Origin of the sequence: Amorphoplanes friuliensis DSM 7358 (assembly GCF_000494755.1) — a bacterium.
Lineage (GTDB): Bacteria > Actinomycetota > Actinomycetes > Mycobacteriales > Micromonosporaceae > Actinoplanes > Actinoplanes friuliensis.
Genome location: NC_022657.1, coordinates 8981774 through 9038420, shown reverse-complemented (window position 1 = coordinate 9038420; position 56647 = coordinate 8981774). Strand labels below are relative to the sequence as shown.

Below are 56647 nucleotides of genomic sequence, written 5' to 3'. Positions count from 1 at the left end.
ACGAGCGTCGGGCGATCCACGACCCGATCGGCGGGCACGTCGGCCGGGTCGACGCCGTCCAGTTCATCCGCGAGATCCTTGGTCGCGTTCGGCAGCAGAGCGTTGTGCCATGTTTTTGCGGAGACGTTTTTGTGGTCGACCCACGCCGAGGCAAAGGCGTAGGCAACGGCTTCTGGCTTCGCCGTTCCTGGCCGGGTGCTGGGCTCAGGCGGGGGTTCGTCGTCGACGATGACACCGTCGTCGTCGTGGCTCGGGTCGACGCTGACCGTGGGTGCGGTGGGAACAGCATCAGTCAGAGGCGGTTGAGGATTGGTGCCCGAGAAGAGCCGGCCGATACCGACCACGGCCAGAACCAGCACGGCGATCACCACGGCGACACCCCAGCGGGACCGGAAGAGACCGGTGAGGCTGCGCTCGAGAATCCTGGGCATCCCGGATCACTTCGCCTCGGTGCGCACTCGGGGCGAGGCTGGTTCGCGGGTTGTACTCCCGGTCTCCGGCCGATAGATCGCGTAGGAGGCAGGTCGTTCGGTCACATCCGGCTCGGTCCAGGTGGAGCTGCGCCGCTGTTTGGCGGCCGAGGCCGTCACCGGGACCGGCCGGTGATCCGGGTTGGGAGCGCTGTCGCGTGTCGACTCGTTCCCGTCCGGGCGGCCACCGGGTGCGGTGACCTCGCGGCTGGGCGCCGCCGGATTGTTCCGGCTGAGGGCGGCATGGGCCGGATCCTCGAGTCGCGCCTCGGGCCGAAGGTTGGTCTGCTCCACGTAGACACCACGGCTCTTGCCGATCCGCGGTTCATTGGTGCCACCGGCATCGGCCACATCCAGCTTGGCGGCCTCGCGCATGTCGCGGAAGAACCTGCGGTGCCAGGACCCGGCCGAGGTGATCGCCGAGGTGCTGTCCTTGCCGCCGAGCTGGGTGATCCGGCGGTACGGGCGCAGCAGCAGCCAGCCCACCACGCCACAAAGCCACACGAGCACCACTTGCAGCCAGCCGGCCAGGCTGGCCGTATTCATGATCAGGTCTACGGCGAAGAGATAGATGGCCGCGCCGGTGCCGAAGAGCGCGATGTTGAAGATCGCAGCCACGACGGCGTTGGCAAGGCGGCGGATACCGGAACTCGCCGGTCGCAGGAGCCCGACGGTGCCGAGAATCGGCGCCGCGATGACTGCCCACCGGAAGATCAGGAATCCGAGCAGCACCAGGAGCGAGGCGGTGAGGTCGAACATGGCGAACATGATCGACGCAAGAACCGCGATGAAGCCCGCGCCGACCCGATCCATCCCGTTGACACCTCGGAGGTACTCGTAGGCCTCTGGGTCTTCGTTCTGGATCTGCTGGGCGACTTTTTCCCACTGCTCGTTCTTGGCAGTGATGGTCGGCTTCCGGGTGTCCGAGTTGTCGCGCATCTTTTGCGCTTCATCCCAGGTGAACGACCGCGCGTCGTAGAGCGCCCGGCCGTACTTCTGAGCTGTGACGCTGTCAGCTGACCCGAGGAGCCCTCGCAGCCAGTTGCGATAGAGCATCGTGTCGGTCGCCGTGTCACTGGCACGCACCGCCGGCGGCCGGTTGTCCTGGCATGCGTCTGCTTTTCCGAGCTTGCATCCGGCGGTGGCATCACCGTCTTGTGGCCGTGGTCCGACGGCATCATGGACCACGCCCAGAGTGGTGATCAAACTCTGGTCGGCGATGTTGGCCGACTTGACCGGCCAGGCCGCGATCGCTGTCACCGCGACCATGACCAAGATGGCCCAGCCCGCGGTTGTTGTCGCCGCTCCCATGTCGGCCTGCTGCGACCGCCAGATCAGATACAACCCCACCACGGCCAGAGTGATGACTCCGAAGACGCTGAAGACCTTCTCGTAGACGGCCTTCGTGGCCTGCTCGACCAGCGGGTCGGCCCATCCCCACAACGCCTGCGGATCCCAGGCCCGCTCGCGCAGGGCGTTCGAGGCACCGATGACCGCGGTGGCGATCATGAACTCGCCGTTGGCGACAGTGGTCTCGAACTTGTACTCCGGGTCGATCAGCGTCGAGGCGCAGCCGCCCTCGAGGTCATAGGTGGTGTAGCTGTAACCCGCATAGCCGTACTGGCTGTAGATGCCCTGCGGACCGTTCTTGGTGGACGACTCCGGACGCTCCGCGAACCAGCCGGCCAGACCCGAGTCGGGTGCACTCGGTGTCGGGGGCTTCAGGCACTCCGCCCGGTCGCCGGCGACGTCGGTGAGGCGGTCCACACAGCCTCGGAGATCGTTTTTCCATTCCTCGGTGCTGCAGGCGCCGCCGGGGGCCTGGAGGGGGCCGGCGGTTGCGGCGGACGGGGCGGCCACTGCCCAGGCGATGCTCGCCACCAGTGCCACCATGATGGTCAAAACCATTGCGCACGTCCGCCGTACCATCTCAGACCTCCAGGTCGGACAGAGACGGGAGTGCCGTCGGCGTTGCTTTGGCCGCCGCAGGCGTGGTGTCGAGGTAGTCGAGCAGCCCGTCTACGTATGACACGTCTACGCGGACTTTTTGGACTCGTCCATCGACATCTCGCATGACAAATTCTCGGAAGCCGAGGCGGTTGGAGGTTGAGGTGTCGGCCTGGGACAGCGACGCCAGGGTGGCTTCGTAGCCGTCGTGGACCGGCACGCGGAGGAGGCGGAGGGCTTCGGAGGCGATTTCCTGGTCTTCGGCGATGCGGCCGACGAAGACGGTCGACACGAGGTTTTGCACGTCGAGGCCCAGGATGTCGCGGGGGTTCTGGGAGGCGACGAACGCGGCGAGGTTCCACTTGCGGGAGTCGCGGGCGAGGCGGACCAGGAACGAGCGGCCGGAGCGCCAGCCTTCCATGAAGTGGGCCTCGTCGAGGCCGACCATCTTGCGGGAGGCCATCGAGCCGCCGTAGCAGCGGCGGACCGCCAGACGGTGGGCCGTGTGGAGCATCGGGAGGGCGAGGGATTCCTCGGCCGACCAGTACTCGCGTTCGATCTTCAGGTCGGGCAGGCGCAGGCCGGCCATGGTGATGACCGTGAGGGCCGAGTCAGCGCCGAGAAGATGTGCTGGTGGGCGGCCGAAGAACAGGAGCGCCAGGGGCATCTCGGCCGTGTCCAGCAGGAGGTTGGCCAGCTCTTTGCCGTTGTCGTCGAGGGACTGCAGGGTGGCGACGACGTCATCGAGGGTCGACGTCTCCTCGGCCGGGACCTGCCGGACCGCGTGGCGCAGCAGCGTTGCCGTCGAGGCTTCCTTGGCGACCTGGGGCGGGACCAGCATCGAGCAGATGTCCTGGACCAGCATGCGGCGTTCGGCGCGGGCGTTCGAGACGGCGATCTCGTACTCGCGGTCGCCGCCGGTGCCGGTCGGGAACTCGGTGCGGACCGGGGTGGGGATCAGCGCATAGGGCGCCAGCGTTCCCTGCTCCGAGCCGGTCAGGTTCAGGACCCTCGAGTACGGCTTCAGTTCCGGCATCGCGCACAGCCGGGCCAGCGGGCCGGACGGGTCGAGCAGGGTGACCTGGACGCCGCGGCGGGCGTTCAGGTAGCCGAGGGCGCCCATCAGGGTCGACTTGCCACCACCGGGCTCGGCCACGAGGACGCCGAGGCCGGACCGTTCGCGGACCTCCATGGGGAAGTGAAGGTCGAGGAAGACGGGCCGCCGGCAGGTGCCCGCCGTACGCCCGATCAGGTCGCCCCGGCGGTCGCCGACGGTCGACGCGGCCTGGGGCAGCGCCGCGGCGAGCAGCTTGACCGGCATGCGGCGCACGTAGCCGGTGTTGGCGATCGGCTCGCCCGGGATGAACTCGCGGGCCAGCTGGTCCTGGTTCTTCGGGTGCTGCAGGGAGATGCGCAGCTCGCGGGAGTAGAGCTGGATCAGGCGGCGGGCGCGTTCGAGGCATTCCTCGCGGGTGCGGCCGCCGACGGCGATGCGGTGCCAGCCGTGGGCGCGGGCCGACTCGACCGGGAGGCCGGTGGTCATCTCGTCGCCGATGACCAGCGCGCGCTTGGCCAGACGTTCCAGCTCGGGCGGGGCGTCGATGCCGTGCTCGGCGTAATCGAGCTGCTGCGAGCGGATCATCCGCAGGCGGTGCTCGAGGTTCTTGAAGGAGCTGTTGGAGCCGAGGATGTCGATGCGCGACGACAGCTCCATCGGCCACGGCAGGCGCTCGTGGAAGTGCATCCACGGCTCGTGCTTCTCGGGGATCTCCAGCGGCTCCATGCGGCCCACCGAGAGGACGGCGACGTGCCGCTCCTCGCCGGTCATGCGGTTGACCAGCTTGACCGTCGATCCATACGGGGTGCGGTAGCGCTCGACCTGTTCGGTCAGCGCCAGCAGGTCACCGCGTTCCCAATGTCCGTTGGAGATCGGGGAGAGCGGGCCGGGAGGGGCCATGCAGAGGGCGACCGACCGGAACAGCAGCCATTCCAGCTCCTGCGGGGTGACCCGGCGGCCACGCATGCCGAACGCGTTCAGCACCTCGTCGAACTGCTCGACCGTCCGGCCGAGCTTGCGGCGCTCCCCGTCGGAGGTGCCCTTGCCGAACATCCGCAGGATGCGTTCGGAGAAGGTGTCGCCGAGCGAGCGGCGGGCGAAGGTCACGCCGAGGTAGGTCTGGCCCTCGGCGTGGTTGACCGACAGCAGGTGCCGCTGGGCCGCGACCAGGTGGTCGGACCAGGACGTCGCACCGCTGACGTCGGGCAGGGGCTTCGCCGTGAACGAGTCGACCGTGCGGGCCCACTCGTCGGCCGGGAACGGGCGGTTGGTGCGGCGCAGGTGCAGCCGGAAACCGGCCAGGCCGGCGTACTGCTCGGAGATCGCGGAGAGCAGCGCCTCGCGCTCGGCGTCGGGCCGGAACGCCCAGCGCACCTCGGGCAGGGAATACCAGGCCGTGACGGTGCTCTGGGTGAAGGTCAGGTGCCCGGCGATCTCGCTGATCTCCAGCTCGATGGACGGGTCGCGGTCGCTGAACTTGAGCTTGTGCGGCCGCAGCGGTGACGCCTTTTCGCGCACCGCCGGGAGGTTGGCGGGCTCCTTGCGGCTCTTGCGCTTGGCGGGCGCCTTCTCGCGACGCTTTGCCGGTGCCTTTTCCGGCATGGTCGCCGGGAGCTCGGCGTGCGTCTCGGGCACCGGAGGCAGAGCCGGGGCGTACGGCTCGACCGCGCCGACCGGCGTCACACCGGGAGCAGCCGTCTGCCAGAGCGGCGGCGACTGCACGGGCGGGGCCGAGACCGGTCGCGGCTGAGACGCGACGGGTGGGGAGGCGACGGCCGGCAGCGCGCCGGGGCGGGCCTCCTCGGGCCAGTCCTCGAAGTCGGACTCCGGCGCCTCGTGCTCGTCGAAGAAGTCGGCCTGGGGTCCGACGGGCGCCCGCATGAACGGCGAGACGGGCGCGTCGGCCGGCCGCGTGCCGGCGGGAAAGACGCCCGGGGCCGGGGCAACCAACGGCTCCGGAGCCGACGGCCCCGCAACGAACGGCGACGGCACGGACGAATCGGTCTCGGCCGGCGGGGACGCATGAATCTCGGGTGCCGGGGAAGACGCAGGCGGGGCGGTCGGGGGTGAGGTGGCCGGAGGCGCGGACGTCTGACGGCGCTCGTCGGCACCGTCGAAGTCGAACCCGAAGTCGAAGTCGACGTCCGGGTCGTCGGCTGGTGGCTCCACCTGGGCCGGCGGACCCGAGGCAGGCGCGGGACCCCCCGGGAACAGGTCGAGGAACGGGGAATCGATGTCCATCGGGTCGACCGGCGGCGTGCCGTTGACACGCGGCCGCACCGGCTGCGGGGCCTGGAAGACCGCCACAGCACCGTGTCCCGGACCGGGCACCTGCTCCTGATTCTCGTCAGCAGAGTAGTTGTCCGGTCGCACACCGTTACTTTGCCTGCCCGTAGAGGAGGCGTCCGCGCGGGAATGCCCGGGCGGTGGGGTAGCGGTCATGAACGGGCCCCGTTCGGGCATGCAGCATGAGAGGCGAAACTGGTCATACCAACTCCTCCCGAACCCTGATGCGCGTAGCGACAAGTCTCGGGTCGCGCTGCTCGACGGCGGGCTCGCGGGTGCGGCGCCAGTCGGTGAGCGCAGTACGGATGACCATCCGGGCGGGGCGGTCCGGATCGACGTGCCGGAACACGTACGACGTCGTGACCATGGCCAGGGCGATCTCCCAGGCGGGGAAGGCGTCGAACTCCCACGTCAGCAGATAGTGCAGAAACACGAACAATGGCACTAGGAGGACGAACATCCCGTACTGCGCATATGGCAGGTGCATGGGCAGGGTGTATCCGGGCGGGCCCAGGTAGACCAGGCGTGCCCGGTAGATGTCGTCATCGGTGCGCAGCCGCATATGTCCGCCTGCTGCCTCAGGTGAAGATGAGGCTGATGAGGTAGTCGCCGACGAAGAACAGCGTCGCGGCGCCGGCGATGAACGCGAGGCCGACGATGGCGATCGCGGAGCTGGTCAGGACCTTGGAAATTTCACCGCGGCTGGCCCGGCCGATGAAGATGATGCCCAGGATGGCCAGCAGGATCGGTGCGATGTTGCTGGCGAAGAAGGTGACGACACCTTCGGTGTTGATGCCCTTGGGTTCGGGGGCGGCCAGGGTGCCTTGCTGGAGGGCTGCCGCGACCTGCGCGACGAGCTCTGTGGCGATCATCGGTAAACCTCCCGGGTGACCGGCGTGAGGGCGCCGAACACACTGCAGTTGTTAAGCCTCGCTGACAGCAACGCCCATATGGTGCTACTTCCAGCTCACCGCGTCGAGTGAGCTGGTCAGGGCGCTCCTGTCCTACCCAAAGCCCGTCTGCTCTCTTCGGTCCTTCAATGATGCCCAGGTCTGAAGAGTACGGCCCGTACTTCTTACCTACAAGCTGCCCGATTCGTTACCGAAGGTAAAGACATGACTGAAGATGAGTCACGTGATGTCGAACATATGTTCTAAGAGTGCCTGCCCGGTACCGTCTTCCCGTGAGCGATCCGATCGGTAGCGCAACGACCGCGCAGGTCAGTGGCGACCTGCTGCTTCAGCAAGATCACCCGGTCGTGATGGGCGTCCTCAACGTCACCCCCGACTCCTTCTCCGACGGTGGCCGTTTTGCCGGCGTCGAGGCGGCGGTCGCTCACGGCCTCGCGCTGCGCCGGGCGGGTGCCGACATCATCGACATCGGTGGTGAGTCCACGCGCCCCGGCGCCGACCGGGTCGACGGCCCGACCGAGATCGCACGGGTCCTGCCGGTGGTCACCGAGCTGGCCCGCGCCGGGGTGCCGCTCAGCATCGACACCACGCGGGCCGAGGTGGCCGCGGCCGCGCTCGCGGCGGGCGCGGTGGTGGTCAACGACGTCTCCGGCGGTCTGGCCGATCCGGGCATGGCCACCGTCGTCGCCGACGCGGGCTGCCCCTGGATCCTCATGCACTGGCGTGGTCATTCGCGCCGGATGCTCGACCTGGCCACCTACACCGACGTTGTCGCGGAGGTTCGCGCCGAGCTGCTTCAGCGGGTGGAGGACGCGGTCTCCGCCGGCGTCGATCCCGGCCGGCTCATCCTCGATCCGGGCATCGGTTTTGCCAAGCGCGCCGAGCACAACTGGGCGCTCAGCGCGCATCTCGATCAGCTTGTCGCCCTGGGCCACCCGGTGCTCTTCGCGGCGAGCCGCAAGACCTATCTCGGCCGGCTCCTGGCTTCCCCCGACGGCGAGCCGCGGCCCGTCGACGGCCGCGAAGCAGCGACGATAGCGACGTCCGTGCTGGCCGTGGCCGCGGGCGCGTGGGGCGTCAGGGTGCACGACGTGCGCGCGACCGCGGACGCCCTGGCCGTGTGGCGCGCCACCGGCCGTCCGCGTTTCCAAAGATCAAGTTCCGGGGGTACGCCGTGAGTGACCGCATAACGCTGAGCGGCCTGAAGGTCCGGGGTCACCACGGTGTCTTCGACTTCGAGCGGCGGGACGGGCAGGACTTCGTGGTCGACGTCGTCCTCGAGCTGGACCTGGCCCCGGCGGCCGCCACCGACGACGTCACGGACACCGTCCACTACGGCGAGCTGGCGGGGCGTCTCGCCGAGGTGATCGCGGGGGAGCCGGTCAACCTGATCGAGACGCTGGCCGACCGGCTCGTCACCGTCTGCCTCGCCGACGGCCGGGTTGCCGCCGCGACGGTCACGGTGCACAAGCCGCAGGCGCCGATCCCGCACGAGTTCGCCGACGTGGCGGTCACCGTCCGGCGCACCCGATGACCCGGGCGATCCTGTCGCTGGGCAGCAACCTCGGCGACCGCTACGCGTATTTGAAAGAGGCCGTGACGCAGCTCGGCGACAGCGCGGTGCTGATGTCCGGGGTCTACGAGACGCCGCCGTGGGGTGATGCCGACCAACCGGCGTACCTGAATGCGGTCGTGCTGGCCGTGGACCCGGCGGCGGATCCGAGGAGCTGGCTGGACCGCGTGCGGGAGCTGGAGAAGGCCGCAGGCCGGGCCCGTGATCCGGAGCGGCGTTTCGGGCCGCGCACCCTCGACGTGGACGTCATCGCGGTCTGGCGCGACGACGACACCCCCGTGCTCAGCGACGACGAGGAGCTGACGCTGCCGCATCCGCGAGCCCATCTGCGGGCCTTTGTCCTGAAGCCCTGGCTGGACCTGCAGCCCTACGCCCAGCTGCCCGGACACGGCTGGGTGACCGATCTGCTGAACGCCCCGGAGCTGACCGCCGACGCGAACGCTCTGACCCCGCGGCCCGATCTGCCGTTAGAGTCACTGGCGTGAGCAGCAACCCCGGCGGTGGAGCACCCGACCCGTCGATGCGGCCGACCAGTCTCTCGATGCTGGTGGTCGCCGGGCTGGCCGCCGCCGCGGTGGGCTGGCTGCTGCTGAGCGCCTTCTACACGCAGATGCCGCGGTTGCCGTGGCTGCCGATCATCGTGCTGGCCACGCTGGCGATCGCCGAGGCGGTCCTCGCGCAGAACACCAGCGCCCGGATCCAGCGCAAGCCCGGTGCACCCCGAGTCGACCCGCTCGCGGTGGCTCGTTTTGTGGTGCTCGCCAAGGCGTCGTCGCTGGCCGGCGCGCTGTTCGGCGGCTTCTCCGCCGGTCTGCTGGCGTGGCTGGCGCTGGAGCCCACCCGGGCCGCCCGCGACGACGTCCCGGCAGCCGTCGGTGGTGTGGCCGCGGCGCTGGCGCTCGTCGGTGCTGCGCTGTGGCTCGAGCGGTCGTGCCGGGTCCCGGAGCAACCCGATCAGAAGGGCGGGGGCGAGTCGGGCAGACAGGCCGGACGGTCCTGACCTTCCGCCCTTTCAGGACTTGAACCGAGGCCCCCTCGTTTCCGTATGCTGTGCCGCGGCGAGGAGGTGCGCGAGATGGCCTACGACGAGACCACATATCGTCGTAATACCGACGACCAGGGCGACAACGACCCGGCCGCGTACCGGACGGGCTTCGGTGCGGCCGATTTTCGCGCCCGCCGCCGCGACCTCGACCCCGACGACACCGGCACCCGTCTCACCGAGCCGGTCGCCGAGCCGGTCCGCCAGGACGAGGTGGACGACGCGGGTCGCGACCGGCTCGGCATCCACATCGGCTGGGAGATCGTCCTGCTGCTGGCGGTCGCCGCGATCGCCTACCTGCTCTACCGGCTCGACCCGGCCAGCCTGAGGCGGCCCGCCCTCGACAGCCTGCTGATCTCGGGTGCCTCGATCGGGCTGCTCGCCCTCGGGGCCGGGCTGACGCTGCGTGCGGGCGTACCCAATCTTGCGGTCGGTCCGATCGCGCTCGCCGCGGCGTTGCACTTCGCCGAGAACGGCGACGACGGCCTGGTCAAGGCGGCTGTGCCGGCGCTGATCGTGGCCGCGGTGGGCGGTCTGGTGATCGGCCTGTTCGTGATCGTGCTGCACGTTCCGGGCTGGGCCGCGACCCTGGGCGCGGCGATGGGTGTCATCGTCTACAACCAGCTGCGGACCGTGCCGGTCACCGTGCAGGGCGACTACGACCCGTCCAACCAGGCGTTCTACCTCTTCGGCGGCTTTGCACTGCTGGCTGTCATCGGTGGTGCGCTCGGCACGGTCGGGCCGATCCGGCGGATGGTCGGCGGCCTGCGCCAGGCCGGGGACCCGGCTCGCCGCCGCGGTGCCGGCTCGGCGTTCCCGGTGCTCGTCTCGCTGATCCTCTCGTCGGTGTTCGCGGTCGGTGCGGGCATCCTGATCGCGGCGGGGTCGACCGCTCCGATCACACCGGGCACCGGGCTCGAGTGGACGGGCATCGCCTTCGGTGCCGCTCTGCTCGCCGGGACCAGCGCCTACGGCCGGCGTGGTGGCATCTTCGGCACTCTCCTCGCGGTGGCCGGGATCGCGCTGTTCCTCGACTACGCGGACAGGCGCAACTTCGACATCGCGTTGTTCGCCATCGCGGCCTGTGCGATCGGCGGCGGCCTGATCGTCACCCGGCTCGTCGAGACGTACGGGCGGCCGTTGCCCGTACCGATGGTCGGTGAGGACTGGAACGCGGCGGCCTCGTCCGGGACCACGTGGACGCCGGACCTGCCGACGGCCGCAGCACCGCCACAGCAGCAGGGCGCACCTCTGCGCTGGGACGAAGGGCCTTGGGGCAGTGGCCGCTGAACGCCGGGCCGTTCGCCCTATGCTGGCGGCATGACCGATTCGACCTTCGCCGAGCTGGACGCCCTGCCGACCGAGGAGCTGCGTGAGCGCGCCTTCGCGAAGGCCCGGGAGCGGCGTGACCTGAGCTTCTTCTGGTCGGTGTTCAAGCACCTGCCCGACGCCGACGAAGCGTCCTCGCTGGACGGCGCCCCGAACACGGTCGGGCCGACGATCGAGGAAGCGGTCGCATTGTGGCGTGAACTGACCGGACACGGGTACGGGGAGCAGGAGCCGCTATTGCGGGCGGCGTTCATCGATTACCTGCAAAAGCACTGATTTTTCACAAGGCACACATTCACGGATATCAGTTCCGCCGCGTTTGGTGACCGGAATCCGCTGGGAAATAGCGGGTTCATGGCTCTCACCAACCGCTACAAAACCGCGCCCGGGGCGGGCACGGTCGCCGCACTGATACTCGTGCTGGTCTTCGGCAGCCCCTGGTATTCCGACTGGGTCACCGACAACACCAACCCCGAAACCGCAGGGGGCTGGTGGCTGCGCCTGCTCGCCTGGCCGCACTGGCGCTTCGACTCCGACGACTCCCTGCGTTCGATCATCATCGGCGACCTCAAGGCGATCCTCGTCGTCGTGCTGACGCTGCTCTTCCTCTACCTGCTGCCCGGCTCCCAGCTGGCCCGGGCCCGCGGCACGATCAGCCAGTTCTTCGCGGGCTGGGCGGCGTACATCTTCGCCGGTGGTTTTGCGGCCCTGCTGACCACGCTGTTCCTGGCCAACCCGTCGCTGCTCGGCGCGTTCCGGACCGCCGGGGAGGGCGCCACCTACGGCCTCTTCGTCGGCTGGATCATCGGACTCGCGACCCTCGGCGGACGCCGCGGCACTCACTGACCCTCACCCCAGGTCCGGCCCGTGCTGGCCGGACCGCCCCGGGGCGCGACCTGTGGACCGGAACCCCCAACCTGGCCCCCACAACGCCGCGCCACACCCGCAGCGCGATCGGAAGCCCCCCTCCGGTCGCGCTGCGGTCTGTCAGGCGGAGGTAGCGGCGGCTTCCTCGTTGGGCACGTCGAAGAGAGCCGACCGGGAGACCGCGCCGACCGGCTTGCCGTCCTCGACCACGACGACGTTGAGCGAGTCGCTGGTCAGCATCGCCGCCAGCGCGTCGTAGAGCGTGCCGCCGGCCTCCACCGTGGGCAGCCGGTCGATCTCCTCGATCTGACCGACCGGGCGCATCGCGCCACGGACCGGCGTGACCGCCAGCCGCCGGATGCCGCGGTCGGTGCCGACGAACTCGCTCACCGCCTGCGAGGCGGGGTGGCTCAGCAGCTCGGCCGGGCTCGCGTACTGCATGAGCCGGCCGCCCTCGGCCAGCACTGCGATCCGGTCGCCGAGGCGTACGGCTTCGTCGATGTCGTGGGTGACCAGCACGATCGTCTTGCGGACCGCGGCCTGGAGACGCAGGAACTCCTCCTGCAGCCGGCCGCGGACGATCGGGTCCACCGCGGAGAACGGCTCGTCCATCAGCAGCACGAGCGGATCTGCGGCGAGGGCGCGCGCCACACCGACCCGCTGACGCTGACCACCGGAGAGCTCGTGCGGGTAACGACCGGCGTAGCGCCCCGGGTCCAGACCGACCAGCTCGAGCAGCTCGTCGGCGCGTGACTTGATCTTTTTCCGGTCCCAGCCCAGGAGCTTCGGAACGGTTCCGACATTGGTACGGATCGTCTGGTGCGGGAAGAGTCCCACATTCTGGATCACGTAGCCGATCTTGCGGCGGAGCTCGACCGGATCCTGCGTCGAGACGTCTTCACCGTCGATCAGGATGCGGCCCTTCGACGGCTCGATCAGCCTGTTGATCATCCGGAGGACGGTCGACTTGCCGCAGCCGGAGGGGCCGATGAGCACGGCCAGCTCACCCGCACCGACGTCCAGGCTGATGTCGCCGACCGCCACCGTGCCGTCCGGATAGACCTTGCCGAGGTTCTCGAGCGTGATAGACGCCGCGGTCCGGCCAGCGCCGGAGTCGTTGATCGCGGTAGCGTCCACGTATGTCCTTCCTGTCGAGGGCCCCGGCGCCTGCGTGGCCCCTGGCCGCCCCCGCTGATGACGGGCCGGGAAATCCGTGGTTCTCCTGGCGCTATGTCCACGACAACGCGAGCGAGATCCTCACCGCGCTGCAGTTCCACGCGGGTCTGACCGCCCGTGCAGTGATCATCGCGCTGATCGTCGCGTTGCCGCTGGCGGTCGTCTCCTATTGGTGGCGACCGCTGACCGGCCCGATTCTTGCACTCTCCGGCGTCCTCTACACGATCCCTTCCCTGGCGCTTCTTGCTCTTCTCGCCCCGGCCGTCGGTACGACGAGCGACACCTCGGTGTTGATCGCCCTGGTCCTGTACGCCCTGCTGGTGCTCGTCCGCAACTCCCTCGCCGGCCTGACGCAGGTCCCGGGGGAGGTCCGTGACGCCGCCGCCGGGATGGGCTACGGCCGGTTCGGCCGCCTGTGGCGCATCGAGCTGCCGCTGGCGCTGCCGGGCATCCTCACCGGTCTGCGCCTCGCCACCGTCTCGACCGTCGCGCTCGTCACGGTCGGCTCGCTGATCGGCAAGGGCGGTCTCGGCGAGATGATCCTCGGCGGCTTCCGGAACAACTTCTACAAGGCCGAGATCATGACCGGCACGCTGCTCTGCGTCGCCCTGGCCCTGGTCCTCGACCTGCTCCTGGCCGGTGTGGGCCGCCTGCTCACCCCGTGGACGAGGGAGCGGAAGTCGTGAACTACTTCCACGAGGGCTACATCTGGCTCAACGACCCGCTGAACTGGACCAACCCCGGCGGACTGCTGGACCGGCTCCAGGAGCACCTGCTCATCAGCCTCTGGGCGGTGCTGCTCGGGTGTGTCATCGGCTGGCCGCTCGGCATCTGGCTCGGCCACCGGGGACGGGGCGGCGGCGGGGTCATCACCTTCGCCAACCTGACCCTGGCCATCCCCACACTCGCCCTGCTCACGATCCTGCCGCTGACGCCGCTCGGCTTCGGTCAACCCCCCGTCGTGGTCGCCCTGGCGGTCTTCGCGGTCCCACCCCTCCTGGCGAACGCGTACACGGGACTGCGGCAGATCGATCCCGAAACGCGGGACGCCGCTCGCGGCATGGGGCTGTCCGGCGGTCAGGTGCTGCGCCAGGTCGAGCTGCCGCTGTCGGTGCCCTATCTCGCGGCGGGACTGCGGACGGCGGCCGTCCAGGTGGTCGCGACTGCGGCGCTGGCCGCGTTCGTGAACGGTGGCGGGCTCGGCGAGATCATCTCCGCGGGCTTCGGCATCGGCATGAGCAACGGCGGCGGCGGGCAGATCGTGGCCGGCGGAATCGTTGTGGCGCTCCTCGCATTGCTGGTGGAAGCGGTCCTCGCAGGCGTACAACGACTGGTGACACCGCCGGGACTGCGGACGGAACGCCGTCGCCGGCCGACCGCTGCGGCACCGGCTGGGTAACGGTCCCGCATCGTTACAGAAGTTGTCAGACCCAGCGGGTAGGAATGAATCGAGGCCGCCTCCGGGCGGCCGACAACTGACATCACACGGGCATCGAAACCGACTGCCCGTCGGACACGCGGCGCGGCCGATCAGGCCGTGCCGGGACACAGAAGGCGGCAGTATGCGTCGACACCTGCTCCTGACGGCCGGCACCCTCATGACCGCCGCCGTCATCCTCGCCGGCTGTGGTGACTCCGGTTCCTCGGGCACCGAAGCCCCGGCCAGCAACGCGGCGGGCTCCGCCGGTTGTGCGCCGGTCGCCGGTGACAAGCTCGTCGTCCTCACCGACGACAAGAACCTCCAGAACACCGACAACATCGTCCCGGCGATCAACAAGAAGGCCTCGTCGCCCGAGCTCATCGCGGCGCTCGACAAGGTTTCCGCGGCGCTGGACACGACGAAGCTGATCGAGCTCAACAAGGCCGTCGACATCGACCGCAAGTCGTCCAAGGCCGCGGCCGAGGAGTTCGCGACGGCCAACAGCATCACCAGCGGCATCACGAAGGGCCCCGGCGGCGACATCACAGTCGGCGCGGCCAACTTCAGCGAGAACGCGACCCTCGGCGAGCTCTACAACATCGCCCTGACGGCCGCCGGCTACAAGGTCAAGGTCCAGCAGATCGGCAACCGCGAGCTGTACGAGCCCGCGCTCGAGAAGGGCGACATCGACGTCGTCCCCGAGTACGCCGCCACGCTGGCGACGTTCCTCTCCGGCAAGATCGACGGCAAGGACGCCAAGGACCCGTCGTCGCCGCAGATCGACACCACGATGACCAACCTGACCGCCCTCGGTGAGAAGGCCGGCCTGGTCTTCGGCAAGCCGTCCGCGGCGCAGGACCAGAACGCGTTCGCCACCACGGAGGCGTTCACCACCAAGTACGGCGTGAAGACACTGTCGGACCTTGCGGCCAAGTGCTCGGGTGCCGCCACCGTCCTCGGCGGCCCGCCGGAGTGCCCGCAGCGGCCGAAGTGCCAGCAGGGCCTGGTCGAGACCTACAGCTTCCAGGCGGGCAAGTTCAGCTCGCTGGACGCCGGTGGTCCGCTGACCAAGACCGGTCTGAAGCAGGGCACGATCAGCGTCGGCCTCGTTTTCAGCTCGGACGGCGCCCTCGCCGCCGGCTGATGACCTGCTGATACATCCCGGACGCCGGGCACCGTGACACGGTGCCCGGCGTTTGCCCGTTTCGTGACGGGCGCCACTCTCGGTAGCATCTGCCACCATGCCTGACCGGGACCCCGAGGCGCCGCACTCCGCCCGCCTCCTCACGGCCCTGATCTGGGCCGGCGTCGGCCTGGCCCCGGTCGCCGCCATCGTCGTGCTGATCGGCGGCAGCAACAACTCCATCCGCTTCGCGGTCCTGCTCATCGCCGTCTGCGTCGTCCTGATCGGCGCCGCCATGCTGATCCGTAACGACCCCGTCCTGCACCGCATGGACGTCGAGGACCGGGTCGCGGCCGAGGTCGGTGACCTGCGCGAGGAAATCCGCGAAGAGGTCGCTGCGGCAGCCCGGGCCACAGGCCACCGGGTCCAGGTCCTCCAGGACGAGATGGGCCGCATGCGGCCTGGCGGGTCCCCGGCGGCGGCTTTTGCGCAAGGCCAACCCGAGCCGGGCCAGACCACGGGTGGCCGCGCGGCCGGGATGGCGCCCGGTCAGATTTCGGGTGGCCGCGTGGGCGGGGAGGCCTCGGGCCAGACCGCGGGTGGCCGCGGTGGTGCGATGGCGCCGGGCCAGACTTCGGGTGGCCGCGCTGGTGCGATGGCGCCGGGCCAGATTTCGGGTGGTCGTGTGGGCGGGACGGCCCCGGGCCAGACAACAGGTGGTCGTGCGAGCGGGGCGGTGCCGGGACAGACCACGGGTGGCCGCGCGGGTGCGATGGCGCCGGGTCAGACTTCGGGTGGTCGTGGGGGTGGGGTAGCGCCTGGCCATACGATTGGTGGGCGTGCGGCGGGGACTGTTACTCCGCAGCCGGCGCCTGGGCAGACTTCGGTGGCGAGGATTCCGGCTGTTGCCTCGGCGTCGGTGTCCGGGGGTGTTGCTCCGATGGGGGCGGCACAGGTGCGCGGCGGCTCTTCGGGTTCGGTCTTGGGTGGTTCGGCCTCCGGTGCCGCATCCGCGGGTTACGCGCCGGTCGGCTCCGCGTCAGTAGGTTCCGTGTCGGTCGGCTCGGCGTCGGTTGGTTCGGCGTCAGTGGGCTCGGCTTCCATGGGCTCGGCTTCCGTGGGTTCGGCCTCTGTGGGTTCGGCCTCTGTGGGTTCGGCTCCGGTTGGTTCTGCATCGGCCGGGCCTGCGACGGGGGGTTTTGTCTCGACGGGCTCGGCGTCAGTGGGTGCCGGGCCGGTGGGAGCGGGCTCGATTCCGCGTCAGCGGGGCGCCGCCGTTGTTCCGCAGCCGGTGTCGTCGTATCCCCCGCCGGCTTACGGGGATCCCTCTTTTTCGGACCTGGCCTACGTGGATGCTGACTACCAGGATTCTGCCTTCGCAGACCTGCGCTACCCCGACGTGGCCTTGCCGGACCCCGCATCTGCGAGCTCCGCCCACCGCATGCCTGATCATCCGCGTGCCGACTTCCCGGACCCCGCGTATGTAAACCTCGACCATCAGGAAGGTGCCTACGCGGATCCTGCCTTTGCGGACCCGGGCTATCCGGAAGCTTCCTTCCCGGATCCGGCCTATGTCGATCCGAGCCACCAGGGGCCTGCCTTTCCGCTTCCGGCCTTGCCGGACTCCGCATATGGGAGCCCTGGCCGGCAGGAAGCCACCTACCCGGACTCCGCGTATGCAGACCGCGTGCATCCTGACGCCGCTTACCAGTCCCGCGGCGGCGGGATCCACGGCGGTGGCCGGGCGCTTGGCGGCGCGACGTATGGCGGCGGCGAGGGATACGGCGGCGCATATGACGGCGGTGGAGGCGATAGCGGCGGCGAGCAGGACAGCGTGGGCCGCGGCGGCAGCACCGAATACGGCGGTGGCACTTACGGCGGCGCCGAATATGGCGGCGGTTACGATCCCGGCTCGGCGTGGGCGGACCAGAGCGGAGCGGCCCCGCAATACGCCGCCGCCCAACCCGCCGACTACACCCGCGGCGAGGACTATCTCAGCGACGAGCACACGGGCGGCGACAACTACGCGCTCAGCGGCCAGCACACCGGTAGCGGCAACTATGGGGCGACCGGCCGCGACAACTATGCGGCCGGCGGCGAGCACACCGGCGGCGACAACTTTGCGGCCGGCGGCGAGCGCACCGGCGGCGACAACTTTGCGGCCGGCGGCGAGCGCACCGGCAGCAGCGACTACGCCACCAGCGGTAGCTACTCGACTGGCGGCAATTACGGGACTGGCGGCAGCTATGCGACTGACGGCAACTACGCCGCCGGCAGCAGCTACGCGGGCGGCGCCGACTATGCCACGAGCAGCGACTACGCCATCAGCCAGGACTACACCGGCGCCGGCAATGCGAACGGTGCAGGTGTAGGCACCAGCTACGGGAGCGGCACCGGCTACGACAGCGCTCCGGTTGTCGAATATCAGGCCGGAAGCAACGACGCCGCCCCGCAGCGGGCGTCACGGCGGCACGCGGCCCCCGACACCGGCACGGACATCGGTCGTTACGGTCTGGCGGATCAGGCTCAAGACGGCGGCTACGAGGCGACAGGCTACGGCTATGGCGTCCCGCTGACCGAGGACCGCACCGGCGCCTATCACAGCGGCGGAACGTCCGGTTACATCGACAACGGCAGCTACGTCACCTTCGGGCCCCAGTCGGAGCAGGGCCGGCCCGAGACCGGCGGCTACTACGGCACGGATCAAAGGGACGAACACGGCCGCTGGTAGCCTGGCCCTTACTTGTCGATGTCCCCGACGACGAAGAACATCGACCCGAGGATCGCGATCAGGTCCGGCACGAGACACCCGGGGATCAGCGTCGCCAGCGCCTGGACGTTGGCATACGACGCGGTGCGCAGCTTGAGGCGCCACGGGGTCTTCTCGCCGCGGGACACCAGGTAGTAGCCGTTGATGCCGAGCGGGTTCTCCGTCCACGCGTACGTGTGGCCCTCGGGTGCCTTGACGACCTTGGGGAGGCGGACGTTGACCGGTCCGCTGATCCGGTCGACGCGGTCGAGGCAGGCCTGGGCGAGGTCGAGTGACGCGTACACCTGGTCGAGCAGCACTTCGAAGCGCGCGTGGCAGTCGCCGGCGGTACGGGTCACGACCGGGACGTCGAGCTGGTCGTACGCGAGGTAGGGCTCGTCGCGCCGCAGGTCGATGTCGAGGCCACTGGCTCGTGCCACGGGTCCAGAGGCGCCGTACGCCGCTGCCTGTTCCGCGGTGAGGACGCCGACTCCGACCGTACGGGCTCGGAAGATGTCGTTGTTGCGGACCAGGTTGTCGATGTCGGGCATGCGGCTGCGGACTTTGTCGATGGCGGTCCGGGCCCGGCTGGTCCAGCCCGCGGGCACTTCTTCCTTGAGGCCGCCGACGCGGTTGAACATGTAGTGGATGCGGCCGCCGGAGACTTCCTCCATGACGGCCTGGAGGGTTTCGCGCTCGCGGAACGCGTAGAACATCGGTGTGATCGCACCGATCTCCAGCGGGTACGAGCCGAGGAACATCAGGTGGTTGAGCACCCGGTTGAGCTCGGCCAGCGCCATCCGCAGCCAGGTTGCGCGTTCAGGGACCTCGATGCCCATGAGCCGTTCGACGGCGAGGGCGACGCCGAGCTCGTTGGAGAAGGCCGACAGCCAGTCGTGGCGGTTGGCGAGCACGATGATCTGCCGGTAGTCGCGCACCTCGAAGAGTTTCTCGGCGCCGCGGTGCATGTATCCGACGATGGGCTCGCAGGTGACGACACGTTCGCCGTCGAGGGTCAGCTTGAGCCGCAGCACGCCGTGCGTCGACGGGTGCTGCGGGCCGATGTTGAGCACCATGTCGGCCGTGTCGAGCCCGGACCCGGTCCCGACGGTCATCTCCCGCAAGTCACTCACGGCTAGATGTTCCCACGAAGCTCGATGCCCACCTCGTGCAGCAGCCACCAGTGCCCGCCCAGCCCGGCCGGGTCGGTGAGCTCGGCGGCCGCGCCGGCGGCGCTCAGCGCGCGCAGATATCCGGCCGGGTCCGTGCTCGCCAGGGCCAGCGGTGGTCGCCCGCCGTCGACCCCCAGACCGCGCAGGGCCTCCCGCTGCCCGATGATCCGGTACGCCGTCCCGGCCGCAACCGCCGCGGAATCGATCGCCACATGAGCCGTGACATCGCAGCTCCCGTCGGGTACCGGCTCGATCTGCCGCCCGTCCCGGAACCCGGTTAGCGTTCCGAGCGGAGGCCGTGAGCTGCGCAGATGCCCGTAGTCGATCGCCAGCGCGCAGCCGCGCCGCACCGAGCTGACGGCCTCGGCCCAGGCGGCGTCCCGGGGCCAGCCGATCTCGATGCGGTCCCCGAGTCCGGCGTCCGGCCACCAGCGCGCCGCCCAGAACCGGTCGGCGGCGTCGAGATCACGCCCGAGTGTCTCCAGACCGGTGTCAGGGTCGACGAGCACCTGGCGCAGCCGGCCGTCCGCGTCGACCTCGGCCAGGTCGAGCGGGACGTTGTCCAGCCACTCGGTGGCCAGCAGCACGCCGGTCACGCTGTCCGGGATGTCCGCGCGCCAGCCGATCTCCTTCGGCAGCCCGTCCGGTCGTCCGGCGAGCTCGACGCCCACCAACCGGACCCGTTCCCGGAGGTCGCTGCCGTTCACCAGGGCATCGAGAGCGGTCAGGAGTTCGCCGCGACCAGCACCCACGTCGACGACGTCGAGGTGGTCCGGGTGGCCGAGCGCGTCGTCGACCTCCTGGATCAGCCTCAGCAGCGCGCCGGCAAAGAGCGGCGATGCGTGGACGCTCGTCCGGAAATGGTCAGCCGGGCCCGTGGCCGCCCGGGTGAAGAAGCCGCCGGGACCGTAGAGCGCCCGGGTCATCGCGGACCGCCAGCCAACCGTTGTCACGCTGTCAATGTAGGCCGTGCAGTTGTTCACACGCTCTTGTCACGAGCGTGTTACGTCGGCGCATACTTGCGATCGACCGGTACCCCCTTTCGCGAGGACTGGATCTTTCTATGAGCGCTGTGCAGCGCGCCGGAAAGCGTGCTTCTTCCCTGGTCGTCGGTGTGGTCGGCGCGGGACGGGTGGGTGCCGTGCTCGGCGCCGCCCTCGAGGCCGCCGGACATCACGTGGTCGCCGCCGCAGCCGTCTCCGCCGCCTCCCGCGAACGCGCCCGGCGCCTTCTCCCGCACGCCGAGATCCGTCCCGCCGACGAGGTCGCCCGCGCCGCCACCGATCTGCTGCTGCTCGCCGTTCCCGACGATCATCTGGCCGGTGTCGTGTCCGGTCTGGCAGCCACCGGCTCGTTGCGTGACGGCACGGTCGTCGCGCACACCTCGGGCGCGCACGGTCTGGCCGTTCTGGGTGACCGGGACGGCATCGCCCTGCACCCGGCCATGACGTTCACCGGCGCGGACGCCGACCTCGAGCGGCTGCCGGGCATCGCCTGGGGCATCACCGCGCGGGACAGGGCCTTCGCCTCGCGCCTGGTCACGGATCTCGGTGGCATCCCCGAGTGGATCGCCGAGGACGCTCGCCCGCTCTATCACGCGGCCCTCGCGCACGGCGCAAACCACCTGGTCACGCTGGTCAACGAGGCTGCCGACCTGCTGCGGACGGCCGGTGTCGAGGACCCCGCGACCGTGCTCTCGCCGCTGCTGCACGCGGCGCTGGACAACGCGCTGCTCCTCGGGGACGCCGCCCTGACCGGGCCGGTCTCGCGCGGTGACGCCGGAACGGTACGCAAACATCTGGACCACCTCGCGCCGGAGTCCGTACCGGCTTATCTCGCTCTGGCCCGGCGCACCGCCGACCGTGCCATCGCGGCAGGAAGGCTGCGGCCGCAGGATGCGGCGCTGCTGCTCGACGTTCTCGCCCACGCGACCGTAGGGAGCCCCTCATGACCGCGCTCGTCCACACCCGCGCCGAGCTGGCTGCCGCCCGGTCCGCCGCGACCGGCCGCGTGGCCGTCGTGATGACCATGGGTGCGCTGCACGAGGGGCACCGGCAGCTGATGCGCGAGGCCCGCGAGCGCGGCGACTTCGTGCTGGTCACGATCTTCGTGAACCCGCTGCAGTTCGGCCCGAACGAGGACTTCGACAAGTACCCCCGCACGCTCGACGCCGACGTCGAGGCCTGCCGTGCCGAGCAGGTCGACCTGGTGTTCGCGCCGGACCGCGACGAGATGTACCCCGGTGGTTCGCCGCTGGTGACGCTGGCCGCCGGTCCGATGGGCGAGATCCTGGAGGGCGCCAGCCGGCCCGGGCACTTCTCCGGGATGCTCACCGTGGTCGCCAAGCTGCTCCTGCTCACGCGGGCCGACCTGGCGTTCTTCGGCGAGAAGGACTTCCAGCAGCTGTCCCTGATCCGGCGGATGGTGCGTGACCTGGAGATCGGCGCGGAGATCATCGGCGTGCCGACCGTGCGGGAGGCCGACGGCCTGGCGCTGTCCAGCCGCAACCGCTACCTCTCGGCCGAGCAGCGGCAGGCGGCACTCGCGCTCTCGCAGGCGCTGCGGGAGGGCGCGGCCCAGAGCGACGCGGAGAGCGCGCTGGAGGCGGCCGGCAAGATCCTCGCCGACGAGCCCGGTGTGCAGGTGGACTATCTGGCGCTCACCGACCCACTGCTGGGGCCGGCGCCCGCGGACGGCCCGGCGCGGCTGCTCGTCGCCGCCAAGGTCGGCACCACGCGTCTGATCGACAACGTTCCGCTCCTGCTCGGAGAGGCCGCCTGAGCCTGTCAGTGTGCTGAAAGGTCTTGCCGAAGCCGCCGTGTCGCCCGTGTCGATTGCCCTATGATCGACAAAACGGACACGGTTGACGCTCGGGAGGCTCGGTTCCATGCGACACCTCGCCGGGCGGGCCCTTCTGGGGCTGGCAGTTGCCCTGACCGTTTTGCTCGGTGGCTGCGGCAATCCGGGCGGCGTCGACGGCAACCTCACCAACGGCTGGGCCGCGATCGGGGCGCCGACCGGCTTCACGCCCGTGGCGGAGACCTGCCACCTGGCCAACTTCTCGACCTTCGGGGCCCGGGCCACGTACGAAGAGGTCGACTGCAAACTCAAGCACCGCACCGAGACGGTCTACGTCGGCAAATATCCGAGTCCGGCCGCCGAGGCCGCGGATCCACCGGCACCGGACTCGGCGGGTGCGCGCGCGGCGTACAGGATCTGCGACCTGAAGACCACCGTGTACGTGGGAGCGCCGTGGCGCACCAGCCGGCTCTGGATCGGGGTGACCCAGCCGACGCGGGCCGCCTGGACCGGTGGTGCCCGCTGGTACCGCTGCGAGGCGCTGGTCAGCAGCTCGGTCGAGGACGACGGCGGGCTGGTCCAGCGGGTCGGCAGCCTCCAGAACGCCCTCAAGGCGCCGAAGTCCCCACTGCTGCTGACCTGCTACAACGTGCTGCTCGACCAGGACGGCAAGATCGGCACGATGCCCTCGACGGCGTGCGCGGCCAAGCACAACGCCGAGTTCGTCGGCGTCTGGGATGCGGGTGATCTGGCGTACCCGGAGAACTCCAAGGACTGGGACAAGTTCCACGACGGCTGCCGGAGCCTGATCGCGTCGTACGTCGAAGTGCCCGACGACGCCGACCTGCAGTACCGCGCCGGTGTGATCTCGCTGCCCGGTGGCGACGACGTCTGGGAGCTGGGCGATCGGGGTGTGCGCTGTTACCTGTGGCTGGATCAGGCGACGCTGACGGCCTCGCTGAAGGGCAAGGGCCCCACGGCCATGCCGGTCCAGTACCAGTAACGCCCGGCACTTCTTCACGCCCCGGCCGTGATTTCGCGGGCCGGGCGAGGTTGACTGAGCCCATGTCGCATCTTGCCGACCTTCCGGCGCTTCCCCGCCGTCTGGCCGCCGCCGAGCCCGGCTGGACCGAGACCACCGATGTGCTGGTCGTCGGCTCCGGCGTCGCGGGCCTGACCGCCGCCCTCTACCTGCGCGAGTCCGGTCTGCACGTCACCGTCGTCACCAAGGTCAACATCGACGACGGGTCGACCCGGTGGGCGCAGGGTGGCATCGCGGCCGTGCTCGACCCCCTCGACACCCCCGAGGCCCATGCGTTCGACACCGAGATCGCGGGGGTCGGCCTCTGCGACCCCGCAGCCGTACGCGTCCTGGTCGAGGAGGGCCCCGCGCGGATCCGTGAACTGATGCGCATCGGGGCGGAGTTCGACCGCAACGACGACGGTTCGCTGATGCTGACCCGCGAGGGCGGCCACCGCGCCGACCGCATCGTGCACGCGGGCGGCGACGCGACCGGCGCCGAGGTCCAGCGCGCGCTGCACGCGGCGGTGCACCGCGACCCGTGGATCAGGCTGGTCGAGCACGCCCTGGTCCTTGACCTGCTGCGTGCGTCCGACGGCCGGGTCTGCGGCATCACCCTGCACGTGCTCGGCGAGGGCAGCGAGGACGGTGTCGGCTCGATCCTGGCCCGCGCGGTGGTGCTCGCGACGGGCGGCATGGGTCAGATCTTCGCCTCCACCACCAACCCGGCGGTCTCCACGGGCGACGGCGTCGCGCTCGCCCTGCGAGCCGGCGCGAAGGTCACCGACGTGGAGTTCGTGCAGTTCCACCCGACGTCGTTCGTGACGGCGAGCGTGACGTCGGTGCAGCGGCCACTGATCTCCGAGGCGTTGCGCGGCGAAGGCGCCCACCTGGTCGACGAGACCGGCAAGCGTTTCATGGTCGGCCAGCACGAGCTAGCCGAGCTGGCTCCCCGTGACGTCGTCGCCAAGGGCATCCATCGCGTGCTGCGGGCCACCGGCGCCGACCACGTTTACCTGGACGCGCGGCACCTCGGCAAGGAGTTCCTCGAGCAGCGCTTCCCGACGATCGTGGCGTCGACCCGCGCGGCGGGCGTCGACCCGGCGACCGAGCTGATCCCGGTCGCCCCGGCGGCCCACTACGCCTCGGGCGGCGTCCGCACCGACCTCGCCGGCCGCACCTCCATCCCCGGCCTGTACGCCTGCGGCGAGGTCGCCTGCACGGGCGTGCACGGCGCCAACCGGCTGGCCAGCAACTCGCTGCTGGAAGGCCTGGTCTTCTCCCGGCGCATCGCCGACGACATCGCCCGCGACCTGCCCCCGCAGGCGGACCCGGTGGCTCAGGCCGGCGGCCCGGGCTGGGTGGTCTCCCCGGCGGTCCGTGCCGATCTGCAGCGTTCGATGACCCGAGGCGCCGGTGTGCTGCGCTCGGCCGACTCACTGGCGGCCACGGCCAAGGAGCTGTCCCGCCTCGGTGAGCAGCACGGCCGCCCGAACAACGCCTCGTGGGAAGCGACCAACCTGCTCACGGTGGCGAGCGCACTGGTCGCCTCGGCCTCCGAACGCCGCGAGACCCGCGGCTGCCACTGGCGCGAGGACTACCCCAACGCCCTCGACGAATGGCGCGGCCACCTCCTGGACGCGATCGACAACGCGGGACACCTGACGCAGACCTTCGAGGAGATGGCATGACCGACGGGTTGGATCTGGCCGAGGTCGAGCGGATCGTCTACACGGCGCTGGCCGAGGACCTCGGTGATCCGCCGCGGGACGTGACCAGCGAGGCGACGATTCCCGCCGGTCAGTTCGACACGGCCGAGCTGGTCGCCCGCGCGCCCGGTGTGGTGGCCGGTCTGCCGGTCGCGGCCCAGGTCTTCGCGGCCACCTCGGGTGGAACCGCGGAGTTCGATCAGCGTGTCGAGGAGGGCACCCGGGTCGTCCGCGGTGACGTCCTTGCGGTGATCACCGGTCCGACACGGTCGCTGCTCACGGCCGAGCGCACGGCCCTCAACCTGCTCTGCCGCATGTCGGGTGTCGCCACCCACACCCGCCGGTGGGCCGACGAACTGGCCGGCACCAAGGCCACGGTCCTGGACACCCGCAAGACGACACCGGGCCTGCGCGTGCTGGAGAAATACGCGGTGCGGGCCGGTGGTGGCACCAACAAGCGCATGGGCCTCTACGACGTCGCCATGATCAAGGACAACCACAAGCTCGCTGCGGGCAGCATCACCGCTGCCTACCGGGCGGTGCGCTCGACGTTCCCGGATGTGGCCGTGCAGGTCGAGGTCACGACGGTCGCCGAGGCGGTGGAAGCCGTGGAGGCGGGCGCGGACTTCCTGCTGTGCGACAACATGACACCTGACCTGCTGCGCGAGGTGGTGGCCGCCGTCGGTGACCGTGCCGAGCTGGAGGCCACAGGCAATCTCACGCTGGCGACGGTCAAGGACTACGCGGCGACCGGCGTCGACTACCTGTCGGTCGGCGGCCTGACCCACTCGTCCCCGATCCTCGACATCGCCATGGACCTCCGCCCCCGCACCACGTGAGCTTGGGCCGCCCGAGGGTGGGCGGCCCACTCGGCGGAACAAACGTCCGCGAGGCATGGTCGACGGTGTTGCGGTTGTGGACGGCCACGCCCCGTACCGGATGAATGGTTAGGCTCCTCTCCGTGCTGCTCTGCATCGACATCGGAAACACCAACACCGTCCTGGCCACCTTCGACGGGGACAAGATCGTCCACAGTTGGCGGATCAAGACCGACGCCCGGTCCACCGCCGACGAGCTCGGTCTGATGTTCCGGGGCCTGCTCGCCGGGGACGCGGTGGAGATCACGGGTGTCGCGGCCTGTTCGACCGTGCCGGCCGCGCTGCGTTCGCTGCGCACGATGCTGGCGCGTTACTACGGTGACCTGCCCAACGTCATCGTGGAGCCGGGGGTGAAGACCGGCGTGCAGCTGGCCATCGACAACCCCAAGGAGGTCGGCGCGGACCGCGTGGTCAACACGCTCGCCGCGCACGCCCTCTACGGCGGGCCCTCGATCGTGGTCGATTTCGGCACCACCACGAACTTCGACGTCATCAGCGCGAAGGGTGAATTCCTCGGTGGGGCGTTCGCGCCCGGCATCGAGATCTCCTTCGACGCGCTGGCCGCGCGGGCCGCTCAGCTGCGCAAGGTCGAGCCGGCCAAACCCCGCTCGGTGATCGGCAAGAACACCGTCGAGTGCCTGCAGTCCGGCCTCTACTACGGCGTCGCCGGGCAGGTCGACCGCATCGTCGAGCTGATGGCCGCCGAGCTGGGCGGTGGTGTCCGCTCGGTCATCGCCACCGGCGGGCTGGCCTGGCTGGTCAAGGACGAGTGCCGCACGATCACCGCCCACGAGCCGATGATCACGCTGATCGGGCTGCGGATGGTATATGAGCGGAACGTCTGAGACGGCCTTAGTAGGCTTTTCGGAACCTGGAAATTTGTCCTCCACAGAGAGTCGTGCCGTGACCGAGCAGCAGAACCCCGTACCCGTCGAACCCGCCGAGGACCTTCCCGAACAGATGCGGGTCCGCCGGTCGAAGCGGGACCGGCTGCTGGCGGAGGGCATCGAGCCGTACCCCGTCGGCTTCGAGCGCACGGCGACCCTCGCCGAGATCCGCTCGAAGTACGCTGACCTGGAGACCGACACGGCGTCGGGTGACAAGGTCGGCGTCACCGGCCGGGTGATCTTCGTACGCAACGGCGGCAAGCTCTGTTTCGCGACGCTGCGGGACGGCGACGGGACCGAGCTGCAGGCCATGCTCTCGCTGGACAAGGTCGGCGCCGAGTCCCTGGAGCAGTGGAAGCGTGTTGTCGACCTGGGTGACCTGGTCGGCATCACCGGCGAGGTGATCACCAGTCGCCGCGGTGAGCTGTCCGTGCTCGCCGACTCCTGGACCATGACGGCCAAGGCGCTGCGCCCGCTCCCGGTCGCCCACCGCCCCCTGGGCGAGGAGACCCGGGTCCGGCAGCGTTATGTCGACCTGATCGTCCGCCCGCAGGCCCGGGACATGGTCCGGGCCCGCTCCGCGACGGTACGCAGCCTGCGTGAGTCGCTGTTCGAGCGCAATTATCTCGAAGTGGAAACGCCGATGTTGCAGTTGCTGCACGGCGGCGCGACTGCCCGGCCGTTTGTGACGCACAGCAACGCACTCGACATAGATCTCTATCTGCGTATCGCCCCGGAACTCTTTTTGAAGCGGGCGGTCGTCGGCGGCATCGAACGCGTCTTCGAGATCAACCGCAACTTCCGCAATGAGGGCATGGATTCCACGCACTCGCCGGAGTTCGCGATGCTCGAGGCGTACGAGGCGTATGCGGACTACAACATCATGCAGCGGCAGGTGCGCGAGTGGATTCAGGAGGCCGCGAACGCAACGGCCGGATCACACATCGTGACCCACTTCGACGGCACCGAGTTGGATCTCAGCGGTGAGTGGCGATCTGTCACCCTGTTCGGTTCCCTCTCCGAGGCGCTCGGCGAAGAAGTGACCGTCGAGACCGATCTCGCACAGCTCCAGCGGTACGCGGAAAAGGTCGATCTGAGCGTCGACCCGAAGTGGGGACCGGGCAAGCTGGCGGAGGAGCTTTTCGAGCACCTCGTCCAGCACACGCTCCAGGCGCCCACCTTCGTGCGGGACTACCCGGAGGAGACCACCCCGCTGACCCGCGCACACCGGGAGACGCCGGGGCTGACGGAGAAGTGGGACCTCTACGTCATGGGCTTCGAGCTGGCCACCGCCTACTCGGAGCTGGTCGATCCCGTCGTGCAGCGCGAACGTCTGGTGGCGCAGTCGCTGCTGGCCGCCGGCGGCGACGCGGAAGCGATGCAGCTCGACGAGGATTTCCTCCGCGCGATGGAGTACGGAATGCCGCCGGCCGGTGGCATGGGAATGGGAATCGACCGGCTTCTCATGGCGTTGACGGGTCTGGGCATTCGGGAAACGATCCTGTTCCCGTTGGTCCGGCCCGAGTAGCCCGCGCAGGTCACACGATTTGCATCGCCGCACCGCAATCGGCTCCCCGCCATTGACGGATCACGCAGCACGGGCGTTATTGTTCACGGGAAAAGCGTGGAGAGAGAACCTGTGTTCGGGAGGATAACGGCGCGTGGCCAAGCAGATCATTCACAAGCTGGTCGATGACCTCGACGGCGGTGACGCCGAGGAGACCGTCAAGTTCGCCCTCGACGGCATTCAGTATGAGATCGACCTGTCCGACAAGAACGCGGCGAAATTGCGGGACGTCTTCGCGCCGTACGTGGGCGCGGGCTCGAAGGTCGCGCGCGGTGGTGTTGTCGTCGGCGGCCGCGCGGCGCGCGGTCGTGGTGGCGCGACCGCCGACCGGGAGCAGAACAAAGCGATCCGCGAGTGGGCCAAGAAGGCCGGCAAGGACATCTCCGACCGGGGCCGGATCCCGCAGGAGATCGTGGACGAGTTCCACGCGAAGGGTCCCGGCCGCTGAGCGGTAGGGCTGTGAAGCGGGGTCCGTGGCGCACACGCGCCACGGACCCTGCTGCTTTTCGCGCGTTCTTCGCCGACCTTGCGTAAGTTATCCACAGGGGTGGACGGTGTTGTCCACAGGCTGTGGACGAAGCTTCGGGTGCTGGGGATTTCGCTGTGCGCGTACTCCTCAAGGGTGGGGAACAGCCCGTGAGCGTGCGAAGTTTGGAAGAACATCGGCGCAGGACGTCCCGAGAGGGCTCGAGGGCCCAGCAGAGTCACCCGGCGGCGATAGAGTGGATGAGCACAGGTATCACCGATACCCGTGCGCTGGCCCCGCCAGTTCATTGGCGCACGGCACGTGAGGAGCACGAGGGCATGTTCGAGCGGTTCACCGACCGAGCGCGACGGGTTGTCGTCCTGGCCCAAGAAGAGGCCCGGATGCTCAACCACAACTACATCGGGACAGAGCACATCCTGCTCGGCCTGATCCACGAGGGCGAAGGTGTTGCCGCGAAGGCTCTGGAGAGCCTCGGCATCTCCCTCGAGGGGGTCCGGCAGCAGGTCGAGGAGATCATCGGCCAGGGTCAGCAGGCGCCGAGCGGGCACATCCCGTTCACGCCGCGGGCCAAGAAGGTGCTGGAGCTCTCGCTGCGCGAGGCCCTGCAGCTCGGCCACAACTACATCGGCACGGAGCACATCCTGCTCGGGCTGATCCGTGAGGGCGAGGGCGTCGCCGCCCAGGTGCTGGTCAAGCTCGGCGCCGACCTCAACCGGGTCCGCCAGCAGGTCATCCAGCTGCTCTCGGGCTACCAGGGCAAGGAGCCGGCTGCCGCCGGAGCCGCCGCGGGCGAGGCCGCCCCGTCGACGAGCCTGGTTCTCGACCAGTTCGGACGCAACCTGACCCAGGCCGCCCGCGAGGGCAAGCTCGACCCGGTCATCGGCCGGGAGAAGGAAATCGAGCGGGTCATGCAGGTGCTCTCCCGCCGTACCAAGAACAACCCGGTGCTGATCGGCGAGCCCGGCGTCGGCAAGACCGCCGTCGTCGAGGGGCTGTCCCAGTCCATCGTCAAGGGCGAGGTGCCCGAGACGCTCAAGGACAAGCAGCTCTACACGCTCGACCTCGGCGCGCTGGTGGCCGGCTCCCGTTACCGCGGTGACTTCGAGGAGCGCCTCAAGAAGGTGCTCAAGGAGATCCGCACGCGGGGCGACATCATCCTCTTCATCGACGAGATCCACACCCTGGTGGGTGCCGGTGCCGCCGAGGGCGCCATCGACGCCGCCTCGATCCTGAAGCCCATGCTCGCGCGTGGTGAGCTCCAGACCATCGGCGCGACCACCCTTGACGAGTACCGCAAGCACCTCGAGAAGGACGCCGCTCTCGAGCGCCGCTTCCAGCCGATCCAGGTGGGTGAGCCGTCGCTGGCGCACACCATCGAGATCCTCAAGGGCCTCCGCGACCGTTACGAGGCGCACCACCGGATCAGCATCACCGACGCTGCCCTCGTGGCCGCGGCGACGCTGGCCGACCGGTACATCTCGGACCGCTTCCTCCCGGACAAGGCGATCGACCTGATCGACGAGGCCGGCGCCCGGATGCGCATCCGCCGGATGACCGCGCCGCCGGACCTCCGTGACTTCGACGAGCGCATCGCCCAGGTCCGCCGCGACAAGGAGTCCGCGATCGACGCGCAGGACTTCGAGCGGGCCGCGCAGCTGCGCGACAAGGAGAAGCAGCTCCTCGGGCAGAAGGCCCAGCGGGAGAAGGAGTGGAAGGCCGGCGACCTCGACGTCGTGTCCGAGGTCGACGACGAGCAGATCGCCGAGGTCCTGGGCAACTGGACCGGCATCCCGGTCTACAAGCTGACCGAGGAGGAGACGTCCCGCCTGCTGCGCATGGAGGACGAGCTCCACAAGCGCGTCATCGGCCAGGAGGACGCTGTGAAGGCGGTCTCGAAGGCCATCCGGCGTACCCGCGCCGGCCTGAAGGACCCGAAGCGCCCCTCGGGCTCGTTCATCTTCGCCGGCCCGTCCGGTGTCGGTAAGACCGAGCTCTCCAAGGCGCTGGCCGAGTTCCTCTTCGGCTCCGAGGACGCGCTGATCCAGCTCGACATGTCCGAGTTCCACGACCGCTACACGGTGTCGCGCCTCGTCGGTGCGCCTCCCGGCTACGTGGGATACGACGAGGGCGGCCAGCTGACCGAGAAGGTCCGCCGCAAGCCGTTCTCCGTGGTCCTCTTCGACGAGATCGAGAAGGCCCACCCGGACGTGTTCAACACGCTCCTGCAGATCCTGGAGGACGGCCGCCTCACCGACGGTCAGGGCCGCATCGTGGACTTCAAGAACACGGTGATCATCCTGACCACCAACCTCGGCACGCGTGACGTGGCCAAGGCGGTGTCGCTGGGCTTCCAGGCGTCCGAGGACGTCGAGAGCAACTACGACCGGATGAAGGTCAAGGTCAACGACGAGCTGAAGCAGCACTTCCGCCCGGAGTTCCTCAACCGCATCGACGACACGATCGTCTTCCACCAGCTTCGGCAGGAGGAGATCCTTCAGATCGTCGACATCTTCACGGCGCGGATCGAGGGCCAGCTCAAGAACAAGGACATGGGCCTCGAGCTGACCGACAACGCCAAGAAGTACCTGGCGAAGAAGGGCTTCGACCCGGTCCTGGGCGCCCGGCCGCTGCGCCGGACGATCCAGCGCGACCTGGAGGACACCCTGTCCGAGCAGATCCTCTTCAACGAGCTGCGCCCCGGCCAGATCGTGGTCGTGGACTGCGAGGGCGACCCGGACAACATCGAGAAGTCGAAGCTCACCTTCACGGGAGCTGACCGCGGCTCGGTGGTCCCCGACGCAGTGCCCGCCGACCTCGGCGCGGCTGCCTCGGAGGAGTAAAAAGCACGATCATCGGAACGGCCCGGCGCTTCGGCGCCGGGCCGTTCCGCCGTTAAATGGCTGGCCCCGGTACGCGACCATGGACGCATGGAAGTTCCTCAGCGGCAGATCAGGGCCGCTTTCACCGACAAGACGATCACCGTCTACCAGGCCTATCCCGTCCAGATCGCCGAACCGGCGGTACGCGCGGGCCACTTCGTCCCGCCGTTCAAGCTCGAGCGGATGACCTGGATCAAGCCGTCGTTCCTGTGGATGATGTACCGCTGCGGCTGGGGCGCGAAGCCCGGCCAGGAGCGCGTCCTCGCGATCGACATCAGCCGGACCGGGTTCGAGTGGGCGCTCGCGCACGCGTGCATCAGCCATCACTCGCCCGGCAGCGGGGAGAGCCAGGCCGACTGGTCCCGGCGGCTGCGGAAGAGTCCGGTCCGGGTCCAGTGGGATCCCGAGCGGAACATCCAGTTGCAGCCGCTGCCGTACCGGTCGTTGCAGCTCGGGCTGGGCCGTGAAGCGGTCGGACGGTACGTGGACGAGTGGACGGTCGCCATCCGCGACGTCACCGATCTTGCACACCAGATCCAGGCGACCCGCGACCCGGCGCTGCTCCCCGCCGAACAGCCCTACCCGCTGACGCCGGAGCTGGCGACCACCCTCGAGATCAACTGAGCGGTGGAAAGCGGGGCGGGTGGTCGCCGGCGAGGACAAAACGGTCGGCGTCCGAGTCGAGCGGCTCGACCAGGCCGTCCGTGACCAGGCCGGACAGGGCGCGGGCGCGCTGCACCTCGTCGGCCCAGACCGTGTCCAGACGTTGACGCGGCACCGGGCCGGTGGCGTGCCGCAGCACCTCCAGCAGCAGACCCCGGACCTGACGGTCGGTCCCGGCGTACTTCTGGGTCTTGCGGGTCGGACCCGCCGGCGCCGGAGCACCGCTCTGATGCCACGCACACACCTGCTCGAACGGGCAGACCCCGCAGCGGGGTGATCGCGCTGTGCAGACGATCGCGCCCAGCTCCATGAAGGCGATGCTGGCGCGCGCGGCCCGGGCCGGCTCGATCGGCAGCAGTTCGGCCATCGCGGCGAGATCCGCGGTTGTCGTGGCGGGCCCGGCGTCCGGGTCACCCGCGACCGCCCGGGACACGACCCGCCGGACGTTGGTGTCCACGACCGGGTGACGTTGCCCGTACGCGAAGGTCGCCACCGCACGGGCCGTGTAGGTCCCGACTCCGGGCAGGGCGAGCAACTGGTCGAGGTCGTCGGGCACCCGGCCGCCGTGGCGTTCCACGATGGCCACAGCGCACGCGTGCAGCCGCATCGCCCGGCGGGGGTAGCCCAGGCGACCCCACATGCGGATCGCCTCGGACGGGGGATCCTGGGTCAGGTCGGCGGGTGTGGGCCAGCGTTCCATCCAGGCGTGCCAGGCCGGAGTCACCCGGACGACGGGTGTCTGCTGGAGCATCACCTCGCTGACCAGCACCGCCCAGGCGCTGGTGCCGGGGACCCGCCAGGGCAGGTCGCGGGCGTTGATGTCGTACCACTGGGTGACCGAGTCGGCGAGCGTCATAACCGGTCCAGCTTAAGATGCCGGGGTGAACGAGCTTGCCATCACCGTCATCGGTCCCGACCGGACCGGCATCATCGCGGACGTCTCCGAGGCCCTCGCCGGTGTCGGGGCGAACCTGTCCGACTCCACGATGACCCGGCTCCGCGGCCACTTCGCCATGACCCTGATCTGCAACGGGCCTGCCGCCGAGGACGTCGAGAAGGCGCTGGCACCCCTCACCGGCCTGCTCGCCACGGTGCGGGCGGTTGCCCCCGAGGCCGACGCGGACGTTGCGGGGGAGCCGTACCTGGTCAGCGTCCACGGCGCGGACCGTCTCGGCATCGTCGCCGCCGTCACCCGGGTGGTCGCCGCGGCCGGTGGCAACATCACCGACCTCACCACCCGCCTGACCGGGCCGCTCTACGTGCTGATCGCCGAGGTCGAGGTGCCGTCCGGCGGTGCCGACACGCTGGCCGCCCGCCTCGCACTCGCCGCCGACGAGCTGGGTGTCGATGTCACGCTGCGCCGCGCCGAATCGGACGTCCTGTGAGTGACGCCCTGGCCGACTGGAAACCCGACGTTCTCGGGGTCGACGGCAAGGTCCTGCCCGTGGTCACCGCCCCGGCGAGCGTCCTGAGCACCGTCGGCGCCGACGTCGACCCGCTGGACCCCGAGGTGGTGCAGCTCGCCGCCGACCTGGTCGCCACGATGCGGGTGTCGCCCGGCTGTGTCGGCCTCGCCGCGCCGCAGGTGGGTGTCGGTGCGCGGGTGTTCGCGGTGGACGTGACCCAGCACCCGAAAACGGCGACCAACCACGGCACGTTTGTGCTGTGCAACGCCCGGGTCGTCGAGGCGAGCCGCTGGCGCCCCGGCCGCGAGGGCTGCATGTCCGTCCCCGACCTGACCGGCGACGTGAAACGCGCAAGCCGCCTCGTGGTCGAGGCCGTCCTCCCCGGTACGGGTGAAGCCGTCCTCCTGACCACCGACGCCTTCGAAGCACGGGCCCTGCAGCACGAGATCGATCACTGCGACGGAAAACTCTTCCTTGATCGTGTCGCCGGTGCCCACGCCGTCTACCAGCGCAAGGTCTATCTCTAACGATCAGTAAGCGAGTCGGTGTCGCGTAACCGGCGCGTCGCGCCCGTCCGGCTGGCGTGACGGGGATACGGTGCACCCATCATGCGTTCGACGGTAGGTCCCCTTCCCTCCGCCGTGTACTGGCGGCGCCGCGCCGTGGTGCTCGGCGCACTGCTGCTCGGCGTCATCGTGCTGTTCGTGTCGTGCTCCGGCGGCGACGACGACACCAAGAAGCGCGGCGGCAGCGGCTCGGTGTCGTCCCAGGGCCCCACACCGGCCCCCGGGGCCTCAACGCCCGACGATCCCGAGCCGTCGTTCACGGACCCGGGCCCGGGCGCGGGCAACCCGTCGCTCCCCGACCCCGGCGACCTGACCGCCACCGGCCCGGCCTCCAAGCCCTCAGCCGGCGCAGGCACCGACCCGAACGACCCCGCGGGCGACGACACGACCGACGCAAACATCGCGGCCGCCGCAGGTGGCACGTGCACCGACGCGGAAATGTCCGTGACCCCGGTGCCGAGCACAACAACGGTCCGCCGCGGCGCGCCCCTGGCCATCCGCCTCAAAATCAAGAACATCTCGGCCCGCACCTGTACGCGTGACGTCGGCGCCGACCTGCAGGAGCTCTACATCGAGCAGGGCGTGCAGAAGATGTGGTCGTCCGACACCTGCAGCACGGTCAAGGGTTCGGAGGTCCGCTCGTTCCCGCCGAACGGTGAGCGCGAGTACAACGTGACCTGGAACGGCAAGCAGGCCAACAAGTGCTCGGCCGGCCTGGCCGCGGGCACAGCCCCGGCCGCCGGCGAATACTCCCTCCGCGGCCGCCTGGGCGCCAAGGTCAGCGCCGCCGTAGCCCTCGACATCACAGCCTGACCCCGCCGGCAGTCCCGTAGAGCCGGACGCCGGCCTGCGGGCGATTTAACCCAGGTCAGCGAACGCCGATCGGAACTGCCGGCCCCACATCGCGGCAGGGAAGCGTTGAAAAGCCTCCGGGTCCGGTGTCTCGACCGCCCACCGGACGATCGCGGGCGCGGTCAGACGTAGCGTTCGAGGATCGAGGCTTCGGCCAGCCGGGAGAGGCCTTCGCGGACGCCGCGGGCGCGGGCGTCGCCCACGCCCTCGACCGCCTGGAGATCTTCGACGGTTGCGCCGAGGAGGCGTTGGAGGCTGCCGAAGTGGTCCACCAGGCGTTCGACGATCTGGGCGGGGAGGCGGGGGACCTTGGCCAGCAGCCGGAAACCTCGCGGGCTCACGGCCGCGTCCAAGGCGTCCGAAGCGCCCGGGTAACCGATGGCCTTGGCCACCGCGACCAGGTCGATCATTTCGGTGGCGGTGAGGAGGTCGAGCTCGACCAGGGCCTCGTCCAGCGTGCGGGCCTTGCGGCCGGTCGGCAGATAGTCGCGGATGACCAGGGTGCGGTCGGAGTCGACGCCGGCCATCAGCTCGTCGAGCTGGAGGGCGAGGAGGCGGCCGTCGGTGCCGAGCTCGACGACGTAGCCGGAGATTTCGTCGGCGATGCGGCGAACCATTTCGAGGCGCTGGACGACCGCAACCGCGTCGCGGACGGTGACCAGGTCTTCGATCTCCAGGGCGGACAGGGTGCCGGAGACCTCGTCGAGGCGCAGTTTGTAGCGCTCGAGGGTGGCCAGGGCCTGGTTGGCGCGGGACAGGATGGCGGCCGAGTCGTCGAGGACGTGGCGCTGGCCGTTCACGTAGAGGCCGATGATGTGCATCGACTGGCTGACCGAGATCACCGGGAAGCCGGACTGCTTGGCGACCCGCTCGGCTGTGCGGTGGCGGGTGCCGGACTCCTCGGAGTGGATGCCCGGGTCGGGCATCAGGTGGACGGCGGCCCGGACGATGCGGGTCCCGTCGCTGGAGAGGACCACGGCGCCGTCCATCTTGCACAGCTCGCGGAGGCGGGTGGCGGAGAACTCGACGTCGAGGGCGAAGCCGCCCGTGCAGAGCGTCTCGACGACCGCGTCGTAACCGAGGACGATGAGTGCGCCGGTGCGACCGCGGAGGATGCGTTCGAGGCCGTCGCGCAGGGCTGTGCCCGGCGCCATCAGCGCGAGGTTGGCGCGCAACGGGTCGGCGTTGACCCCGCCGCCGGTCAGGCCGGGCGTCGCAGGGGTCATCGGGCGGGCTGCCGAACCGTTGAAACCGGCAGCAGCCCCGTTGGCATGGCGGTGGGATGAGGCCTCGCGGTCGAGCGGCACCTGTACATTCTACGGACTGTCATCCAGGTCAACGAGCCGCGGTTCGGTCGATGCTCCATAGCGTTATCTACCGTCACTCGATGTAACCGGAAGGCGAGTTTTATTCGGCTGAGGCACGGGCTGCCCACTGCACCGCGCTCTGCAGGTCGCCGACTTCGACAACACGCATGCCCTTGGGTGGGCTGTCATTTTCACCGGGTCCGCAGCCGGGCGGGACGAGGGCGAAGCGGAAACCGAGCCGGGCCGCCTCGGCCAGCCGCCGGCCGACTGCACCCACCCGGCGGACCTCGCCCGTGAGCCCGACCTCACCGATCGCGACCAGATGCGGCGCCATCGCGAGGTTGAGCGCGCCCGACGCCACTGCCAGGGCCATCGCGAGGTCGGCCGAGGGCTCGGTGACCCGGATGCCGCCGACGGTGGCCGCGAAGACCTCACGGTCGTGCAGCTTGATCTTTTCCATGCGGCGCTGGAGCACCGCCAGGACCATGGCCAGCCGGGCGCTGTCGAGTCCCGAGACCGTCCGCCGGGGTGAGCCCTGGACCTGGGCGCCGATCAGGGCCTGCACCTCGGTCACCATCGCCCGGCGGCCCTCCATGGCCACCGTGACGCAGGTGCCCGGCACCGGCTCGTTGTATCGGGTCAGGAACAGCCCGGACGGGTCGGCCAGGCTGACGATGCCGCTCTCGTGCATCTCGAAGCAGCCGACCTCGTCGGCCGGGCCGTAGCGGTTTTTCACACCGCGGACCAGGCGCAGTGACGAGTGCTTGTCACCCTCGAAGTGCAGCACGACGTCGACCAGGTGCTCGAGGACCCGCGGGCCGGCCACCGAACCGTCCTTGGTGACGTGCCCCACCAGGACGGTCGCGACGCCGCGCTCCTTGGCGATGCTGACCAGTGCGGCGGTGACCGCACGGACCTGGGTCACGCCGCCGGGGACACCCTCGGTGCCGGGGGCGGAGATCGTCTGCACCGAGTCGATGATGAGCAGGCCGGGCTTGACCGCGTCGAGGTGGCCGAGGACCGCGCCGAGGTCACTCTCGGAGGCGAGGTAGAGCTTCTCGTGGAGGGCACCGAGGCGTTCGGCGCGCAGCCGCACCTGGCTGACCGACTCCTCGCCGCTGACCACGAGCGACGGCGTGCTCGTGCCGGCGGCCCACTGCTGGGCCACGTCGAGCAGCAGGGTCGACTTGCCGACGCCGGGCTCGCCCGCCAGCAGGACCACGGCGCCGGGCACCAGACCGCCACCGAGGACCCGGTCGAGCTCGCTGACACCGCTGGGCACCGCCTTGGCCGGGGCCGCGCTGATCGTCGCGATGGGACGGGCGGGCTCCGACGGAATCCGGGAGCTGACCACGCGGCCCGAGACGACCGGACCGGTCAACGTGGACTCGATGATCGAGCCCCACTCGTTGCACTCCGGGCAGCGGCCGAGCCACTTGGGCGGCTGATGACCGCACGCGTCGCACTGATAGGCAGGTCGCGGCTCAGAGCGGGCACGGGACGGGGTGCGGGAAGTCGTCACGCAGCCACGCTAGCCCGGTGGTACGACAAACCGGGGACTTACTCCTCGGAGTTCTCGTGCGGGATGCCGGGACCGCGCGAGGCGGGGCTCAGCGGGATGGCGACGGGGGCCTGCAGAACGAGCGGCTCGGCACCGTTGCTGAACTCGAAGACGAGGCTGACCGACTGGCCCGGGACCAGTTTGCCGGAGAGGCCGACAGCCTGCAGCGTCTCCTTGTCGCCCGGCAGGAACGTGGCCGCACCCAGCGGCTCGAGCTCGATGCGGGCGGGGCGCACGGCCGGGGTCGCCGCGGACGGCGAGGCGGCGGGCGACGGCCCGTCGCTCGGGTCCGGGCTGGGGATCTGCTCGGAATTCTGGTCGTCCTGACCGCCCGAGGGGCGGCTGCCGGACGGCTCCGGGATGGCCGACGAGGGAGCCGACGGCGTCGCGGCGGCGCCACCGGACAGGCCGATGACCCGCGCCGAGACGATTTCGTCCTTCACGGACTCGTCGGTGACCGGCCGGCTGCTCACCAGCACGGTGATCGGCTGCTTGGTCTGGTTGAAGATGCCCAGCTCCAGCGGCGCGCTGTCACCCGCCGCGTAGCCGGCCGTGCCCGGATATTGCACGGAGAGGTTGCGGATGTAGACGCTCTTGTCGGAGCTGTCCGCGTTGACGCCCATGTTCGAGGGCCGCTTCAGGGCGGTCTCGGCAACCTGGCCGGCACTGCAGCCGGCGAGCGCGACGGCGGCCACCGCAGCGACACCCGTGACGAGGGCGGCGCGGCGGGATCCCAGCGAGCGCATCACAGTCCTCCAAGAAACGCGGCTTTGTACAAGGCTCCTCGGATCAGCGTAGAGGTCGTAGATCCGGCGCGTACGCCGACCCGTCCATTCACACCACCCGGCCGCTGAACACGAGCAGGACCACGTCCAGCAGGGCCACGACGATCACGGAACGGAACATCGCCACCTGGCGTGCACCACGGGCGGCTTCGCGCCTGCCGGCGTACCAACCGAGGGGGAGGACCACGACGGCGGCCGCGGCGGCCGCGATGCCGGGCCACGACGGTGGTCCGGGGGGTCCGAAGACCAGGGTGAGGGTCGCGGCCAGCAACAGGCCGCCGGCCGCGATCCGCGACCAGGTCGCGCCGATGCGATGCGGGAGGCCGACCACACCGGTCGCGGCGTCGTCGGCGAGGTCCGGCAGCACGTTGGCGAAGTGGGCGCCACCGCCGAGCAGCGCTCCCGCCGCGACCAGCCAGGCGGGCGGCCACGGGTGACCCGGCAGCGCGATCACCACGAACGCCGGCATCAGGCCGAACGCCACCAGGTAGGGGACCACGGACAGGGCCGTGGATTTCAGCGGCCAGTCGTAGAGCAGCGCGAAGATGCCGACGAGCGTGATGCAGACCGTCGCGGCCGCGCCGAACGGCAGGCCCAGCAGGGGGATGGCCAGGGACGCGATCAACCCCGAGATCCCCACGGTACGGCGGGAGACGACGCCCGAGGCCACGGGCTTGTCCGTGCGCCCGGCCACCCGGTCACGGTCGGCGTCCAGCCAGTCGTTGACCCAGCCGACGGACAGCTGCGTGGCCCCGATCGCCGCGGCGACGCCGAGCACCGCCCAGCCCCGGTGCCCGACCCCGATCGCGAGCAGGGTCATGGCCAGCGTGACGGCTCCGCCCGGTTCGGGGTGGGAGGCCTTGAGCAGAGAGACGGGTCCGGACATGAAAGCAGTGTGGTGGTTGTGACCCGCGCATGCCACGCTCGATCACATGCGCTTGCTCCCCCGCAACGACCCCCGTCAGTACGACGACCTGGCGGGTGAGTGGTGGCGGCCCGGGGGACACTTCGAGATCCTGCACTGGCTGGCGGCTGCGCGGGGTGCGCTGGTGCCGCGGGCCGAGCGCCCGGAGGCGGTCCTGGTCGACGCCGGCTGCGGCGGTGGTCTGCTGGCGCCGCACGTGCAGCGGCTCGGTTACCGGCACGTCGGCGTGGATCTCCGTCGCTCGGGCCTGGAGCAGTCGGCGAGCCGGGGTGTGACTCCGGTGACAGGTGACGTGACGGCGCTCCCGCTGGCCGACGGCGCGGCCGACGTCGTGGTCGCCGGCGAGATCCTCGAGCACGTCACCGACCTGCCGGGCACGGTCGCCGAGCTGTGCCGGGTGCTGCGCCCGGGCGGGCTGCTCGTCCTCGACACGGTCAACGACACCCCGGTGGGGCGGTTCGTCACGGTCACGCTCGGCGAGCGCTTCGGTGCGGCTCCGGTCGGGATCCACGACCCGGAGCTGTTCGTCGACCCGGGTGAGCTGACCGCCGAGTGCGCCAAGCACGGCGTACGCCTGCAGGTCCGTGGTCTGCGCCCGAGCACGATCGGGCTGGTCAGGTGGTTATTCCTGCCGAAGGGCACCCGGTCGCGCCCGCTGGGACGGATGATCCCGACCCGGTCCACCGCGGTCGTCTACCAGGGCATGGGACGCAAACAGGGGGAGAGCAGATGACAGCCGAGGAAGCACGACGGCTCGCGCCGAGGTTTGCGGCCCGGGCGGCCGATCACGACCGGGACGGATCGTTCCCCGCCGACGATTTTGCCGATCTGCGCCGGTCCGGGCTCTTCGGTCTGATGGTTCCGGAACGCCTCGGTGGCGCCGGTGCCGGTTTTGCCGACTATGCGGCCATCGCCTACGAGCTGGCCCGGGGCAACGGTGCGACCGCACTGGTCTTCAACATGCACGCCTCGGTCACGGGCGCGCTGGGCAGCGTGACGAACGAGCTGGCCGACGCGCTCGGCCTGCCACCGGAAGCCCTCGAGGCCCGCGACAACTACCTGCGGGCGGCGGCCGAGGGCAGCTGGTACGCCGTGGCGATGAGCGAACGCGGCGCCGGCTCCCGTCTCTCCCAGCTGACCACCTCGTACGAGCGCACGGCCGACGGTTTCCACATCAAGGGTTCCAAGACGTTCTGCTCGGGTTCGGGTCACGCCGACGCCTACCTGGTGGCGGCCCGCAGCGCGGACGACCCGGCCCAGGTGTCGCAGTTCCTGGTCCCGGCCGGTGACGGGCTGACGGTCGAGCCGACCTGGGACGCGCTGGGCATGCGCGCGACCGGCTCCCACGACGTCCACGTCGACGTGACCGTGCCGGAGACCGCGCTGCTCGGCGGTGTCGAAGGCCTCGCCCTCGTGGTCGCCCAGCTGGCACCGCACTGGATGGTCGCGAGTTACGCGGCTGTCTACGTCGGTGTGGCCCGGGCGGCGGTGGACGCGGCCGTCGAGCACGTGAACGCCCGCAACCTGGGTCACCTCCCGGCCGTACGGGCCCGCATCGGCCGGGCGGACGCCGCGGTGGCCGCCGCGCACCTGACGGTCATGGAGGCGGCCCGGCGGGTCGACGAGAACCCCGGCGACACGGAGACCAACCGCTGGGTGTGGCGGGCGAAACTGCTGGCCGGCACCACGGCCGCCGAGGTCGCCGCGTCGATGCTGGAGGCGGCCGGCACGTCCGCGATGCGCCGCGGTCACCCGCTCGAACGCCTCTACCGCGACGCCCGCGCCGGCTCGCTGCAACCGGCGACCTCCGACGTCTGCGCGGACTGGCTCGGTGTCGAAGCTCTCGGGGGTGATCCCGACTCGCAAGGCTCAGCCCCGCGATGGTGACCGCCAACGTGGGTATGCACCACAGCGGCGGGTTCAGCCTGGGGAGGCACAAGTGAAAAACATCGGTCAGGCGGTCATCGCCGGGATGGGTACGGCCCTGCCGCCGTCGGCGGCACAGGACGATCTGTGGAAGGGCTTCTTCTCCGACCACTACGCGGGCGGGCGGCGCGGCCTGGCTCAGCGGATCTTCGCCAACTCCGGCGTCCGCACCCGGCAGGCGGCGGTCAGCCCGCTGCTCGAGGACGTCTCCGGCTGGTCCACCGAACGCCGGATGCGCCGCTATCAGGTCGAGGCCATGCCGCTCGCCAAGGAGGCGGTGGGCCGGGCACTCACCGAGGCCGGTGTGGCGGCCGACGAGCTGGGTCTCTTCGTGGTCTGTTCCTGCACCGGATACGCGACGCCCGGCCTGGACATCCTCCTGGCCCGTGACATGGGCATGGCCCCGTCCCTGCAACGTCTCTTCGTCGGCCACATGGGCTGTTATGCGGCGCTGCCCGGTCTCGGCACGGCCGCCGACTTCGTGGCCGCCCGTGGCCGGCCCGCCCTGCTGCTCTGCGCCGAGCTGACCAGCCTGCATCTCCAGCCCACCGACCCGCGCGCCGACATCCAGCAGATCGTGTCCCACGCTCTCTTCTCCGACGCCGCGGCCGCCGTCGTCCTCACGCCCTCCTCAACCCCCGGCGGGTACGCCGTCAGCGACGTCTCCGCGCTCACGGACACCACGACGGCCGACCACATGACCTGGGACGTGACCGATCTCGGCTTCCGCATGGGCCTGTCACCCCAGGTGCCGACGGTGCTCTCGGTGCACGTCCGGCCCATGGTCGACGACCTGCTCACCCGGAACGGCCTGACGATCGGTGACGTCGACGGGTGGGCGGTGCACCCGGGCGGCCCCAAGATCCTCGACGTGGTGGAGGAGCAGCTCGGGCTCGCCACCGACGCCATGGCCCCGTCACGGGAGGTCCTCTCCTCCTACGGCAACTGCTCCTCGCCGACGGTCCTGCTGGTCCTGGACGCCCTGCGCCGCCGCGCCGATCCACCCCGGCGGGTGGTGATGCTGGCCTTCGGACCTGGCCTGACGCTCTATGGCGTCCTGCTCGAGAGGTCCTAGGGTTGGCGGGTGGACGGGGACAGGACCAGGGGCGCAACGCTCTACGGTCTTGCCGCCGTCCTGCTCCTCGCCGGTGTCGTGTGGTTCGTGCGGGCCGCACCCGACCGTGGCGACGAGGTGGCTGTCGCGGCGGCCCGTGAGACGGTCGAACGTCTGCTGCCCGACCTGCCGTTGCAGTCGGGCGGCGAGACGATGGTGCTGCCGGCGGGTGAGCGTGCCGAGCGAACGACCGGGGTCCGCGGCGGCTCGTACAAGCTGGTGATGCTCTGCGTCGGTGACGGCCAGGTCCGGGTACGGCTCAGCTCCCGGGGTGTGGACTCGGGCCGGGCGGTGCCGTGCGCCGCCGCCGGGGAGCCGTCACCGGTGGAGCTGACGGTCGGGCTGGCCAGCGAGTTCTACCTGGCGGTATCGGCCGAGACGGACGGCCCAGCGGTCTTCCGCTGGCGAGTGACCCGCAGCCGCACCTACTAACCGTCTCAGCAGGCTGTCACGGGCGGTGTCAGAGGCGGGCGAGGTCGGGGCGGAGGTCTTCGATCGAGGCCGTCCGCGGGACCGCCCGGACGATCTCTCCGCTGCTGTCGACCAGGAGGGCCGCGGCAGTGCCGTCGGGTGCGCCGAGGTTGAGGCCGCTGCGGAGCTCGCCGGTCGGGTCGCGGAGCGCGCTGACCACCTTGCCCGGAGCCTGCGGGACGGCGCCGGTCGCCGGCGCGGCACCGGTCTGGCCGGGAGCGGCTCCGGCGACCACGGTCACGACGGTGATCCCGGGCTTGACGGCCGCAGCGGTGTCGGCAATCAGCTGTGCACAGTCGCAACCGTCCGTGAGCAGGACAACAGCGGGCAATTGCCCCCGGATCGGGACAGTCTTGCCGTCGGTGCCGATCAGCTCGAGTGCGGGCAGCCGGTCGCCGCGGTCGTCGGTGGTGTTGGCGGTGCGCTGGGTCGCGGGCGAGCGGGACGGCCCGGGCCAGGCGGAGGCGAAGAGGCTGGCCACGGTCACGAGGACGGCCATCGAGATGATCAGAACGGGTGCGCGCAGGCTGGCGGCGCCGATGCGGCGCAGTGACCGCATGCCCGGACGGTCGGCGAACCGCTCCCACCGGGTCTTCTCCTGCGTCTGCCGCAGCTCTTCCCGGACGGCTGTGACCTCCTCGGACAACTCCGAGAGGTCGTCCGGGATGACGATGACGCCCCACTCCTCGGGGAAGTCGGGCAGGCCGTCAGGGGAGCCGCCATCGGGCGGCCAGTTGCCGCCGTTGTCGCTCAAACTGCCCACGATTCACCCTCCCCCCTGCCGACGAGTGTTGCCTGGCCGGGGACCTGCGTCCAGCCTCCCCCACGCAAGGGTCCGACCGCCAGTGGTGAGCCCTTCCGGTCCCTAGCGATAAGCTTGACCTCGCAAAGGCTCCAGGTCCGGAATTTCCGACTCGCTGGGTCGAGTGGTTACGGCGTGGTCACCCTGAGTCACTGAGGCAGGTCTTCGCCCGCATGTCAAGCGGTAGAAAGACGGCTCACAGGCCCTCTGAGCTGCACTAACAGTCACGGCCAGGGTGGGACATCGCTGCCTGAGCGTGTTACCCTAGACACAGCGAAAGGGGTTTCGAACCTATGGTTTTCAGTGTCGGCGAGACCGTTGTTTACCCCCACCACGGGGCCGCACTCATCGAGGCAATCGAGACTAGAACTATCAAGGGCGTGGAAAAGAAGTACCTCGTCCTGCGGGTTGCCCAAGGCGACCTGACGGTCCGAGTGCCCGCTGAGAACGCCGAGATCGTCGGCGTGCGCGAAGTGGTCGGCGAGGAAGGCCTGGGTAAGGTCTTCGACGTCCTCCGCGCGCCGCACACCGAGGAGCCGACCAACTGGTCGCGGCGTTACAAGGCCAATCTCGAGAAGCTCGCCTCCGGTAACCCGCTCAAGGTTGCCGAGGTTGTTCGTGACCTCTGGCGTCGCGAGCGTGAGCGTGGTCTCTCGGCCGGGGAGAAGCGCATGCTCGCCAAGGCCCGCGACATCCTCGTCGGTGAGGTGGCCCTCGCCGAGAAGAGCACCAAGGACGAGGCGGAAGTTCTCCTCGACAAGGTCCTCACCGAGGCGTGACGTTCCACCACCTCTGCTCCACCCCCACATGTTCGACATGCTGAACAGGACCGCGACGTGACCGCGCAGCTCAATGCTCGCGGTGACGTCGCGGTCCTTGTTCCGGCTGCGGGTGCCGGCCTGCGTCTCGGTCCGGGCGGTCCCAAGGCCCTGCGCCTGCTCTCCGGCGAGCCGCTTCTGGTGCACGCCGTCCGCCGTGTTGCGGCGGCTCCTTCCGTTCGTCTGATCGTCGTCGCCGCGCCCGCCGCGGAGGTCGAGGCTGTCCGTGCTCTGCTGGCCCCGGTCGCGCCCGTGACCGTGGTGGCCGGTGGTGCCGAGCGGCAGCACTCCGTAGCCGCGGCGCTCGCGATCGTTCCCGCGGACGTCGGCATCGTGCTCGTGCACGACGCCGCCCGCGCGCTCACCCCACCCGAGCTGGTCGAGTCGGTCGCCGCGGCGGTCCGGGCCGGGCACCCGGCGGTGATCCCGGCGCTGCCCGTCGTCGACACGATCAAAGAGGTCGGTCCGGCCGAGGTGGTGCTCGGGACGGTCGACCGGTCATTGCTGCGCAGCGTGCAGACGCCTCAGGGCTTCCGGCACGACGTGCTGGCGGCCGCGCACGCCGCCGGGCTCGAGGCGCACACCGACGACGCCGGGATGGTGGAAAAAGCCGGTGTGCCGGTCACGTGTGTGCCGGGCTCGGAGCTCGCCCTGAAGATCACGCGTCCGCTGGACCTGGTGATCGCGGAGGCACTCCTCCACGTAACCTGACGCGGTGAGCACACTGAGTCAGCGAGTCGGCATCGGCACGGACGTGCACGCCTTCGACCCGAGCCGGGTGTGCTGGGTGGCCGGCCTCATGTGGCCGGGTGAGTCCGGGCTGGCCGGGCACTCCGACGCCGACGTGGCCGCGCATGCCGCCTGCGACGCGATGCTGAGCGCGGCGGGGCTCGGTGACCTCGGTAGCAACTTCGGCACCGCGGAGCCCGAGTGGGCGGGCGCGGCGGGGGTAACACTGCTGGCCGAGACCGTACGCCGGCTGCGCGAGCACGGCTTTGCGGTGGGGAACGTGTCGATCCAGGTCATCGGGAACCGCCCCAAGATCGGTAAGCGGCGTGAGGAAGCGCAGCAGGTGCTCTCCGAGGCGGTCGGCGCCCCGGTGACGGTGGCCGGTACGACCACGGACGGGCTCGGGCTCACCGGACGGGGTGAAGGACTCGCGGCCGTCGCCACCGCCCTCATCTACCAGGAAGGATCGGAGTCATGACAACTGCGCTGCCCGACAAGGTCCGCAAGCTGCTCGACGGCCCCACGTTTGTCGTCGTGACCACCGTGAACGCGGACGGCAGCCCGCAGTCCACCGTCGTGTGGGTCAAGCGGGACGGCGACGACATCCTCTTCTCCACCGTTCGCGGTCGGAAGAAGACGCGGAACATGGAGCGGGACCCCCGGATCTCGATCTGTGCGTACGACCCGGAGCAGCCGTACTCGTACTTCACCGTGGACGGGTCGGTGGCGCTGGTGGAGGAGGGCGGCAAGGAGTTGATCAACGAGCTGAGCCTGAAGTACGACGGCCAGCCGTACACGTTCGACCCGCCGGAAGCGGTGCGGGTCGTCTGCCGGCTCACCCCGCGCAAGGTGATCTCGCAGTAGACGACCTACGCTCGACGGGTGTCGACTGAGCCCACCTCACAGTCCGAGCCGGAGACGACCCCCGAGGAGTACCGGCAGCGGGCCCTCCTGATGGCTGATCTCGGCCGCTACGACGAGGCGGTGGGTGAGATCGCGGCCGGTCTGGCCGTCGCGCCGGACGAGCCGGGACTGCTGAGCACACTGGCTCGCGTCCACGTGATCGCCGAGCAGCCGGTCGATGCGCTTGCGGCCGCCGACCGGGCCGTGGCGGCCGCGCCGGGGACGATCGGTCCCCTGGTGGTCCGCGCGATGGCCCTCTCGGACGACCGGCGCTATTCGGAAGCGGCCCAGGTGGCGCATTCGATCCTGACCACCTGGCCCGAGGACGCGTACGCGCAACGGACCGGCGCCGCTCTGCTCAGCGAGTCCCGCAACGGCCAGGACGCGCTCAACGCCGCCTGGGCCGGTGTACGGCTGACACCCGCCGACGCCGAGGCGCACCTGGTGCTGGCCGTTGTCGCCGCCCGGCTGCGGCTTTTCGAGCTGGCGCAGCGTGCCTACGGCGAGGCCCTCGACCTCGACTCCGCGATCGCCGATGCCCAGCGTGATGTCGGTGTTGTCCGGCTGGAGCGGCGGCGCTGGGCGCTGGCCCTGGAGAACCTGGCCGACGCGGAGATCCAGGTGCCCGAGCCGGTGGCACCGCCAACACCGGTCGCCGACGTGAGCCGCCCGGCCCGGTCGGTGCTGGACCGCTCGGCCTCGACCGTCGAGACCTTCCGGCAGGCCGTCCTCTACGGCAGCAACGGCGTGCTGATCGCTGCCGTTCTCGCCGCGGTGATGACGCTGGCCAGTTCGGGTGTGGCCCGCATGTGGGCCGGCGTCATCGGTGTGGTGGTGCTCGTGGCCCTCGGCGTCTGGCTGTCCCGGTCCCTGCACGAGCCGGTGGCCGCCGCCCTGCGCCGGCTCCCGCGCCGGCTCTCCTTCGCCTGTTACGCGACCGCCGTGGCTCCGCTCGGACTGCTCGGCTTTGCACTGATCGGCGGTGTTGTCCCGCTGATCCTCGCGATGGTGGTCGCGGCGGTGGCCGAGCTGGTGGTCCTCACGCAGCGGTCGTGACGGTGAGCGGTATCGCCGGGGCCGGTTCGGCGGCGGCGAGTGCCGCGCGAAGGTGTCGTTCGGCGCCCTCGGTCAGGCCGAGGGCGTCCAGGGCCAGCAGGGCCGCACCGACGGCCGGTGGGGTGTCGAGGACGCTGATCTCCACGAGGGGTGCCTGGGCCCGGGCTCCCGCAACGATCTGATCGTGCAGCTGCGGGTGCCGGGCCCGGAGGACACCACCACCCAGGACCAGGGCGTGGCGGGAGTCGAGCAGGTCCAGCCGGGTGGCCGCAACGCGGTGCTGGCCCAGGATCTCGTCGACCTGGCGGCTGATCAGTCCGGAGGCCACCGGGTCGCCCGTGGCTGCCACCTCGAAGAGCAGCGGGGTGAGCTCGCGGACGCGGACCAAGTCGAGGTCGCCCAGGTGCAGGGCGATGCTGACGTCCTCCACCGTGGGGCAGCCGAAGTGGCCGGCCACCGCGGCTGACAGTGCGGTGGGATCACCGCGGCCGTCCTCGCCGCGGGCTGCGAGCCGCAATGTGTGCTCGGCCAGGTCGTGGCCGCCACCCCAGTCACCGGAGATCGGTCCCAGCGCGACGAAGCGGGCGGTGCGGCCGTCGGCCGTACGGCCTGCGCAGTTGTTGCCGGCGCCGCACACGACAGCGACCGCGTCGGGCAGTGAGGTGCCCGCGCGCAGCAGGGCGAAGCAGTCGTTGTCCACGATGGTCCTGGCGGCCCAGGACTGACCGTCGATGGCCTGGTGCAGCCGTTGCACCTCGACGGGCAGGTCGGCGCCGGCCAGGTACGCCGCGACCACGTCGATCCCCGTGCTCGCGGGCAGGCCGGCGTCGGCGCGTACGGCGGTGATCAGGGTGTGCAGGACCGAGATGGTGCCGGGCAGACCGATGTTGTGGGGTGAGCTCGTCGGGCCGCGGACGAAGCCCAGGACCTCGCCTTCCGTCGTACCGAGAATGACGTCTGTTTTGGAATTGCCGCCGTCGACGGCCAGGAAGAGCGCTCTCATCGCGCCCATGCCAGGTGCTGCGCACCGGCGGCGAGCAGCTTGTCGGTCAGGGCGTCCGCATAGTCGTGCTGGCCGATCAGGGGGTGCGCCAGCAGGGCCCGGTAGACCCGGTGGCGGCCGCCGCGGACCGCCGCGCCCAGCGCCAGTTCCTCGTACCCGGAGACGTGCGCGACCAGACCGGCCAGGTCGGGAGCCAGGGGGTTGACCGGGAGGGGCGTGGGACCGCTCAGGCCGGCCCGGGCGGAGACCTCGATGACCGCGTGGTCGGCCAGGAAGGGCAGCGTGCCGTTGTTGCGGACGTTGACCGAGTGGACACCGTCCGGGTCGAGTCCGTGCAGGGCGGCGATCAGGCCGACGGCCGCCTCGGAGTAGTAGGCGCCGCCACGTTCGCCGAGGAGGGCCGGTTTTTCGGTCAGGGCGGGATCGCGGTACATCTCGAGCAACGTGGCCTCGATCTCCGCGACACGCTGCCCACGGGTCTGTGCACCCTGCGAGTCGCGGACGTGGCGATCGTGGGCGTAGAAGTAGCTCAGGTAGTACGACGGGACGTTGCCGAGGGCCGTCAGCACCTCCGGGTCGAGATCCACCTCGGCGGCGAGCTCGGCGAGATGGTTCTCGATCAGCGCGGGCAGGCGGTCGACACCGTCCACATAGGCGGCCCGTTCCCAGGTCAGGTGGTTGAGCCCGACGTGGTCGAGGACCACCGCCGACGGCTCGACGTCGAGCATCCGGGCGAAGCGGCGCTGGAAGCCGATCGCCACGTTGCACAGCCCGACCGCCTTGTGGCCCTCGTCGAGCAGCGCACGCGTGACGATGCCGACGGGGTTGGTGAAGTCCACGATCCACGCGTCCGGCTTGGCGCGGGCGCGGACGCGCGCGGCCACGTCGAGCACCACCGGGACCGTACGCAGGGCCTTCGCCAGCCCGCCGGCCCCGGTGGTCTCCTGGCCGACGCAGCCGCAGTCCAGCGGGAAGGTCTCGTCGCTGATCCGGGCCGTCTGCCCGCCGACCCGCAACTGGATCACGGCCACGTCGGCGTCGGTGACCCCGGCGTCGAGGTCGGTCGTCCAGGTGACCTTCCCGGGGTGCCCGTAGTGCTGGAAGATCCGGGCGGAGAAGGCGCCGACGATGTCGAGGCGTTCCTGCGCGGGATCGATCAGCACCAGCTCCGACACCATGGAACCCAGCCGGGCGAACCCGTCCACCAGCTCCGGCGTGTACGTCGACCCGCCGCCGACAACAGCGATCTTCACCCTTTGACCCCCGTGAGTGTGACGCCCTGGACAAATGCCTTCTGGGCGAAGAAGAACACGACGACGATCGGGACCATGGCCAGCACCGTGGCGGCGGTGACGAGGTTCCAGTCGACGTGATGGACACCGTGGAACGAGGCGAGACCGAGGGACAGCGTCCACGAGTTCTCGTTCTCGCTCGTGTAGAGCAGCGGCCCGTAGTAGTCGTTCCAGGCGTAGAAGAACTGGAACAGGGCGGCGGCCGCGATGCCCGGGCGGGCCATCGGCAGCACGACCCGCAGCAGTGTTTTCCACTCGCCGCAGCCGTCGACGCGGGCGGCGTCGAGGTATTCCGACGGGATCGTGAGCAGGAACTGCCGCATCAGGAAGATGCAGAACGCGTCGCCGAAGAGCATAGGGATGATCAGCGGGGCGAGCGAGCCGGTGAGGCCGTACCGGGCCCACATCAGGTAGAGCGGGACCGTCACCACCTGCGGCGGCAGCATCATGACGCAGATGATCGTCAGGAACATGACGTTGCGGCCGCGGAACTTGAGCTTGGCCAGCGCGTACGCGGCCGGCACGCTCGACAGCAGCATCAGCACGGTCGCCGAGACCGCGTAGATGACGGTGTTGAGCAGATAACGCGGCAGCGGGGTGACCTCGAAGACGCGGACGTAGTTCTCGAAGTGCCACGTGTTGGGCCAGTAGTCGCTGGTCAGGGCCTGGTCGCTGGTCATCACCGAGAGCAGGAGCAGGTAGACCACCGGCGCGATGAACATGATGGACAGTGCGATGGCGATGCTGTGCTTGGCGATCCAGGCGAGCCGCACCTGGCGGCGGGCCCGGCGGACGTCCGGGGACACCGCCGGCGCGGGACGCTCGAGAACGGCGGTCATTGTTCCTCCCCGGAGAAGGCCTTGGCCCGGCGCAGCAGGATGACCGTCACGGCGAAGGCGACCACGAACAGCGCGATCGCCATCGCGTTGGCGTAACCGAGCGCGTTGTAGCGGAACCCGACCGTGTAGAGCCACAGCGGATAGGTGAACGTGGAGCCTTCCGGGTAGCCGAACGACGACGAGATGCCGCCGCCGGTCACGGCCTGCCCGCTGGCCACCGAGCCGGCGACCGCCGCCTGGTCGAAGTATTGGAGCGTGTAGATGACGCCGGTGACCGCCGCGAAGAGGATCACCGGACGGATCGTCGGCAGGGTCACGTAGCGGAAGCGGTGCCAGGCGTTGGCGCCGTCGAGGCTGGCCGCCTCGTACAGGCTGACCGGGACACCCAGCACACCGGCCAGGAAGATGATCATCAGGTCGCCGATGCCCCAGAGGCCGAGCAGCACCAGCGACGGCTTCGACCACTCCGGCGAGTTGAACCAGAGCGGGCCCTCGATGCCGATGTGGTCGAGGAACGTGTTGACCGGACCGGTGCCGGGCTTGAGCAGGTAGACGAACGCGATGGTGGCTGCCACCGGTGGGGCGAGCGCCGGCAGATAGAAGATCGTCCGGAAGAAGCTCGCCCCCCGCTGGAACTGCGACAACAGCATCGACAGGCCGATCGCGCTGATGATGCGTACCGGCACGAAGACCGCGACCATCCACAGGGTGTTGCGGATCGACTGCATCAGCAGCGGGTCGTCGGCCATCCGCCGGTAGTTGTCGAGCCCGACCCACTGCGGCACGGTCAGCAGGTCGAACTTCGTGAAGGAGAAGTACACGGCGGAGATCAGCGGGTACAGGAAGAAGACCACGATGCCGATCAGCGCGGGGGCGAGGAAGGACCACGTGGTCAGCGTCCGGCGCAGCCGCACGGTCAGCCGCCCAGCGTCATCACGCTGTTGATCTGCTTGTCGGCGTCGGTCAGACCGGCGTCCAGATCCTTGATGTCACCGGACTGCCACTTCGTGACAAAAGTTCCGAAGGTCTCCTGGTACGCGGGACCCGACGCGGCCGGCGGCGAGGTCAGCGAGTTCGGGTTGGCGAAGATGTCCATGAACACCTTGAACTCGGGCTCGACCTGCAGACCCGGGTCGCTGAACGAACCCGTGGTGGTCGGCACGTTCTTCAGCGAGTTGGCCAGCTTGACGATCGTCTTGTCGTCGGTCGTCAGGTATTTGATGAGCTCCCAGGCCGCCTCGGGGTTCTTGGCGTTCTTCGAGATGCCCATGATGTTGCCGGTGACGTAACCCCCGCCGTACTTCGCCGGGTCGGCGGTCGGGATCGGCGCAACACCGTACTTCACGCCCGGCGCCTGGTCCTTCATGAACGCCAGCCGGTACTCGGCGTCGATGTTGATCGCCACCTGGCCCCTCTGGAACGCGTTGTCGGCGCTGAACTCCTCACCCAGGCTCGACCGGAACTTCTTGAGGTTGTCGTATCCGTACCAGTCGACCAGGTTCTTCTGCCAGGTCATCAGGGTCTTCCAGGCCGGGTCGGTGCCGACGGCCGACTTGCCGTCCGGGGTCAGCCACTTGGCGCCGACCGCGGGAGCCATGTGCGCGGCCGCGTTCTCGTAGAAGTCGAAGAGCGGCAGGAAGCCGACGGTCTTGAGCGAACCGTCCGGGTTCTTGACCGTGAGCTTCTTGGCGTCCTCGGTCAGCTCGTCGAGCGTCTTCGGCGGCCCCGCGATCCCGGCCTTGGCGAACAGGTCCTTGTTGTAGAAGATCCCGTACGCGTCCGCGAGGAACGGCATCGCGCAGCGCTTCCCGTCGAACTCCGTGTACGACCGGGTCGTGGCGTTGAGGCGGTTCAGGTCCACGTTGTCCCGCTTGATGTACGGCGCCAGGTCGACCCACGCGCCGGACGAGCAGAACTTGCCGACGATGTCCGTCGAGTACGACAGGCCGATGTCGGGACCGTTGCCGGCGCCGATCGCCTGCGTCATCTTCGAGTCGTCCTGCCCCGCCTTCACCGTCACCTTGATGTTCGGGTGCGTGCTGGTGAAGTCCTTGATCACCGTGTCGATCGCGGCGGCCTCGCGCTCGGTGAAGAAGTGCCACAACTCGACCGTGCCGGACACCTGCGTACCCGGGTCGGCGATCTTCTGTTCCTTGGGAGCGGGGGTGCAGGCGGCGGTGAGCAGCAGGGCGGCAGCGGCGGCGATCAACGATTTTTGGGCATGGGGTATCCGCTTGTTCACGGGAGGTGTCCTCTCAGAGGCGGTGCAGCAGGGGGATCAGGCTTGGTTGTCGCGGATCGAGGCGATGAGGGCCTCGCGGACGGCGGTCAGCCCGGCGTCCAGCGCGCCGAGCAGCACGGCGTCGTCGTCGATCGTGGTGACGGCGATGGTGCTCTCCAGCGGGGCGGCCCGGCGCAGGGCGCTGGTGACCGCGGCGAGCAGGGTCTGCCCGCCGGCCTGCGCGACCGGGCCCGCGAGGACGACGAGCGACGGGTCGAGCACGGCGATGACGGCGGCGAGACCGACCGAGATGCGGTCGGCCAGTTGGGTGATGAACTCCCCGGCCGCGTCCGGATCGGCTGCGGCAGCGAGGACGATCTCGTGCGGGGTGCGGCCGGTGACGCCGTGATCCTGCGCGAGCGCGACTATGGCCGCACCGCCGACCAGGTCCTGCAGGTCGACCTTGCGGTGAGTGGAATCCGGTGCGTAGAGCGGCATGTAGCCGATCTCACCGGCGCCGCCGCGGGCGCCGCGCATCAGCGTGCCGCCGATGTCGATGGCCAGACCGAGACCCTCCTGGCCCAGCCAGAGCAGGGCAAAACCGTCGGCGTCACGGCCCACACCGCGGCGGCGCTCGGCCACCGCGGCCAGGTTGACGTCGTTGTCGACACCGACGTGGGTGCCGAGCGCCTCCGCGATCTCGGGGACCAGTCCGGGCCGTCCGAAGCCGTGCACGTCGACGTGGCGGATCGTCTCGGCCTTGCTGTCGTACGAGCCGGCCACACCGATCTGCACGTGGCTGATGCGCTCGGCCGGGACGCCCGCCTCGGTACGCAGCGCGGCCACCACGTCGACCAGTGCCGTCTTCGGATCGGTCTGCAGGAAGTCGACCCGTGACTCGACGCGCGCCCGCACCGCTCCCGTGAGGTCGCACAGTGCGGCGACGACCGAAGGGGCACCACTGGCGCCGATGTCGCGGACGGACACCGCGGCGGCGTACGCTGCATCCGGGTTGGCCGCGTAGATCTCCGCGTTCGGCCCCGGGCGGCCGCTGTTGTAACCGACGACGTTCACCAGGCCCGCGTCGGTGAGCCGGCGCAGCACCTCGGAAATGGTCGGCGTGGACAGCTCGGTGAGCTTGCGCAGATCGGCCCGGGTGAGCATGCCCGGCTCGAGCAGGTGGGCGAGCGCAGCGCTCTCGTTCATGGCGCGCAGCAACTTGGACGATCCGGCCAGTCTCGGCACCGAGCCCCCTCGAGCAATTGGCAAACCAGCTAACAATTAGCTGGAACCTAGGTCCGCTCCGCTGCGCTGTCAATACTTCGTCGCGCTCCGTTCCCCGCGTGCAACAAGCCGCCGGTCCGAGCGCTGGTCAAACCCCGCCGTAGTGATCATTTCGGGATCAATCGACGGCTATTGATAAATCACTTTAACTGACCTAGCGTGACCACTCATCGCCTCGGCGACGGAACCCCCAACGTCCGTCATCGATGGCTTCACCCTGTGCGCCCACCCGCCTCACCCCCACTCGAGGAGCGCCATGACCATCCCCCGACTCCGCAAGAGAACCATCGCGTACGCGCTCGGCGGTGTACTGGTTCCCGCCGCAGCCGTCGCGTACGGCCTGATGCCGGCGAGCGCCGCGACGGCCGGTCCGATCAAGGGCCTCGGTGGCAAGTGTGTCGACATCGCCGCCGCCAGCAGCGCGAACGGCACAGCGGTGCAGCTCTACGACTGCAACAGCACGGGCGCCCAGAATTGGACCGTGGGCAACACCGACAACTCGATCAAGGCGCTGGGCAAGTGCCTCGACGTCGCCGCGGCCGGCACGGCCAACGGCACCAAGATCCAGATCTACGACTGCAATGGTACGGCCGCACAGAAGTGGACGCCGTCCAACGGCACGCTGGTCAACACGGGCTCCGGCAAGTGTCTCGACGCGACCGGCAACAGCTCGGCCAACGGCAACCAGCTCCAGATCTGGAGCTGCGGCACCGGCGCCAACCAGAAGTGGACGCTGCCCGGCGGCGGCACCACACCGACCACGTCACCGACGACGACCGCCCCGCCGTCCGGTGGTGTCAACCTCGACAACCCGGCGAAGAAGGACGTGGCGATGCAGATCGTCTCGGCCGCCGAGAACTCGTCGCTGAACTGGCGGGCGCAGTTCTCCTACATCGAGGACATCGGCGACGGGCGCGGGTACACCGCCGGCATCATCGGCTTCTGCTCCGGCACCGGCGACATGCTGGAGCTGGTCCAGGCGTACACGGCGACCAAGCCCGGCAACGTGCTGGCGAAGTACCTGCCGGCGCTGCGCAACGTCAACAACAGCGACTCCCACGCGGGCCTCGACCCGAACTACACCCGGGACTGGAAGACGGCCGCCGCCGACCCGGTCTTCCAGGCCGCGCAGGAATCCGAGCGTGACCGCGTCTACTTCAACCCGTCGGTGCGTGACGGCAAGTCCGACGGCGTCCGCGCCCTGGGCCAGTTCGCCTACTACGACGCCTCGGTCGTCCACGGTTACGAGGGCATGCGCTCGATTCGCAGCCGGGCGCTGCAGCGGGCCAAGCCCCCGTCGCAGGGTGGCAACGAGACCACCTGGCTGAACGCGTTCCTCGACGAGCGTGTCATCGAGATGAAGAAGGAAGCCGCACACGACGACGTCACCCGCATCGACACCGCCCAGCGCGTCTTCCTCCGCAACGGCAACCTCGACATGAACACACCGCTCGACTTCTCCATCTACGGAGACTCGTACCACATCGGCTGATCCAGCCGTCCGGGGAAGAGAGGGCGGGGAGCCACAAGCTCCCCGCCCTTTTCCCTTACCTGTTCCAGGTCCAGGCGTATGCGGTGTCTTCGACGGAAAGGGCGGCGTCGCAGAGGTCGAGCGGGCGGAAGGTGTCGACCATGACGGCGAGTTCGTCGAAGGACTCGGCGCCGATGGCTCGTTCGACGGCTCCGGGCTGGGGGCCGTGCGTGAAGCCGGACGGGTGCAGGGAGATCGAGCCCTGCTCGATGCCGGAGCCGCGGCGGGCCTCGTAGTTGCCGCCGGTGTAGAACATCATCTCGTCGGAGTCGACGTTGTGGTGGTTGTAGGGCACCGGGATCGCCAGCGGGTGGTAGTCGACCTTGCGGGGCACGAACGAGCAGACCACGAAGTTGGGGCCCTCGAACGTCTGGTGCACCGGCGGCGGCTGGTGGACGCGTCCGGTGATCGGTTCGAAGTCGTGCACCGAGAACGCCCACGGGTAGAGGCAGCCGTCCCAGCCGACGACGTCGAACGGGTGGTGCGCGTAGACATGCCGGGTCCAGCCCGCCCGATGCTTGACGTAGACCTCGACGTCCTCACCCTCGGCCTGCAGCGGCGCGTCCGGGCCGCGAACGTCGCGCTCGCAGTACGGGGAGTGCTCGAGGAACTGACCGCGCACCGACAGATAGCGCTTGGGCGGGCCGATGTGGCCGTTCGCCTCGATGGTCAGCATCCGGACCTGGCCGTCCGGGACGATCCGGTGGACCACCGAGGTCGGAATGATCACGTAGTCGCCGGCACCGACCCGCAGCGACCCGAAGGTCGTCTCGACGGTCGCCGAGCCGTCCTCGACGTAAAGGCACTCGTCGCCGACCGCGTCCCGGTAGAGCGGCGACGGCCGGTCCGCGACCACGTACCCGATGCGGACGTCGGCGTTGGCCAGCAGCGGCCGGCGGCCCAGCACGGCGTCACCCGGGCCGGCGTCGAGCTTGTGGGTGCGCAGGTGCCGCGGCTTCAACGGCAGGTTCGGCGCCCGGGCGAAGGCCGGTGGTTCGTAGACCTCGGCCGCGGAGATCGCCGTGGGGGCGTACCGGTGATAAAGCAGGGAAGAGTCGGAGGAGAAGCCCTCCTGGCCCATCAACTCCTCCGCGTAGAGTCCGCCGTCCGGACGGCGGAACTGGGTGTGCCGCTTACGAGGGATCTCCCCGATGCTGCGGTAGTACGGCATCGTTGCCACCACCCCTAGAAAACTGACATTACGGACGGTGTTGTCCGGCTCTCGAAGCGTCCATTAGGTTCAG

General features: G+C 69.8%; 55 protein-coding genes (1 of these 55 only partly in view). 34 read left to right on the top strand and 21 right to left on the bottom strand.

Annotation, left to right across the window (positions count from 1 at the left end):
- From AFR_RS41705 to AFR_RS41685, 5 genes are all read right to left on the bottom strand, one after another.
- Positions 1-371: the 5' portion of a hypothetical protein gene (locus AFR_RS41705; protein ID WP_238547202.1), read on the bottom strand. The gene continues 121 nt to the left of window position 1, outside the view; the window shows 371 of its 492 coding nt (coding positions 1-371); its start codon is at positions 369-371; the stop codon falls past the left edge of the window.
- 66 nt (positions 372-437) lie between these two features.
- Positions 438-2399, bottom strand: a complete 1962-nt coding sequence (locus AFR_RS41700) for a DMT family transporter (RefSeq protein ID WP_041841560.1) — start codon at positions 2397-2399, stop codon at positions 438-440.
- A gap of 1 nt (position 2400) precedes the next feature.
- A complete protein-coding gene (locus AFR_RS41695) occupies positions 2401-5847 on the bottom strand; it encodes an ATP-binding protein (RefSeq protein ID WP_023562883.1) in 3447 nt (1148 codons plus the stop codon).
- A gap of 112 nt (positions 5848-5959) precedes the next feature.
- A complete protein-coding gene (locus tag AFR_RS41690; RefSeq protein ID WP_023562882.1) occupies positions 5960-6322 on the bottom strand; it encodes a hypothetical protein in 363 nt (120 codons plus the stop codon).
- A 16-nt stretch (positions 6323-6338) separates the two neighbouring features.
- A complete protein-coding gene (locus AFR_RS41685; RefSeq protein ID WP_023562881.1) occupies positions 6339-6632 on the bottom strand; it encodes a hypothetical protein in 294 nt (97 codons plus the stop codon).
- A 389-nt stretch (positions 6633-7021) separates the two neighbouring features.
- Here AFR_RS41685 and folP point away from each other — a divergent pair, with 389 nt between their 5' ends.
- From folP to AFR_RS41650, 7 genes are all read left to right on the top strand, one after another.
- Positions 7022-7849 (top strand): dihydropteroate synthase, encoded by an 828-nt coding sequence (folP, locus tag AFR_RS41680; RefSeq protein WP_063749661.1) that lies wholly within the window; start codon positions 7022-7024, stop codon positions 7847-7849.
- Positions 7846-8205 (top strand): dihydroneopterin aldolase, encoded by a 360-nt coding sequence (folB, locus tag AFR_RS41675; RefSeq protein WP_023562879.1) that lies wholly within the window; start codon positions 7846-7848, stop codon positions 8203-8205. Before folP ends, folB begins: the two co-directional genes overlap by 4 nt.
- Complete coding sequence (gene folK / locus AFR_RS41670; RefSeq protein ID WP_023562878.1) at positions 8202-8729, top strand: 2-amino-4-hydroxy-6-hydroxymethyldihydropteridine diphosphokinase; 528 nt, start codon at positions 8202-8204, stop codon at positions 8727-8729. The genes folB and folK overlap by 4 nt, the downstream gene beginning before the upstream one ends.
- A gap of 35 nt (positions 8730-8764) precedes the next feature.
- Positions 8765-9244, top strand: a complete 480-nt coding sequence (locus tag AFR_RS41665) for a DUF3180 domain-containing protein (protein WP_148308353.1) — start codon at positions 8765-8767, stop codon at positions 9242-9244.
- Between the two features lie 75 nt (positions 9245-9319).
- Positions 9320-10576, top strand: coding sequence for an ABC transporter permease (locus AFR_RS41660; protein WP_041843401.1), 1257 nt, complete (start codon positions 9320-9322; stop codon positions 10574-10576).
- A 30-nt stretch (positions 10577-10606) separates the two neighbouring features.
- Positions 10607-10891 (top strand): hypothetical protein, encoded by a 285-nt coding sequence (locus AFR_RS41655; RefSeq protein WP_023562875.1) that lies wholly within the window; start codon positions 10607-10609, stop codon positions 10889-10891.
- Between the two features lie 78 nt (positions 10892-10969).
- Entirely contained in the window at positions 10970-11461 is a 492-nt protein-coding gene (locus AFR_RS41650; RefSeq protein WP_023562874.1) for a hypothetical protein, read from the top strand.
- Between the two features lie 141 nt (positions 11462-11602).
- Here AFR_RS41650 and AFR_RS41645 read toward each other — a convergent pair whose 3' ends face one another.
- Positions 11603-12619 (bottom strand): ABC transporter ATP-binding protein, encoded by a 1017-nt coding sequence (locus tag AFR_RS41645; protein ID WP_023562873.1) that lies wholly within the window; start codon positions 12617-12619, stop codon positions 11603-11605.
- A 2-nt stretch (positions 12620-12621) separates the two neighbouring features.
- Here AFR_RS41645 and AFR_RS41640 point away from each other — a divergent pair, with 2 nt between their 5' ends.
- From AFR_RS41640 to AFR_RS46985, 4 genes are all read left to right on the top strand, one after another.
- Positions 12622-13344: an ABC transporter permease gene (locus tag AFR_RS41640; RefSeq protein WP_023562872.1), complete on the top strand. Its 723-nt coding sequence runs from the start codon at positions 12622-12624 to the stop codon at positions 13342-13344.
- Positions 13341-14057: an ABC transporter permease gene (locus tag AFR_RS41635; RefSeq protein WP_023562871.1), complete on the top strand. Its 717-nt coding sequence runs from the start codon at positions 13341-13343 to the stop codon at positions 14055-14057. Before AFR_RS41640 ends, AFR_RS41635 begins: the two co-directional genes overlap by 4 nt.
- A 163-nt stretch (positions 14058-14220) precedes the next feature.
- Positions 14221-15222, top strand: a complete 1002-nt coding sequence (locus tag AFR_RS41630; protein WP_023562870.1) for a glycine betaine ABC transporter substrate-binding protein — start codon at positions 14221-14223, stop codon at positions 15220-15222.
- Positions 15223-15319: 97 nt separating this feature from the next.
- Positions 15320-17932 carry a hypothetical protein gene (locus AFR_RS46985; RefSeq protein WP_158510597.1) on the top strand — a complete coding sequence of 871 codons (2613 nt, stop codon included), beginning with the start codon at positions 15320-15322 and terminating at the stop codon, positions 17930-17932.
- 8 nt (positions 17933-17940) lie between these two features.
- Here the strand turns inward: AFR_RS46985 and AFR_RS41615 are convergent, their stop codons facing one another.
- Complete coding sequence (locus tag AFR_RS41615) at positions 17941-19065, bottom strand: NADH-quinone oxidoreductase subunit D (RefSeq protein WP_023562867.1); 1125 nt, start codon at positions 19063-19065, stop codon at positions 17941-17943.
- Between the two features lie 20 nt (positions 19066-19085).
- On the bottom strand, positions 19086-20048 hold the full coding sequence (locus AFR_RS41610; RefSeq protein ID WP_041843399.1) for an SAM-dependent methyltransferase: 963 nt from the start codon (positions 20046-20048) through the stop codon (positions 19086-19088).
- Positions 20049-20185: 137 nt separating this feature from the next.
- On the opposite strand from AFR_RS41610, the gene AFR_RS41605 reads away from it, so the two are divergent.
- From AFR_RS41605 to AFR_RS41560, 10 genes are all read left to right on the top strand, one after another.
- Positions 20186-21073 carry a Rossmann-like and DUF2520 domain-containing protein gene (locus tag AFR_RS41605; protein WP_023562865.1) on the top strand — a complete coding sequence of 296 codons (888 nt, stop codon included), beginning with the start codon at positions 20186-20188 and terminating at the stop codon, positions 21071-21073.
- Positions 21070-21903: a pantoate--beta-alanine ligase gene (gene panC / locus AFR_RS41600; RefSeq protein WP_023562864.1), complete on the top strand. Its 834-nt coding sequence runs from the start codon at positions 21070-21072 to the stop codon at positions 21901-21903. Before AFR_RS41605 ends, panC begins: the two co-directional genes overlap by 4 nt.
- 106 nt (positions 21904-22009) lie before the next feature.
- Complete coding sequence (locus AFR_RS41595; protein ID WP_023562863.1) at positions 22010-22924, top strand: septum formation family protein; 915 nt, start codon at positions 22010-22012, stop codon at positions 22922-22924.
- Positions 22925-22986: 62 nt separating this feature from the next.
- Entirely contained in the window at positions 22987-24633 is a 1647-nt protein-coding gene (locus tag AFR_RS41590; protein ID WP_023562862.1) for an L-aspartate oxidase, read from the top strand.
- Positions 24630-25490, top strand: coding sequence for a carboxylating nicotinate-nucleotide diphosphorylase (nadC, locus tag AFR_RS41585; protein WP_023562861.1), 861 nt, complete (start codon positions 24630-24632; stop codon positions 25488-25490). The genes AFR_RS41590 and nadC overlap by 4 nt, the downstream gene beginning before the upstream one ends.
- Before the next feature lie 122 nt (positions 25491-25612).
- Complete coding sequence (locus AFR_RS41580; RefSeq protein ID WP_023562860.1) at positions 25613-26374, top strand: type III pantothenate kinase; 762 nt, start codon at positions 25613-25615, stop codon at positions 26372-26374.
- 115 nt (positions 26375-26489) lie between these two features.
- Positions 26490-27944, top strand: a complete 1455-nt coding sequence (lysS, locus tag AFR_RS41575) for a lysine--tRNA ligase (protein WP_052359921.1) — start codon at positions 26490-26492, stop codon at positions 27942-27944.
- Positions 27945-28077: 133 nt separating this feature from the next.
- On the top strand, positions 28078-28431 hold the full coding sequence (locus tag AFR_RS41570) for a histone-like nucleoid-structuring protein Lsr2 (protein ID WP_023562858.1): 354 nt from the start codon (positions 28078-28080) through the stop codon (positions 28429-28431).
- 356 nt (positions 28432-28787) lie between these two features.
- On the top strand, positions 28788-31310 hold the full coding sequence (locus AFR_RS41565) for an ATP-dependent Clp protease ATP-binding subunit (protein WP_023562857.1): 2523 nt from the start codon (positions 28788-28790) through the stop codon (positions 31308-31310).
- 87 nt (positions 31311-31397) lie between these two features.
- Positions 31398-31973 carry a DUF4291 domain-containing protein gene (locus AFR_RS41560; RefSeq protein ID WP_023562856.1) on the top strand — a complete coding sequence of 192 codons (576 nt, stop codon included), beginning with the start codon at positions 31398-31400 and terminating at the stop codon, positions 31971-31973.
- Here AFR_RS41560 and AFR_RS41555 read toward each other — a convergent pair.
- Positions 31966-32868: an iron-sulfur binding domain-containing protein gene (locus AFR_RS41555; RefSeq protein WP_023562855.1), complete on the bottom strand. Its 903-nt coding sequence runs from the start codon at positions 32866-32868 to the stop codon at positions 31966-31968. The two genes, AFR_RS41560 and AFR_RS41555, sit on opposite strands and share 8 nt — an antisense overlap.
- 25 nt (positions 32869-32893) lie before the next feature.
- On the opposite strand from AFR_RS41555, the gene AFR_RS41550 reads away from it, so the two are divergent.
- The 3 genes from AFR_RS41550 (at position 32894) to AFR_RS41540 (ending at position 34797) form a co-directional block, all read left to right on the top strand.
- Positions 32894-33397 (top strand): glycine cleavage system transcriptional repressor, encoded by a 504-nt coding sequence (locus AFR_RS41550; protein ID WP_023562854.1) that lies wholly within the window; start codon positions 32894-32896, stop codon positions 33395-33397.
- Positions 33394-33945 carry a peptide deformylase gene (locus AFR_RS41545; protein WP_023562853.1) on the top strand — a complete coding sequence of 184 codons (552 nt, stop codon included), beginning with the start codon at positions 33394-33396 and terminating at the stop codon, positions 33943-33945. The genes AFR_RS41550 and AFR_RS41545 overlap by 4 nt, the downstream gene beginning before the upstream one ends.
- A gap of 81 nt (positions 33946-34026) precedes the next feature.
- Positions 34027-34797, top strand: coding sequence for a hypothetical protein (locus AFR_RS41540; protein WP_041841559.1), 771 nt, complete (start codon positions 34027-34029; stop codon positions 34795-34797).
- 161 nt (positions 34798-34958) lie between these two features.
- Here AFR_RS41540 and disA read toward each other — a convergent pair whose 3' ends face one another.
- The 4 genes from disA to AFR_RS41520 all read right to left on the bottom strand — a co-directional run bounded on the left by disA (position 34959) and on the right by AFR_RS41520 (position 39375).
- Complete coding sequence (disA, locus tag AFR_RS41535; RefSeq protein ID WP_023562851.1) at positions 34959-36143, bottom strand: DNA integrity scanning diadenylate cyclase DisA; 1185 nt, start codon at positions 36141-36143, stop codon at positions 34959-34961.
- A gap of 100 nt (positions 36144-36243) precedes the next feature.
- Positions 36244-37665: a DNA repair protein RadA gene (gene radA / locus AFR_RS41530; RefSeq protein ID WP_041841558.1), complete on the bottom strand. Its 1422-nt coding sequence runs from the start codon at positions 37663-37665 to the stop codon at positions 36244-36246.
- A 38-nt stretch (positions 37666-37703) separates the two neighbouring features.
- Positions 37704-38450 (bottom strand): hypothetical protein, encoded by a 747-nt coding sequence (locus AFR_RS41525; protein ID WP_023562849.1) that lies wholly within the window; start codon positions 38448-38450, stop codon positions 37704-37706.
- Positions 38451-38538: 88 nt separating this feature from the next.
- Positions 38539-39375, bottom strand: a complete 837-nt coding sequence (locus AFR_RS41520) for a UbiA family prenyltransferase (RefSeq protein WP_023562848.1) — start codon at positions 39373-39375, stop codon at positions 38539-38541.
- A 46-nt stretch (positions 39376-39421) separates the two neighbouring features.
- Between AFR_RS41520 and AFR_RS41515 the strand changes: the two genes are divergently transcribed.
- The 4 genes from AFR_RS41515 to AFR_RS41500 all read left to right on the top strand — a co-directional run bounded on the left by AFR_RS41515 (position 39422) and on the right by AFR_RS41500 (position 42886).
- Positions 39422-40147 (top strand): methyltransferase domain-containing protein, encoded by a 726-nt coding sequence (locus AFR_RS41515; protein ID WP_041841556.1) that lies wholly within the window; start codon positions 39422-39424, stop codon positions 40145-40147.
- On the top strand, positions 40144-41301 hold the full coding sequence (locus AFR_RS41510; protein ID WP_023562846.1) for an acyl-CoA dehydrogenase family protein: 1158 nt from the start codon (positions 40144-40146) through the stop codon (positions 41299-41301). The genes AFR_RS41515 and AFR_RS41510 overlap by 4 nt, the downstream gene beginning before the upstream one ends.
- Positions 41302-41386: 85 nt before the next feature.
- The gene (locus AFR_RS41505; RefSeq protein ID WP_041843397.1) at positions 41387-42415 is read left to right on the top strand and encodes a type III polyketide synthase; all 1029 of its coding nucleotides are present in this window, start codon (positions 41387-41389) and stop codon (positions 42413-42415) included.
- Positions 42416-42424: 9 nt separating this feature from the next.
- Positions 42425-42886, top strand: coding sequence for a DUF6023 family protein (locus AFR_RS41500; protein WP_023562844.1), 462 nt, complete (start codon positions 42425-42427; stop codon positions 42884-42886).
- 28 nt (positions 42887-42914) lie between these two features.
- Here the strand turns inward: AFR_RS41500 and AFR_RS41495 are convergent, their stop codons facing one another.
- Positions 42915-43688 (bottom strand): hypothetical protein, encoded by a 774-nt coding sequence (locus AFR_RS41495; protein WP_023562843.1) that lies wholly within the window; start codon positions 43686-43688, stop codon positions 42915-42917.
- A 332-nt stretch (positions 43689-44020) separates the two neighbouring features.
- Here AFR_RS41495 and AFR_RS41490 point away from each other — a divergent pair, with 332 nt between their 5' ends.
- The 5 genes from AFR_RS41490 to AFR_RS41470 are packed head-to-tail and all read left to right on the top strand — an operon-like array spanning position 44021 to position 47233.
- A complete protein-coding gene (locus AFR_RS41490; protein ID WP_023562842.1) occupies positions 44021-44506 on the top strand; it encodes a CarD family transcriptional regulator in 486 nt (161 codons plus the stop codon).
- A 57-nt stretch (positions 44507-44563) separates the two neighbouring features.
- A complete protein-coding gene (gene ispD, locus AFR_RS41485; protein ID WP_023562841.1) occupies positions 44564-45256 on the top strand; it encodes a 2-C-methyl-D-erythritol 4-phosphate cytidylyltransferase in 693 nt (230 codons plus the stop codon).
- Between the two features lie 13 nt (positions 45257-45269).
- Positions 45270-45752, top strand: a complete 483-nt coding sequence (gene ispF, locus AFR_RS41480) for a 2-C-methyl-D-erythritol 2,4-cyclodiphosphate synthase (protein ID WP_041843395.1) — start codon at positions 45270-45272, stop codon at positions 45750-45752.
- The gene (locus AFR_RS41475; protein WP_023562839.1) at positions 45749-46138 is read left to right on the top strand and encodes a PPOX class F420-dependent oxidoreductase; all 390 of its coding nucleotides are present in this window, start codon (positions 45749-45751) and stop codon (positions 46136-46138) included. Before ispF ends, AFR_RS41475 begins: the two co-directional genes overlap by 4 nt.
- Before the next feature lie 18 nt (positions 46139-46156).
- Positions 46157-47233, top strand: coding sequence for a tetratricopeptide repeat protein (locus AFR_RS41470; protein ID WP_023562838.1), 1077 nt, complete (start codon positions 46157-46159; stop codon positions 47231-47233).
- Here the strand turns inward: AFR_RS41470 and AFR_RS41465 are convergent.
- The 6 genes from AFR_RS41465 to AFR_RS41440 are packed head-to-tail and all read right to left on the bottom strand — an operon-like array spanning position 47217 to position 53833.
- A complete protein-coding gene (locus tag AFR_RS41465) occupies positions 47217-48236 on the bottom strand; it encodes an N-acetylglucosamine kinase (RefSeq protein ID WP_238547201.1) in 1020 nt (339 codons plus the stop codon). The two genes, AFR_RS41470 and AFR_RS41465, sit on opposite strands and share 17 nt — an antisense overlap.
- Positions 48233-49489: a family 4 glycosyl hydrolase gene (locus AFR_RS41460; RefSeq protein ID WP_023562836.1), complete on the bottom strand. Its 1257-nt coding sequence runs from the start codon at positions 49487-49489 to the stop codon at positions 48233-48235. The genes AFR_RS41465 and AFR_RS41460 overlap by 4 nt, the downstream gene beginning before the upstream one ends.
- Positions 49486-50367, bottom strand: coding sequence for a carbohydrate ABC transporter permease (locus AFR_RS41455; RefSeq protein ID WP_023562835.1), 882 nt, complete (start codon positions 50365-50367; stop codon positions 49486-49488). Before AFR_RS41455 ends, AFR_RS41460 begins: the two co-directional genes overlap by 4 nt.
- Complete coding sequence (locus AFR_RS41450) at positions 50364-51281, bottom strand: carbohydrate ABC transporter permease (RefSeq protein WP_023562834.1); 918 nt, start codon at positions 51279-51281, stop codon at positions 50364-50366. The genes AFR_RS41455 and AFR_RS41450 overlap by 4 nt, the downstream gene beginning before the upstream one ends.
- A 2-nt stretch (positions 51282-51283) precedes the next feature.
- The gene (locus AFR_RS41445; RefSeq protein ID WP_041841555.1) at positions 51284-52609 is read right to left on the bottom strand and encodes an ABC transporter substrate-binding protein; all 1326 of its coding nucleotides are present in this window, start codon (positions 52607-52609) and stop codon (positions 51284-51286) included.
- A 36-nt stretch (positions 52610-52645) separates the two neighbouring features.
- Positions 52646-53833 (bottom strand): ROK family transcriptional regulator, encoded by a 1188-nt coding sequence (locus AFR_RS41440; protein ID WP_041841554.1) that lies wholly within the window; start codon positions 53831-53833, stop codon positions 52646-52648.
- Between the two features lie 295 nt (positions 53834-54128).
- On the opposite strand from AFR_RS41440, the gene AFR_RS48555 reads away from it, so the two are divergent.
- Positions 54129-55364, top strand: coding sequence for a chitosanase (locus tag AFR_RS48555; protein WP_023562831.1), 1236 nt, complete (start codon positions 54129-54131; stop codon positions 55362-55364).
- A 55-nt stretch (positions 55365-55419) separates the two neighbouring features.
- Here the strand turns inward: AFR_RS48555 and AFR_RS41430 are convergent, their stop codons facing one another.
- Complete coding sequence (locus AFR_RS41430) at positions 55420-56574, bottom strand: homogentisate 1,2-dioxygenase (protein ID WP_023562830.1); 1155 nt, start codon at positions 56572-56574, stop codon at positions 55420-55422.
- Positions 56575-56647: the final 73 nt, after the last annotated feature.

What these genes read in the sequence shown, in the direction of transcription:
- AFR_RS41700 (WP_041841560.1), bottom strand. Translation starts at nt 2,399, where the DNA reads ATGGTACGGCGGACGTGCGCAATGGTTTTGACCATCATGGTGGCACTG.
- AFR_RS41690 (WP_023562882.1), bottom strand. Translation starts at nt 6,322, where the DNA reads ATGCGGCTGCGCACCGATGACGACATCTACCGGGCACGCCTGGTCTAC.
- AFR_RS41685 (WP_023562881.1), bottom strand. Translation starts at nt 6,632, where the DNA reads ATGATCGCCACAGAGCTCGTCGCGCAGGTCGCGGCAGCCCTCCAGCAA.
- folP (WP_063749661.1), top strand. Translation starts at nt 7,022, where the DNA reads ATGGGCGTCCTCAACGTCACCCCCGACTCCTTCTCCGACGGTGGCCGT.
- folK (WP_023562878.1), top strand. Translation starts at nt 8,202, where the DNA reads ATGACCCGGGCGATCCTGTCGCTGGGCAGCAACCTCGGCGACCGCTAC.
- AFR_RS41665 (WP_148308353.1), top strand. Translation starts at nt 8,765, where the DNA reads ATGCGGCCGACCAGTCTCTCGATGCTGGTGGTCGCCGGGCTGGCCGCC.
- AFR_RS41660 (WP_041843401.1), top strand. Translation starts at nt 9,320, where the DNA reads ATGGCCTACGACGAGACCACATATCGTCGTAATACCGACGACCAGGGC.
- AFR_RS41655 (WP_023562875.1), top strand. Translation starts at nt 10,607, where the DNA reads ATGACCGATTCGACCTTCGCCGAGCTGGACGCCCTGCCGACCGAGGAG.
- AFR_RS41650 (WP_023562874.1), top strand. Translation starts at nt 10,970, where the DNA reads ATGGCTCTCACCAACCGCTACAAAACCGCGCCCGGGGCGGGCACGGTC.
- AFR_RS41640 (WP_023562872.1), top strand. Translation starts at nt 12,622, where the DNA reads ATGTCCTTCCTGTCGAGGGCCCCGGCGCCTGCGTGGCCCCTGGCCGCC.
- AFR_RS41630 (WP_023562870.1), top strand. Translation starts at nt 14,221, where the DNA reads ATGCGTCGACACCTGCTCCTGACGGCCGGCACCCTCATGACCGCCGCC.
- AFR_RS46985 (WP_158510597.1), top strand. Translation starts at nt 15,320, where the DNA reads ATGCCTGACCGGGACCCCGAGGCGCCGCACTCCGCCCGCCTCCTCACG.
- AFR_RS41615 (WP_023562867.1), bottom strand. Translation starts at nt 19,065, where the DNA reads ATGACCGTCGGGACCGGGTCCGGGCTCGACACGGCCGACATGGTGCTC.
- AFR_RS41610 (WP_041843399.1), bottom strand. Translation starts at nt 20,048, where the DNA reads ATGACCCGGGCGCTCTACGGTCCCGGCGGCTTCTTCACCCGGGCGGCC.
- AFR_RS41605 (WP_023562865.1), top strand. Translation starts at nt 20,186, where the DNA reads ATGAGCGCTGTGCAGCGCGCCGGAAAGCGTGCTTCTTCCCTGGTCGTC.
- panC (WP_023562864.1), top strand. Translation starts at nt 21,070, where the DNA reads ATGACCGCGCTCGTCCACACCCGCGCCGAGCTGGCTGCCGCCCGGTCC.
- AFR_RS41595 (WP_023562863.1), top strand. Translation starts at nt 22,010, where the DNA reads ATGCGACACCTCGCCGGGCGGGCCCTTCTGGGGCTGGCAGTTGCCCTG.
- AFR_RS41590 (WP_023562862.1), top strand. Translation starts at nt 22,987, where the DNA reads ATGTCGCATCTTGCCGACCTTCCGGCGCTTCCCCGCCGTCTGGCCGCC.
- nadC (WP_023562861.1), top strand. Translation starts at nt 24,630, where the DNA reads ATGACCGACGGGTTGGATCTGGCCGAGGTCGAGCGGATCGTCTACACG.
- lysS (WP_052359921.1), top strand. Translation starts at nt 26,490, where the DNA reads ATGCGGGTCCGCCGGTCGAAGCGGGACCGGCTGCTGGCGGAGGGCATC.
- AFR_RS41565 (WP_023562857.1), top strand. Translation starts at nt 28,788, where the DNA reads ATGTTCGAGCGGTTCACCGACCGAGCGCGACGGGTTGTCGTCCTGGCC.
- AFR_RS41560 (WP_023562856.1), top strand. Translation starts at nt 31,398, where the DNA reads ATGGAAGTTCCTCAGCGGCAGATCAGGGCCGCTTTCACCGACAAGACG.
- AFR_RS41555 (WP_023562855.1), bottom strand. Translation starts at nt 32,868, where the DNA reads ATGACGCTCGCCGACTCGGTCACCCAGTGGTACGACATCAACGCCCGC.
- AFR_RS41540 (WP_041841559.1), top strand. Translation starts at nt 34,027, where the DNA reads ATGCGTTCGACGGTAGGTCCCCTTCCCTCCGCCGTGTACTGGCGGCGC.
- AFR_RS41525 (WP_023562849.1), bottom strand. Translation starts at nt 38,450, where the DNA reads ATGCGCTCGCTGGGATCCCGCCGCGCCGCCCTCGTCACGGGTGTCGCT.
- AFR_RS41520 (WP_023562848.1), bottom strand. Translation starts at nt 39,375, where the DNA reads ATGTCCGGACCCGTCTCTCTGCTCAAGGCCTCCCACCCCGAACCGGGC.
- AFR_RS41515 (WP_041841556.1), top strand. Translation starts at nt 39,422, where the DNA reads ATGCGCTTGCTCCCCCGCAACGACCCCCGTCAGTACGACGACCTGGCG.
- AFR_RS41510 (WP_023562846.1), top strand. Translation starts at nt 40,144, where the DNA reads ATGACAGCCGAGGAAGCACGACGGCTCGCGCCGAGGTTTGCGGCCCGG.
- AFR_RS41505 (WP_041843397.1), top strand. Translation starts at nt 41,387, where the DNA reads ATGGGTACGGCCCTGCCGCCGTCGGCGGCACAGGACGATCTGTGGAAG.
- AFR_RS41490 (WP_023562842.1), top strand. Translation starts at nt 44,021, where the DNA reads ATGGTTTTCAGTGTCGGCGAGACCGTTGTTTACCCCCACCACGGGGCC.
- AFR_RS41475 (WP_023562839.1), top strand. Translation starts at nt 45,749, where the DNA reads ATGACAACTGCGCTGCCCGACAAGGTCCGCAAGCTGCTCGACGGCCCC.
- AFR_RS41465 (WP_238547201.1), bottom strand. Translation starts at nt 48,236, where the DNA reads ATGAGAGCGCTCTTCCTGGCCGTCGACGGCGGCAATTCCAAAACAGAC.
- AFR_RS41455 (WP_023562835.1), bottom strand. Translation starts at nt 50,367, where the DNA reads ATGACCGCCGTTCTCGAGCGTCCCGCGCCGGCGGTGTCCCCGGACGTC.
- AFR_RS48555 (WP_023562831.1), top strand. Translation starts at nt 54,129, where the DNA reads ATGACCATCCCCCGACTCCGCAAGAGAACCATCGCGTACGCGCTCGGC.
- AFR_RS41430 (WP_023562830.1), bottom strand. Translation starts at nt 56,574, where the DNA reads ATGCCGTACTACCGCAGCATCGGGGAGATCCCTCGTAAGCGGCACACC.